Source organism: Cryptosporangium aurantiacum (genome assembly GCF_900143005.1).
Taxonomy (GTDB): Bacteria; Actinomycetota; Actinomycetes; order Mycobacteriales; family Cryptosporangiaceae; genus Cryptosporangium; species Cryptosporangium aurantiacum.
In genome coordinates this window covers 337,570-392,401 of sequence record NZ_FRCS01000007.1, presented here as the reverse complement: position 1 = coordinate 392,401, position 54,832 = coordinate 337,570, and the positions used below count along the sequence as shown (strand labels likewise).

Sequence of the window (54,832 nt, the reverse complement as noted above, 5' to 3'; positions counted from 1 at the left end):
CGCCGACCGTGGTCTGCCCGGCGGCGTGCAGCGGCCCGCCCTCGCCCGGCGCGCAGAAGCCGTAGGCCTCCAGCTGCATGATCGGCGAGATCGTGAACGGATCGTAGAGCGCGGCTACGTCGATGTCGCCGACCTCGATACCGGCCCGCGCGAACGCGGTCGCCTTGGCGGTGGCGACGTCGTCGTGGTGGTCGTAGACCTCGCCGGTCCACCAGTTGCGGAGGTTGTGGCCGGTGCCGAGCCCGAGGATCGGGACGGACCGGCCGGGCAGGTCGCGGGCCCGCTCGGTCGTCGTGACGAGCAGCGCGACGCCCCCGTCGGTGTCCCGGCAGCAGTCGAGCCTGCGGAACGGGTCGACGACGAGGGCGGATTCCCGGTGGTCGTCCAGCGTGATCGGGGCGCCGTACCCGAGCGTGCCCGGCCGGACCGCGGCGTGCGCCCGCTGCGCGACCGCGACCGCGCCGAGGTGCTCGACGGTCGTGCCGTAGCGGTGCATGTGGCGGCGGGCGTGCAGCGCGTGCGCACCGGCCGCGCCGATCAGCCCGTACAGGGCGGGGTAGCCGTACCGGAAGCCGCCGTAACCGGGGCCGCGATGAGCCGTCGGCGCCGTGCCGTACACACACGCGACGGTCGTGGCCTGACCGGTGAGGATCGCGCCGATCGCGTTCAGCACCGACCAGATCGCGGTCGCGCCACCGGCCTGCATCGTCCAGGCGAAGTGCGGCGCGAGGCCGAGGTAGCGGACGTCGTCGAAGGCCTCGCTGGAGGTGCCGATGTACCCGTCCACCGAGCGCCGCTCGACCCCGGCGTCGGCCAGCGCGGCGTCCAGTGCACGACGTCGCAGCTCGCGCGGCGGAACGCCCAGCCTGCGGCCCTGCTCGGTGACGCCGAGCCCGACGACGGAGAACGCTCCGGACTGCCAGTGGTCAGGCAACGACGCCTGCCGACCGGAGGGCGTCCACGTCCGCTCGGGTGTACCCGAGCGAACCCAGGACCGCGTCCGCATCGGCGCCGAGGGCGGGCGCGGCCGACCGTGGGCCGGCCGGGGTGGCGCCGAAGTCGAGCGGGCCGTTCACCCCGGGCGTGCCGGTTCCGGGCACCTCGACCAGCCCGCCTGCCGCGTGGAACTGCTCGTCGGCCAGCACGTCCTCGATCGTGTTCACCGGCTCGGCCCACACGCCGCACTCGTCGAAGACCTTGAGCCACTCGTCGCGCGGCTTCTCCGCGAAGATCGTGTCCAGCGACGCGATGAGGGTGCGCGCGTTCTGCTGCCGCGCGGACGACGTCGCGAACCGTTCGTCGGTGAGCCAGGCCGGCTGCCCGACGGCCCGGACCAGCGGCGGCCAGTGCCGGTCACGTTCCAGTCCGATCAACCAGACCCATCGGTCGTCGGCGCAGCGGTAGCAGTTCACGGTGGGGCTCGCCATCGCCTCGCGCCGCGCGGTGGCCATCGGCGCGCCGTACTGCAGGGCGATGCTCAGGTCCGAGGAGAGCAGGTACGTGCCCCAGCGGTAGAGCGAGCCGGCCACCAGCTGCCCGGTGCCGGTGCGCTCTCGGGCCAGCAGCGCGGCCGACACCCCGCCGGCCAGCACCGCCGCTGCGGACCGGTCGCCCATCGCTCCACGCTGGAACGGCGGCGTGCCACCGGGGACGGTCAGCGAGGCCGCGAGGCCGCTCCTGGCCCAGAACGCGCCGCTGTCGTAGCCGGGCGCGTCGGCGTGCGGACCGCGGAGGCCGTAGCCGGTCATCAGCGCGTAGACCAGGCGCGGGTGTCTGGCCAGCACGGACTCGTGGTCCAGCCCGAGCCGCTCCAGCGCGCGCACGCGCAGGTTCGTGACCAGCACGTCGGCCTGCCCGAGCAGCCTCTCGATCACCTCGCGTCCGCGGTCGGACTTCAGGTCGAGCGCGACTGACCGCTTACCCCGGTTGCTGACGTCGAACGTGGGGTTTCCGCCCGCTTCCGGGGCGCCGGGAGGCCGCAGCCCTTCGAGGTGCCGTTGCGGATCGCCGGCCAGCGGCTCGACCTTCACGACGGAGGCGCCCCAGTCGGCCAGGACCGCGGCGGTGGCCGGACCGGCCACCCATAAGGCGATCTCCACGACCCTGACGCCGTCGAGCGGACCGGGTCCCGGCGGTTCTCCGCGCATCGTCTCTCCCCACCGCAATAACTTTGAAGCGTGGCCTTGACTTGGATCCAATATAAAGTCCAAATATATAGTAGCCATTCTGGGCCGAAGGAGGAACGCGTGTCGGAGGACACCAGCAAGCCGGATCTGAGCTGGCTCATCTCGGTGGACGACCACATCCTGGAGCCGCCGAACGTGTGGCAGGACCGCGTCCCCGCGAAGGACAAGGACCGCGCGCCGCGGATGGTCCCCGGCGAGCACGGGGAGATCTGGGTCTACGAGGACAAGCGCGTGCCGACCTCGGGCCTGTCCGCCGCGGCAGGCCGCAAGAAGGAAGAGTTCAGCCCGAAGCCGCTCAGCTACGGCGACATGCGCGCCGGGTGTTACGACTCGGTCGCGCGCCTGGACGACATGAACCAGGCCGGCATCCTGGCCTCGCTGTGCTTCCCGTCGTTCCCCCGGTTCTGCGGTCAGATCTTCGCCGAGGCGCAGGACAAGGAACTCGCGCTGATCTGCGTCAAGGCCTACAACGACTGGATCATCGACGAGTGGTGCGGCTCAGCGCCGGGCCGCTACATCCCGATGACGCTGATCCCGCTCTGGGACCCGGTCGCGGCCGCCGCCGAGATCGAACGCTGCGCGGAGAAGGGCAGCCGGGCGATCGCGTTCTCGGAGAATCCGGCGCCGCTGGGCTTACCGACGATCCACGACCCGTCCGGCTACTGGGACCCGGTGATGTCGACCGCCCACGACGCCGACCTGGTCGTGTGCATGCACGCCGGCTCCTCGTCGACGATGCCGAAGATCTCCCCGAACGCACCCGTCCTGGCGAACATGGCCTGGGGGCCGGTGCGTGCCAGCGGCGCGATGCTGGAGTGGCTGTTCAGCCCGTACCTGCAGAACCTGCCGAACCTCCGGATCGCACTGTCCGAGGGCGGCGTCGGGTGGATCCCGTACTTTCTCGAGCGGGCCGAGCAGGTGCTCGACAAGCAGCGCCACTGGGCCTCGAAGGCCGCGGGCGTCGACCTGTACGGCGCGATGGACCAGGGCGGCAAGCAGGTCGACCTGCACTCCCTCGACCTGCGGAAGACGTTCCGCGACCACGTCTACGGCTGCTTCATCGACGACATCCACGCGATGAACAGCGTGACGGAGATCGGCGAGGACAACGTGATGATCGAGACCGACTACCCGCACACCGACTCCACCTGGCCGGACAGCATCGAGCTGGCCCACAAGCGGCTCGCGCACCTGCCGGAGTCCACCCAGTACAAGCTGCTGCGCGGGAACGCCGAGCGCGTGTTCCGGTTCACGCCCGCCCAGCCCCCCGTCCTGGCGTAGCCCATGACCCAGCACCTCACGGCCGATCGTCTCTGGATCGGCGGAGAGTCAGTGCCCGGACGCGGCGCGCCGCTGCCCGTCGAGGATCCGACCACCGAGGAAACGTTCACCACGGTCCCGACCGCCGACGCCGGTCAGGTCGAGGCCGCGATCGCCGGAGCGTACGACGCGTTCGAGTCCGGCGTCTGGGCGACGCTTCCGGTCCCGGAGCGCGTCGCCGTGCTCGGCCGGATGGCCGACTGGCTGGACGACCGTCGCGAGGACCTGGTCGAGACCGCGATCCGGGAGGTCGGCGCGCCGCTGCAACTGGCCCGGTGGGCGCAGGTCGGCATGGCGATCGACCAGGCCCGGCAGTTACCCGAGCTGTTCGCGACGCTGCCCGAGTGGGAGCACAACGAGCTGCCGCTGAACGCGCTGGTCGGCGCGAAGGACGTGCTGCTGAGCGTCCGGAGCTACGAGCCGGTCGGGGTGGTCGCCGCGATCACGCCGTACAACTTCCCGCTGCAGACGAACGTCTGGAAGGTCTTCTCCGCGCTGGCCGCGGGCTGCTCGGTGATCCTCCGGCCGAGCCCGCTCACGCCGCTGACCGCGTTGGCACTCGGCGACGCCGCGGCCGCGGCGGGCCTGCCGCCCGGCGTCCTCAGCGTCGTGGTCGAGGAGGGCACCGACGGCGCCCAGCAGCTGACGTCCGACCCTCGCGTCGACTGCGTCTCGTTCACCGGGTCCACGACGGTCGGCCGCCGGATCGCGGCGCAGGCGGCGCCCACCGTGAAGCGCCTCGTCCTGGAACTGGGCGGCAAGTCAGTGCAGCTCTACCTGCCGGACGCGGTCGGGCGGGTCGGCGCCGGGGTGGCGACGGTCTTCGCGTCGCTGTCGGGGCAGGGCTGCACCGCGCAGACCCGCGTGCTGGTCCCGCGGGAGGCACTGGACGCGACGCTCGAACAGCTGGCCGGAACCGCGGCGGCGCTACCACCCGGTGACCCCCGCGACGCCAAAACCCTGGTGGGGCCGCTGATCAGCGCTGCCCAGCGCGAACGCGTCGAGGATCTGATCGCGGCGGGCGTCGGGGCGGGCGCGAAGGTCATCGCCGGCGGCGGTCGTCCGGCAGGCGTCGACCGGGGTTACTACGTCGAACCGACCGTCCTGCTCGTGGAGGACAACGGGAACCCGGTCGCGCAGCGCGAGGTGTTCGGCCCGGTCGTCACCGTCCAGCCCTACCGCGACACCGACGAGGCGATCGCTATCGCCAACGACACCGAGTACGGGCTGGGCGGGGGCGTCTACACCGCGGACCTGCCCGCCGGGCTGGCGCTCGCACGGCGCATTCGGTCGGGAACCGTGCAGGTCAACCGGTCGGCCGCGACCGCATGGACACCGACCGGCGGCGTGAAGCAGAGCGGCGTCGGCCGGGAACGCGGCGTCGCGGGCCTGCGCGAGTACCAGGAAGTCAAACACGTCGTGGTGGGGGCGCCAGATGCGGCTCGCTGACAAATCCGTCGTCATCACCGGTGCCGGCTCCGGGGTCGGCCGCGCGTCGGCCCTGCTGTTCGCCGCCGAGGGTGCCCGCGTGGTCTGCGCTGACGTCCGCGCGGACTGGGCCGCCGAGACCGTCGAACTGGTCACGAAGAACGGCGGCACGGCGCTCGCGCACCACTGCGACGTCACGGTCGAATCCGACGTCGAGGCGGCCGTCGCGGCCGCGACGAGGAACTTCGGGCGTCTCGACGTCATGTTCAACAACGCCGGGGTCACCGGGCTGAAGCCCGGCAGCACGTTCGAGCTGGACACCACCGAGGACTTCGAGCGGCTGACGACGATCAACGTCCGCGGCGTGTTCTACGGCTGCAAACACGCGGTCCGGACGTTCAAGGCCCAGGGCGGCGGCGGGGTCATCGTGAACACCGGGTCGATCGCCGGGATGGTCGGCTTCGGCAGCGTGATCTACGGCGCGACCAAAGCGGCGATCAACCAGCTCACCCGGGGCGTCGCGATCGAGTGCGCCGCAGACGACATCCGCTGCAACGCGATCTGCCCCGGCACGATGCCGCTCACCAACTTCATCCGCGTCGGCGACGGACCACCACCCGAGGAGTACCTGCGGATGGCCGCCGGACTCCAGCCCAACGGGCGGTACGTCACCGCCGAAGACTGTGCCGCCGCCGCACTCTTCCTCGCCTCCGACGACGCCAGGAACGTCACCGGCGTCCTGCTGCCGGTCGACGGCGGCTACGTCGCGCGCTGATCAGGAGCTCCCGCATGGAACTAGACCTCTCCCTCTTCGGCGCCGAGCACGTCCGCCGCTACCGGGAAACCGACGGCGCCGATGGCTACCTCTGGAACGGCGTGCCGACGCTGATCCTCACCACCACCGGACGGCGCAGCGGCCAGGCCCGCGACACGCCGCTGATCTGCGGCTTCGACGGTGACGTCGGCGTCGTCATCGCCTCGCAGGGCGGCGCCCCGAAACACCCGCACTGGTACCTCAACCTGCTCGCCGACCCGCGCGTCCGGGTGCAGGTCAAAGCAGACCGGTACGACGCCGTCGCGCGCACCGTCGACGGCCCCGAGCGGGAGCGGCTCTGGCAGCTGATGTCCGCCACCTGGCCCAGCTACGACGTCTACCAGCAGCGGACCGACCGGGTCATCCCGGTCGTGGCCCTGGAACGGATCCCACGATGACGACGAACGAGCCCGCGCTGCTCGATCCCGCGCGCCTGCGCGAGCTGTTCGACCTACGCAGCGACGTCTACGCCAGCCGCGGCGGTGCGTTCGACGGTGATCCCTATCCCGCCTTCCACGCGCTGCGCGAGAGCGGGCCCGTCCACCCGGGCACCCCGGGTGAGCTGGTGGGTTTCACCGGTCCGGCGTTCTTCTCCGGTCTCCCCTACTCCGACCGGCCGCACTTCACGGTGTTCGACTACGCGACGTGCAACGAGATCGTCCGTGACGGCGAGACGTTCTCGGCCTCAGAGCACGCGCCGGGGAGCGCGGCCTACGAGCGCGAGCAGATGCTGCTGTTCATGGACGGCGCCCGTCACCGGCGGCACCGCACGCTCGTGCAGTCGTCGTTCGTGCCCAAGCGCGCCCGCTGGTGGATCGAGAACTGGATCGACCGGACCGTGCACGCGCTCATCGACACGTTCGCGGCCAACGGCAAGGCCGACCTCAACGTCGAGTACTTCTCCGCGATCCCGCTGCTGACGATCTGCGGCAGCTTCGGCATCGGCGTGGCCGACGCGCTGGACATCCGCGCCGCGGTCACCTCCGACGGGCAGGGCATGGACCTGTTCAACCGGCTGGTCACGCCGATCATCCGGGCCCGCCGGGAGGAACCGCAGGACGATCTGATCAGCGTCCTGGTCGAGGCCGAACTGGACGACGACGGGGTCCGGCACCAGCTGTCGGACGGCGAGGTGCTGATCTTCGCGTATCTCCTGCTGGCCGCCGGTTCCGGGACGACCTGGAAGCAGCTCGGCATCACGCTGCTCAGCCTGCTCGACCGCCCCGAGCTGCTGGAACGCGTCCGCAGGGAGCCGGAGCTGCTGCGCGCGGTCGTCGAGGAGTCGTTGCGGTGGATGCCGACCGATCCCGCGTTCGGCCGGTTCGCGACCCGCGACGTCGAGTTGCACGGCGTGGCGATTCCGCGCGGCGCGGTCGTGCACGTGTGCTTCGGCGCCGCGAACCGCGACCCGGAACGGTGGGAGCGGCCCGACGAGTTCGACCCCGACCGGCCGCTGCAGGCCAACCTCGGGTTCGGCGGTGGTCCGCACATCTGCCTCGGCATGCACGTCGCCCGTGCCGAGATCCGGATGGCGATCGCCGCGCTGCTCAAACGCCTGCCCGACCTGCGGCTGGATCCCGACGCCGAGCCGCCCCGGATCATCGGTATGTACGAGCGCGGCCCGACGAGCGTCCCGGTGGTCTGGAGAGCCTCATGACCGTCCCCGTCCCCCGCGCGCTCGACGAGCTGCTGTCGCCGGAGTGGCTCACCGCCGCGCTCGGCCGCCGCTTCCCGGGCATCGCCGTCAAAGCCGTCCTCCCGGGGCCGGTGATCAGCCGGGTCGCCACCAACGCCCGGTTCCGGATCGAGTGCGAGGGCGGCATCCCGGACGGCCTCTCCCCCGACCTCTGCGGCAAGGGGTACTTCTCCGAGGTCGGCCACGCCTACCGGCACGCCGGTATTCCGGAGGCCGGCTTCTACCGGGACGTCGCGTCCTCCGCGGGCGTTCGAACCTTGAACTGCGTTTATGCGGACGTCGACCTCGCGGCCGGCCACGGTGTGGTGATCACGCACGACGTCGTGGTCGAGGGCGCCACGTTCCTCGACGCGCTGAGCGAGTACACGCCCGACCAGGCCGCCGAGAGCCTCACGCAGCTGGCCGCACTGCACGCGAGTACCTGGAACGACGCGCGGTTCGCCGACCTGCGGTGGCTCGCTCCTCGGCTGCGCAGCTACCTGCAACGCCGCGGCGTCGACGAGATCCGCTTCAACTTCTCCGGCCCGATCGGCGCGGGCGTCCCCGACCAGGTGCGCGACGCCGAGCGGCTGGTCAGCGCCTACCGTGCGCTGGCCGAGGAGTCGTCCGGCTCGGGGCCGTGGTCGGTCGTCCACGGCGACGCCCACGTCGGCAACGTCTACCTGGACAGCGTGGGCCGCCCGGCGTTCCTCGACTGGCAACTCGTCCAGCGCGGACCCTGGTACCTCGACGTCGGGTACCACCTGGCGTCCGCGCTGACCGTCGAGGACCGCAGGCGTACCGAGCGCGACCTGGTCCGGCACTACCTCGACCAGCTGCGCACCAGCGGCGTCGAACCACCGTCCGAGGACGACGCCTGGCGCGGCATCCGGCGCGGCATCGTCCACGGCTTCTACCTATGGGGCATCACGCTCAAGGTCGACCCGGCGGTGACCAGCGTCCTGCTGACCCGCCTCGGCACGGCGGCCGCCGATCACGACGCGTTTCCCGCGCTCGGCTGCTGACCTCCCCGCGACCCACACCAGCCACGACTGCGAGGAGGCAGCGTGCCCGAGGCGGTACTCCAACTCCGTAACGTCACCGTCCGGTTCGGCGGCGTCGTCGCACTCGACGCGGTGAACCTCGACCTGTCCCCTGGCGAGACGCTCGGCATCATCGGCCCGAACGGCGCCGGGAAGACGACGCTCTTCGACGTCGTGTCCGGGCTCCGCGCGCCGACCAGCGGCACGGTCGGGTTCGACGGCACCGACATCACCCGGCAGTCCCCGGCCACCAGGGCTCGGCTCGGGCTACGCCGCACGTACCAGGCGGCGCAGGTCTTCGGCTGGCTGTCGGTCGAGGACAACGTCCTGGCCGCGCTGGAATGGCGCGGCGGCGGTGGCGGGTTCGTCGGCGACCTGCTTCGGTTACCGGCGCGGCAGCACCGGGAGCGCGATCGTCGCGTCCGGGTCCGCGAGGTGCTCGAGCTCTGCGGCATCGCGGACTACGCCACCCGGAACGCCGGTGGTCTCCCGCTCGGCGTCGCCCGGCTGGTGGAGCTCGCGCGGGCGATCGTCGACCCGCCGGCTGTCCTGCTCCTCGACGAGTCGACGTCCGGGATGGACGCCGACCAGGCCGCGATCCTGATCTCCCGGATCGAGGCGGTCCGGACCGAAACCGGGTGCGCGATGCTCCTGATCGAACACGACATGGAGTTCATCGTCGGACGCTGCGACCGGATCGCGGTCCTTGACTCCGGCCGCCTGCTGGCGCAGGGAACGCCCGCGGAGATCCAGGCCCACCCGGACGTCCGCCGCGCCTACCTCGGCGAGGCCGCCGCATGATCGAGCTACTCGCCCTCGTCGTCTCCGGCGCGGTGACCGGTGCGCTGTTCGCGATCATGGCGTCGGGCATCGTCCTGACCTACCAGTCGTCCGGCACGCTGAACTTCGCGCACGGCGCGATCGCGTTCGTCACCGCGTACCTCTTCTACCAGCTGAACACCGGGCTGCACGTCCCCCGGTGGGCGGCGTTCGTGATCTGCGTAGTCCTGTTCGCGCCCGGCCTCGGCATTCTGCTCAACCGCGCGCTGTTCCGGCGCCTGGCCACCGCCCCGGTGTACGCCCGGATCGTCGGCACGATCGGCATCTACGTCGCGCTCCCGGCCCTGGCCCAGTTCGTCGTCAAGCAGATCAACCACCACGGCGGCAGCCTGCCGACGACCGACAACGTGTACGAGACGCCGGGCCTGGGCCCGGTCCCGGCCGAGCGGTGGACGCTGTTCACCGGCGTCGTCCTCGACACCGACCAGATCGCGGTGCTGGTCGTGGCCGCGCTGACCGCCGCCGGTCTCTGGCTGCTGCTGAACCGGTCCCGGGTCGGGCTGGCGATGCGCGCCGACGTCGACCGCCGGGAGCTGGCGACGCTGCGCGGCATCGACTCCGCGCGCGTGTCCGACCTCGCGTGGGCGGTCAGCAGCGGGCTGGCCGGGCTCGGCGGCGTCCTGATCAGCCCGCTGTTCGGCCTCGGCGACACGCTCTACACGCTGGTCGTGCTGGGTTCGCTGGCCGCCGTCGTGCTCGCCAAGTTCCGGTCGATCCCGCTGGCGTTGCTCGGCGGCCTGCTGCTGGGCGTCGTCGCGAACCTGGTCGCGGGGTACGCGGACCGCGTGCTGCCCGACGTCATCGCCGGGCTGTCCGGGCTGCGCTCGGCCATCCCCTACCTGCTGACGCTCATCGGCCTGCTGGTGCTGGCGCGGCAGCAGGGCCGGCTCGGCGGGCTGTCCACCCGGGAGGTGCCACCGCCCGACCACCGGGACGGCCTCCCGGCCTGGCGCCGCCGGTTGCCGTGGCTCGTCGTGGTCGCCGGGCTGGTCGTGTTCGGGCTGTTCGTCGCCTCGCCGCTCTGGCAGAACCTGCTCGCGCTCGGCGCGGTGTTCGCGGTGATCTACCTGTCGTTCGTCGTGGTCACCGGCATGGGCGGAATGGTCAGCCTGGCGCAGGCCATGTTCGTGACCACCGGCGCGTTCGTCACCGGGTGGCTCTTCAACCACCAGTTCCCGGTGGGTATCGCCGGGCTGCTGAGCGACGGGTACCTGCACGAGATCCCGATCATCGTGCTGTCGGCGCTGGTGGCCGGTGCGGCAGGCGCGCTGATCGCGCTGCCGATCCGGCGGCTCGGCGCGCTGGCGCTGGCCCTCGCGACGCTGTCGCTGGCGTTCGTCGCCGACCTGCTGATCTTCAAGGTCGACGCGATCCGGAACACCACCGCGGGGTGGACCGTGCGGGCCGGATCGCTGGGGCCGCTGGACTTCTCCGACCAGCGCGTAATGTTCGTGGCCGCGCTGCTCCTGTTCGGACTCGTCACCTGGACGATCACGAACCTGCAGCGCTCGGCGTCCGGCCGGGTGATCTACGCGGCACGCAGCTCGGACATCGCGGCCCGCACCGTCGGGCTGTCCCCGGACCGCACCCGGGTCCTGACGTTCGCGTTCTCCGCGGCGATCGCCGGGCTCGGCGGGTCGCTCTACATCCTCCAGGCCGGGTCGTTCACCGACAGCACCACGCCGCCGATCGCGGGGCTGATCTGGCTGGTCACGATCGCGACGCTCGGCATCCGCCGCCCGGCCGGTGCGCTGCTGGCCGGCTTCCTCACCGCGGCCGGGACCGAGCTGCTCGTCGCGCTGTTCGGCTGGACCGAGGGCGCGGAGGCGTTCGTGGGTGACCACGAGTTCCTCGCCGCGCTGCTCGGCCTGGGCGCGATCGGGTTGGCGCAGAACCCGGACGGCGCGTTCGCGCTCAGCGCCGCCCACCGGCGCGAACGCCGCGAACGCCGAGCCCGCAAGGAGGAAACCGTCGCGGTCGCGGTCGCAACGGACCTGGCCGTGCCGGTCACCCCGGAGGCGCCTGTCCGTGCGGCTCTGCGGCTCCGTGGCATTCACGCCGGGTACGACGGGCGCGAGGTGCTGCGCGGGGTCGACCTGGTGCTCACCGCGGGCCGGGTCGTGGCGCTCGTCGGGCCGAACGGCGTCGGCAAGACCACGCTGTGCAACGTCGCCGGTGGCCTGGTCGTGCCGACGACCGGCACGATCGAGATCGACGGCGTCGACGTCACCGGCGAACCGGCGTTCCGCCGCAACACCCGCGGCCTGTTCGTCGCGCCGGAAGGACGGGGGATCTTCCCCGGGCTGACCGTCGAGGAGAACCTCGCGGTCCGGATGCGCACCGCCGAACAGCGCGCGGCCGCCTACGAGCGGCTGCCCGCGCTGCGCGACCGGCGCGGCGTGCGCGCGGGTGCGCTGTCCGGCGGCGAGCAACAGATGCTCGCGCTCGCGTCGGCGCTGGTCAGCCCCCCGGCCGTGCTGCTGGCCGACGAACCGACGCTCGGCCTCGCCCCCAAGGTCGCCGAGCAGATCTTCGAGGCGATCGTCGAGCTCCGCGAGCAGGGCACCGCGATCCTCCTCATCCAGGAACGGGCGGCCGAGGCACTCCGGCTCGCGGACGAGGTCGTAATGATGGCGCCCGGCCGCGTCGTCTGGACCGGCCCGCGCTCCGAGATCGACCTCGACCGGATCGCCGAGGACTACCTCGCCGTCCGCGCCCCCGTGAACACCGTCCCCGCCGAATGAACCCCCGCCGAATGAACCCCGCATCGAACAAAGGAGTCCGATGGCACCCCGAACTCGAGCGCGCAGACCACGGTGGCGCGCGCTGAGCGTCCTTCTTGCCGTGGCGGTCACGCTGACCGCCTGCACCTCGACCTCCGACGGAGGCAGGCGCGACGCCGACGCCGCAGTGGTCGGCGACGACTCGGCCGGCCTCACCGACACCGAGATCCACGTAGGCGTGGTCGTCGGCAACAAGCAGTTCGCCGACGCCGCGGTGGGCATCCAGGCCCGGTTCGCGCAGGTCAACGAGGACGGCGGGGTCCACGGCCGCAAGATCGTCGTCGACAAGGTCGCCGACGACGGCGGGGCCGCCGCCTCGGCCGTCACCGCCGTGCGTTCGCTCGTCCAGCAGGACGGTGTGTTCGCGCTGGTGACGACGTCGAGCTTCCTCGCCAACACGAAGCCGTTCATCGAGCAGCAGGGCGTGCCGACGTTCGGGTTCGGGTTCGACGACGCCTGGTGCAACAGCGACTACACGTTCGCGTACAACGGCTGCCCGGCCGGTACCACGCCCCACACCTCGAACGTCGCGCACTTCGTCGGCCAGCTCTTCCCGGACAAGACCGTGAAGGGCCACACGATCGCGGTCGTCGGGGACGACGGCGCGTCCTCGATGCGGACCGCCAAGCTCTACGGCAGCGTCATCAAGGCTCAGGGCGGCAACCTCGTCCTGACCCAGAACACGATGCCGGGCGCCTCCTCGGCGCCGGTCTCGGACTACACGCCGTACGCCACCGAGGTCATGCGGAGCGCCGGGGGCAAGGCGCCGGAGTACGTCATGACGATCACGACCGCGCAGAACACGCTCGGCATGACCAAGGCGCTGATCGGCGCCGGGTACAAGGGGATCCGTCAGGACTTCACGATGTACGACCCGCGCCTGGTCCGGGCGGCGGCCGGTGGCAACGAGCTGATGTCGATGCAGCCGTGGGAGGTCGACACTCCGCGGATGAAGGAGGCGATCGCGGCGATCCGCACCGTCAAGGCGGACCAGCGGCTGACGCTCCCGCTCGGCTACGGGTACTGGTCGGCCGACATGTTCGTGAAGATGCTGGAGAAGGCCGGCAAGGACCTGACCCGCAGCTCGCTGGTGAAGATGCTCAACGACAACTTCAGCATCATCGACGGTGAGGGCGTCGGGAAGCTCGAGTTCCCGCGGATGCACGGCGAATCGGCGGGCTGTCTCGCGTGGGTCAGCAGCGACGGGAAGACGTACACCGTGCGCGCGAAGCTGAGTTGTGTCGAGCTGATCGACAACCCGACGGCCTGATCCGCCGCCCGGCGCTGGGCTGTCCAAAGTGGTACAGCGGGGCTTTACTATCGCCAGGGCGGCAGTAAAGCCCCGCTGATCCACAGCGGAGCGAGCCTCACGACCGGGAGTGCGCGCCCACCTGGGGCAGGTGGAGCTCCGGCGGCTCCGGCGGCTCCGGCGGGAGGTCCTCGACGCCGGTGGCGACGGCCTCCTCGTGACGGCGGTGCGCCGAGGGCAGAGCGAGAGCGGCCACGATCGCCAGCACCGCCACGCCCGCGCAGACCCAGAATCCGTAGGTGAACGCGTCGTCGGTGGGTAGCCCCTGCGGAGTCGTGTTCGACGTGATCACCGCGGCCACGACGGCCGTGCCGATGCTCGACCCGATCGTCCGGGCGATCGCGTTGACGCTCGTCGCCTCGCCGGTCTGGCCCGCGGGCACGGCCTCGATGATCGCGTTGGACATCGCGGAGAACGCCAGGCCGATGCCGGCACCGGTCAGCACGCCGGACAGCAGCACCTGCCACGCCTCACCGTGCGCCACGGCCGGCAGCGCGAACGCTGCGACGACCAAGACCACACCGGCGAACATCGGCAGCTTCGGCCCGACCCGGCGGACCAGGATTCCGGCGATCGGGCCGCACACGACCATCATCGCCACGGTGGGCAGCAGGAAGAAGCCCGCCTCGGTCACCGACTTGCCGAACCCGTAGCCGGTCGCTTCCGGCAGTTGCAGCAGCGTGGGGACGAGCAGGAACGTGCCGAACATCGCGAAGCCGAGGATCAGCGCGACCAGGTCGGTGGCCCAGACACCGCGCCGCTTCATCAGCCGCATGTCGATCAGCGGCTCACGAACCCGCAGCTCGACGAACACGAACCCGGCCAGCGCGACGACGCCGAGCGCGATCAGTCCGAGCGTCTTGCCGTCGCCCCAGCCCCAGGCCTGGCCCTTGCTGACCCCGAGCAACAGAGCGACCAGCGCCACCGACAGGATCGACGTGCCGAGGACGTCGAGGCGGCCGGGAGTGCGGGCCGGCGACTCCTTCATGCCGAAGACGACGCCGAGCAGGGCGATCGCGATCAGCACCAGGGGCAGCCAGAACAGCCAGTGCCAGGAGAGGTTCTCGACGATCGGCCCGGCCGCCACGATCCCGATGCCGGCACCGATGCCGAAGATCGCCGACAGCAGACCGACGACGACGCTGACCCGCTCGCGCGGCAACTCGTCCCGCACCGCGCCGATCGACAACGGCAGGATCGCGCCGGACGCCCCCTGCAGCACCCGGGCGACGATCAGCACGGTCAGGTTGGGCGCCAGCGCCGCCAGCAACGTGCCGGCGCCGAGCAGGGCGAGGACGCCGATCAGGACCTTGCGCTTGCCGACCATGTCGCCCAGCCGGCCCAGCACGGGCGTCAGCACCGAGGCCGACAGGAGATACGCGGTGACGATCCAGCTGGCGTCGCCGGTCGACACGCCCAGGTCGCGGCCGATCGTCGCCAGCGCGGGCGAGACCAGCGACTGCAGGACGGCGTAGGCCAGGCCACCCAGCGAGAGGTAGAGCACCAGGAGGCCGCCGTTCACGCGGCGGCCACCGGTCTGCTCGATGACGTGGGACATGAATTCCCCGAACGTTTGTAAACGGATGATGACTTGCTGCATGCAACTATACCCACAAGTCAACAGGTGATTACATCGGCCCGATGTGAGATACGCTGCGCCGGTGGCTGAGCCCCCTGCGCCTTCCGGGCCCGACGCCGCCCCGCGGCGACGCGACGCGGCCCGCACCCGCCGGTTGCTGCTCGAAGTGGCACGGCGCCGCTTCGCACGGGACGGCTACGCGGCGACCACGGTCCGCGACATCGCCGAGGACGCCGGTGTCAACGTCGCGCTGATCAGCCGGTACTACGCGTCCAAAGAAGGTCTGTTCGAGGCGTGCCTGGCCGACGCGACCACCGAACTCGACCGCGACACCGAGATCCACTCCCCCACGCAGGTCGCCGCCGACATCGCCGAGCGCATCGCCGGCTCGGCCGCAGACGACCAGGTGCAGGACGGGCTGTTGCTGCTCCTCCGCTCGTCCGGCGAGGAGCGGGTGGACGAACTGCGGCGCAGGCTCCTGGGATCGATCAGCAGGCGGCTCGCCCGGACCGCCACCGGCACCGACGAGACCCCGAGCGAACCGACCGTGCTGCGCGCCCAGATCGTGCTCGCCGCGGCGCTGGGCATCGCGCTGCTCCGCACGTCACCCGGTGCTCAGCCGCTCGCGTCCGCGTCGGCGCAGGACCTCGAGGCCCCGCTGTCCGATCTGGTCACCGCGCTTCTGACGAAATGACCGGCACCCCGTCGACCGCGTGGCGCACGAAGCGGGCGATGTGCGGCGAGGTCTCGTGCGCCCGCCAGACCAGCCGCAGCTCGGCTGCCGACAACCCGTTCACCGGCACCATCCGGACGTCGGGCGGTAACGCCACCGCGTGCTGGAGCGACGTCGCGACGAACGCGATCCCGTCGCCGAGCCGCACCCGGGCCAGCAGCTGCAGCACGTCACCGACCTCCGGTCCGGCCACCGCGGGCACGTCACCGCGATCGACGCCGAGCGCGTAGGCGCGCTCGGCGGGCCCGTCGCTCGCCCAGACGACCACCGGATCCGCGGCCAGCTCCGCCCGGTCGACGACGCCCCGATCGGCCAGCGGATGGTTCGACGGCAGCAGGACGACCCGCGGCTCGACCGCGACGACGTCGCTGTCCAGGCCGTCCGCGTCGAACGGCGCGCGGATCAGCGCCAGCTCGGTGCCGCCGGTCCGCAACAGTTCGGACTGGAGGTTCCCGTCGACGACGAGCGCCTCCGCATGAGCGTCCGCATGGTCGTTGTTGTAGGAACGGGTCAGGTCCTGCAGCACGGCGATGTCGCAGCCGCGGGCGCTGACCCGCAGCCGGACCTCGGGCTCGGCCGCACGCCGAGCCCGGTTCACCGCGGCGTCAACCCGGTCGGTGAGCTCGCGGGCCTCCGCGACGAGCACGCTCCCGGCCTCGGTGAGCGCGACGCCGCGCGCCCGCCGGACCAGCAGCGGGACGCCGACGTCGGCCTCCAGCGCGCGGATCGCCCGGGACAGCGCGGGCTGGGTCATGCCCAGCCGGTCGGCCGCCGAGGTGATCGCACCGTCGGCGGCGACGGCGATCAGGTACCGCAGGTGGCGCAGGTCGATGTCCGGCACGTCGTGTCCCTCCCGGCTGCGATGCCCCTCCAGCATGCCAGCCATGCCCGGATCGGCCTTCCTCGCTGGTCACGGCGGTCGCAGGATCGAATCCGTTCCGACATCGAGAGAAGGAAGCACCACCATGACGCAGAACGTCCGCCGCGCCGTCGTCACCGCGGGCACCGCGGGCCTCGGGTTCGAGACCGCCCGCGCCCTGGTCCGCGCGGCGTACGAGGTGACGGTGATCGGCCGGAACGCCGAGCGCGGGCGGCGCGCCGTCGACACGCTGCGGGCCGAGTCCGCCGGCGGTGAGGTCCGGTTCCTCCCGGCCGATCTGTCCTCGCTGGCCGAGGTGCGCGACGTCGGCCGGACGATCGCCGCCGCCGGGCCGCTGCACCTCCTGGTCAACAACGTCGGCGGGATGTACGTCGACCGCTGGGAGTCCGTGGACGGTATCGAAGGCGCGTTCGTCCTGAACCACCTGACGCCGTACCTGCTGACCGACGCGCTGACCGATTCGCTGGCGGCGGGGGCGGCTGAGTCCGGCGAGCCGAGCCGCGTCGTCCAGGTGACGTCGTCGGCCATGGTCGCCGCGGTGCCGGACTTCACCGACGTCGACCTGCCCGGCGAGTACTACGGGCTCGCGGTGACCGGGCGAGCGAAACTCGCCAACCTCACCTGGGCCCTCGACGTCGCCGGTCCGCTGGCCGAGCGCGGGATCACGCTGGTCGTGGCCGACCCCGGTCCGGCGGCGACGCCGAACGCTGCCGCGATGGAGCAGCGCATGTTGCCTCCGGCGATGCGCGGCATGTGGGACGCGATTCTCGAGGGCGTCAAGCGGCCGGCCGACGAGGCGGTTCGGTCGATCGTGCGTGCCGCCACCGCACCGGAGCTCACCGCCGGAACGATCGTCGAGCCCGACGGCGGGTCGGGCGAGGGGCTGCGGGCGGCGGTGACCCCGGAGCTGACGGCGGCCGTCCGGGCGCTCACCGACCGCACACTCGGTTCGTCGTCGCTCCGCGCCGGTGGTGTCGCCTAGGCCTGTGGATGAATCCAGCGCTGCGCGGTTCTGAGCGCCTAGACTCGGCCCGCCCTACAGGACGTTCTCCGGCTCTGGCACCTCCGCGCCATCGCCTACCGGCAGCCTGATTTCCGGCAGCGCGCCGCGGAGGCTCGCGCGGCTGAACCAGGTCGCTTCCTCGCCGCCGAGGACGCCCTCCCCGACTGGCCTCGACCCGCCCCCGCGTGAGCTACCGGGTCGAACTCCACACGGCCGTGGGACGCCATGCTGGTGGCGAACAACCCGCGGGTGCGCGACGTGCTCAAGGACGGCTACCCGCAGCCGGTCGATCCGCCGGCCGGGTCATAGGCCGCTGTCCGGCGTCGTTTCGACATCGATGGTCGCACCGTCGATCGCGAGGTTGACACCGGCGTAGGGCGTATAGGTGAGGATGAGCTCGACGCCGTTCGGCAACTGAACCTTCGCCGTCGGCACGGCGCCGGGAACAAACACGGCCGGGACCGGTCTGCCGTCCATCGTGACGTCGATCCGCACGACCTCGTCCGGATCCCACCCTTTCTTGCGAAGGCTCCGGTGGTTCTCCGAGCGGGGGGCGAATACCCGGACTGCAACAAACACCACGGTCATTCGCGTCTTGAATCCGCCGACCCGCAAGCGGTAGTGGTAGACGGGGAACTCCCGGGGGAGCCGATCCTCGACCGCTACGCCCCGCAAAGTGGAGTACGGGACGGCCGTCGTCTCGGTCCGTACTGCCGATACACGTCCTGAGTCCTCCGGACGCGGACGCGGCGGAGGGCTCGGCAATGGGCTGGGGAGCGGACCGGCGGGTGGAAGCGCTTCTAACGCCGCGAGTAGGTCGAACGTCGCCGTCTTGTCCCCCGTGCGATAGGGGGTTTGGTGCAGGCCGGAGAGGTCGTCGAGTTCCGGCCCGACCACGGGAAGCTCGCCCATCCGAACCGGAAGAACGCGTCGTCGCAGGTCCCGCGCGTAGCCGTACTCGCGCCGGCACGCCTCCGACGCCATCGACCACTCCGAGAGCGCGAACACGAACGTGTCGCATTCGCGGATGTTGCGGAGGATCTCGGTCCACCATGGATCGCCGCCTGCCAGCCGCGCGTCGTACCACACGTCCATCTTGGCGTGACGCAGATCCGAGGCCATCTCGTCGACCCCGCTCCGATCCTCGCGTGCGTAGCTGATGAACACTCGCCTCGACATGGAGTGATCGTCGCAGCCGGGACCTCACACGCGGCGCATCGTGGCCCGCACGCTCTCGGTGAATCGGGCCACCAGCGGACGCTCGTCCCCGGCACGGGTGACCATCGCGACCTCCGCGCGGATCCGCAGATCGGGGAGTTCGCGATACTCGACGCCGTCGACCGGGGTGAACCCGGCGGCGCGCGGCGTGGCGTTCGCCGGTGACCGTGCCTGCGGCGTGGAGTTGAACTGCCCGACGGCGACCGCACCTCGGTGACGCTGCTGGTGGCGCTGCTCTCACCCGAGTCCCGCGGCGTGCTGCGACTCGTGTCGGCCGATCCGCGTGTGCCGCCCCGCATCAACACCGGTCTGCTCTCCGACCCGCGCGACCTGGTGCGGCTGCGGGCGGACGCCGACCTCGCCGGACGACTGGCCCGGAGCGCGCCGCTGGATGCCGTGATCAGCGGAGGTGAGCAGGGTCCCGTGGCGCCGTATCACCACCCGGTCGGTACGTGCCGGATGGGGGCGGCGGACGATTCTTCCGCGGTGGTGGACCCGGACGGGTGGGTGCACGGCGTCGAGAACCTCCGCCGCCGCGGACCGTCCGCGCCGCGGGCAGAACTACTCAGGTGCCGGACGCCCCTGAGGGACCAGGCTAGGGGCATGACGATCACTGAGCCCCGTCGATCCGCTCGCCCCGGCCGTTCGCCGCTGCTCGGGTTGTTCGCCGAGCGACGCTCGCGCTTCGACACCGCGATCCGCCCCGGCGTCACGGTGGCCGGACCGCTGCCGGCACCGTCCGAAGCGTCCGACCGGGTGGTCTGCCGGTCGCTCGACCAGGCGTCCCGCGAGTACTTCGCGTCCCGGGCGCAGAAGCGCCTGGTGGACGCGCCGTTCCCCACGTCGGCCGAGGCGGCCGACGTCGCTGGGGTGGCCGAGGTAGCCCGGCCGGCGTAGCGCGCCGGCCGGGCGCTGACCTGACCGGGCAGGGTCAGGTCAGATCGACCGCGATGGCCAGCGCACAGGCGTCACCACCGCCGTAGGTCCGGCAACCGCTCAGCGCGAAGTTCACCGCGCCCTGGCGAGTCCCGGCGCGTCCCCAGCCCCACGGATTACTCGGAATCGTGGTCGCCAGCGCGATCCAACCGCCGTAGGCGCTCACCCGGACGACGCAGTCGGTCGCACCGGTCTGCTGACAGTAGAGACGCGCCCTCGCGTCGGCTGCCGCCTGCCCGGCCCCCGTCCATGCGTACCCGTACTTGGCGGTGGACTCCGAATAGGCGATGGCTCCGTAGTACGGACCCCCCACCGCCTCCGCAGGCCCCGCCGACACCAGCGGGCTGAGCACTGCACACGCAGCGACCAGCACCAACTTCTTCACGATGTTCATCAACGCCCCCCGTTGCTCCCCGACGACTCCTGCATGAAATCACCACACGGGAGTAAAGACGACAAATCCGGGTATAACGCGCCGGATGCGCATCCAACTGTCTCCGGCGGGACCGGTCGACGGATACGCTCGGTCGGTGTTCTCGTCCCAGGGCCCGTCTGCGCGTGAGCTGTGTGTCCAGGCGCTCTCGTCGGTCGAGCACGGCTACGACCTCCTCGCCCCGAAGTTCGACTACACGCCCTACCGCACGGCGGACGTCGTTCTCGACACGACCGCCGAAGCGCTGGCCGGCCTCGGGCCGTTCACCGATGGTCTGGACGTGTGCTGCGGTACCGGCGCGGGCACGCAGGTTCTCACCACGCTGTGCCGCGGACGGATCACCGGCGTCGACTTCAGCGCCAACATGCTCGCCCAGGCGCGGGCCGCGAATCCGGACGCCTTATGGGTGCGGGCCGACGCCAGGGCCCTGCCGTTCGCCGAGCGCTTCGACCTCGCGGTCAGCTTCGGAGCGCTCGGCCACTTCCTGCCCTCCGAACGGCCGGCGCTCTTCGAGGGTGTGTACCGCGCGCTGCGACCCGGCGGGCTCTTCGCCTTCCCGATCGAGGCGCCGCCGCCCCTCACCGACAGCTGGTACTGGCAGACGCTCGGGTTCGACCTGGTCATGCGCGTCCGCAACACGGTGTGGCGGCCTCCGTTCGTCATGTACTACCGCACCAGCCGCCTACCGGCGATCCGCGCGGATCTGACGTCGGCCGGATTCAGCGTCACGGCCGACGCGCTGACCGGCGCGGGCCGGTACCGGGACGGAAGTCCGCACCGCCTGCTCGTCCTCGCGCGCAAGCCGTGATGGCCGGTGCGGGTCGGGTCGGCGCGTAGCGGACAATGAGGCGTGACCGAGAGCGCGACCGTCAACCGGACCTACAAGCTGCGTAGTGGCCGGGTTACGCCCGGTCAGCGCAGGGCCCTGGGCACGCTGGCCGACCGGTTCGCGATCCCGGCCGGTGACGCGCCCCTCGACCTGACGGAACTCTTCGGCCGTGACGCGCCCGTCGTCCTGGAGATCGGTTTCGGCATGGGCGGCACCACGCTGGAGATGGCGCAGGCCGATCCGCGTACCTGCCTGATCGCCGCCGACGTGCACGTTCCCGGCGTCGGCGCGCTGTTGCGCGGCGTCCACGAGCGTGGGCTGGACAACGTGCGGGTGCTCCACGGCGACGGCGCCCAGCTGCTGGAGCAGCGGATCCCGCCCGCGAGCCTGGCCGGCGTACGCCTCTACTTTCCCGACCCGTGGCCCAAGGCGCGGCATCACAAGCGCCGCCTGGTCGACGCCCGGTTCGCCGCGCTGGTCGCGGACCGGCTGGTCCCCGGCGGGCGGCTGCACTGCGCCACCGACTGGGAGCCCTACGCCGAGCAGATGGTCGCGGTGCTGGCTGCCGAGCCCGGCCTGGAACTCGAGCACGGCGGCCCGGTGGAGCGCCCGGCGTGGCGTCCGGAAACGAAGTACGAGACCCGCGGCCGAGCGAAGGGCCACGTCGTCGCGGACATCTTCGCGCGTCGCCCCGCACCCGCATCAGCCTGAAGCCGCGCCGGAACTAGCCGTTGCCGACGAGCCGGATCCGGCGCAGTTGCCCGATCTCCGCGGCGTTCTTCATCAGCTCCAGGTTCACCCAGGCCAGCACGTCGCCGAACGGCTGCCCGCCCGGAAACGGCCAGCTGCTGGCCGGTGCCACGGCTAGATCCTCATCACGAGCCTGATCCAGCACCGCCGACCAGTCGGCGTGGAGGCGCTCGATCCGGGCGACCGCGGCCGCGGCCGTCCCCGCCCACACGATCTGCTCGGGGGACGTTGTTTCCCGGCCGACCGCGTGCGCGTGAGCCGTTGACCACCACATGTCGACGTGCCACGTCAGCCAGCCGACGCTGACCAGCGGCGGCGGGTCCGGTTCGGTCTCGGCCCAGTCGGCGCGCCACGATCCGTCGGGCTCGCGCCGCACGGTCCAGGCCCCCGGGGACGGCAGCCAGAAGCACTCCTCGTCGCCGAGACCGGCGAGCGAGATCTCGGTCAGGGCCCACGCGATGTCGTATTGACGTCGCAGGAAGCTCAGCGGCGAGGTGTCCATCCACCGGAAGATATGCGGCCGTCCGTCCGACTCCTAGCGGTTTTGAGCGAGACGCCGCCGCGGGCGCCACCGGGATCGTCCTGGTCGCCTGAATCAGCGACAACCCAAAAGCCGTCGCGCGGCTACAGTGCCAATATGCTGCGGTCGAGCCTCACGATCGAGTCGCTGGCCGATCGCCCGGATCTCGTGGACCCGTTGGCGCGCCTGCGGTGGCAGGAGTGGGCCGACCATTCCGGCCGTGAGTCTCTGCTGTGGTGGATCCGCACCACGCAGGGCGAGGCCGGGGCCGACGGTGTGCCGGTCACGCTCGTCGCGGTTGACGCAGCGGGCGACGTCCTGGGCGGCATGGGTCTGATCACGGTGGAGCATGACGAACTCGCCGACCGGGGTCCGTGGGTGGTCGGCGTCATCGTCCGCTCGGACCAGCGCGGCCGCGGTATCGGCGGCGCACTGATGACGAGTCTGACGACCTGGGCCGCGGACGCCGGTTACGCGCGGCTGTGGGTCAACGCCGGCGGGCGGGCCGTGGACTTCTACCGCCGATGCGGCTTCACGATCACCGAGGTACTCCGGCCTCCGGGCCGTGACCCGATGACGATCCTGTCGCGTGCTGTCCCGCATGGACGCGAAGCTCGAGGTCGATGAACGCCGCGATCATCGCCCGGTAGGTGGCCTCAACGACGTCGGGGTCCGCGCCGGACTCGGTGGCGAGCGTCCGTACCTTCCCGATCACCTGCTCGACGCGGTTGGGGGCGCGCACGGCGTCCGAATCGGTCTTGAGCCGACCGGCACGTCGGACGAGTTCCTCCCGGCGGCTCAGCAATCCGACGATCTGCCGGTCGAGTTGGTCGATGCCGGCACGGATCTCCGGCAGTTGTTCGCGGCTGGTCATGGCGCACAGCGTACGGAGCGCCCAGTCGGCCCTCACGGCTCGCCTGGCCGCTACCGCCCCTCGAGGACTTTCTGGGCGTCGTATGCGACGCGGGCGGCTTCGACGTGCTTCAGGTTCGCCTGACTCCATTCCAGCATGGGCGTGACCGACTCAAGGAAAGAGACGCCCAGCGGCGTGAGCCCGTAGCTGATGTTGGGCGGCATCACATTGTGGATTGTCCGGACGAGAATGCCGTCCCGTTCCAGGCTGCGGAGTGTGACCGTGAGCATGCGTTGACTGATTCCGTCGATTCCTCGCCGCAATTCGGTGAAGCGGCGGGGCCCCGAGCCGAGGAACGAGATGACCACGAGTGACCACTTGTCGTCGATGAGTGGCCGGCATCCGGCGCGTGGTCGGTCGGCAGCGCTCATGGTTACCTCCGGGGAACCGCGGCACCCGAATGTGCCTGATTGCGCGACGCAAGGCGGCCGCGAATCATGGGTCTTGGTTCTCGAACAGTACCGAATTACCGAAGAGAACCACCATTCGCCGTGACGCAAAGGAACAATTATGTCCACATATTTACTGGTACACGGCGCCTGGCACAGTGCCGCGAGCTGGGACCGTGTGATCCCGCTGCTGGCAGGAGCCGGCCACCGGGCCCTCGCGCCGTCGCTGACCGGCCACGGCGACCGGTCCCACCTGCTCGGCCCTGACGTGGGGCTCGACACCCACATCGACGACGTCATCCGTGTGCTCCTGGAGCAGGACCTGACCGAGGTCGTGCTGGTGGGACACAGCTATGCCGGAATGGTCATCTCCGCGGTGGCGAATTTGGTTCCCGACCGGATCGCACACCTGGTTTATGTCGACGCCATGGTCCCGAACGACGGCGAAAGCGTCATCGACGTCCTGCCGTTCACCCAGCATTTGATCGACCAGGCCGCGCAGTCCGAGGCCTGGTGGCGCATCCCGCCGCTGCCGGAACTCCCTCCACCCGCAGGATTGTTCGGCGTCACCGATCCGGCGGACGTCGCCTGGCTCCGCACGATCCTGTCCGACGAACCGGTGCGCTGCTTCCAGCAAGCTGTCCGGCTCGACAATCCCTCCGCGAGCGCGATTTCGCGGACGCACATCCATTGCACGGTCGGCGCCCCGGAACGGCGGCCCGTATCTCCGGCAGAAACGGTCTGGGAACTGCCGACCGGCCACGACTGCATGGTCACGATGCCGTTCGAGCTCTCCGAGTTGTTGCTCAAACTGGCCTGACGGGTCGAAGCGCTCCGGGAAAAGCTCGAGTCCCCGTGATCCGGCTTCTCGAGGATCGTGGCCACGCCCACTACCGGAGCGTTACCGGCAGCAGCCGCAACTCGGCCCGGACGATTCCGTGGATGGTCTCCTGCCGACGCCAGTGCAACCAGGCCGTCGTCTCGGTGAGCCACAGCGCTCGGGACACCTGAAGCAACAGGTCCCACCACTCGACGGGCGGGTTGCGCAACTCCGGCGCCCCCACGAGGATCTCGGCATGAGGAGACGGCCGGGGCGGGGCGCCGCGATCGGGCTGGCGGTCGGCGCCGCGCTGGTCAGTCTGCTGATTCTGCTACCGAGCGCGCTGCAGGGTTCCTTCTACGAGATCGCCGACCCGTTGGTGTACATGGGCATTCCGCTGCTGGTCATGGGCGCTGCCATCGGCGCCGCGGTCGGAGCGTCAGCGCCGCGAGCACGCGGCGCCCGGGTCAGGAGGGAACGCCGGCCTGGTCGAGCAGGGCAGCCCCCGTCCGGTACAGCTCGACCAGGAGCGGCTCGAGAGCACGACCCGAAGCGGTGAGCCGGTACAGCGTCCGATGCGGGAAGCCCGCGCTTCGGACCCGAGATCCCGCAGGACCAGTGATCGCCACGAGCGCGACCTCGACCGGGCACTCCGCCTCCGGCCGCCGCGCCGCATCAGCGCGAACCAGCACTTTCTCGATCTCGTTGACACAGCGGAAAGCGATGATGGCGAGCCCGCCGAGGGCGCCTGCGTCGCCGGTCACACGGCGCAGATGTCGGCCAGCGTCTGCATTGCCCGGCGTTCCTTCTCCGCGAGTTCCGTGAGCAAACCCGAGGCCTGGGTCAGGTGCCCGGCCTCGCCGGATTCTCCGGCGGCCGCGATCAGCCGCGCGACCTCGGACCAGAGCGGCACGATCTCGGCGTACCTCTCGGCGCCACGCTGGAGGTCGTGAACAAGGGCGGCGCTCTCGGCGAGGAAATCGCGATACAGGACGCGAAACAGCGAACCGCCGGTGCCGCCACGTTCCATCAGCATGGCGGCGCGCGGAAGGTCGCGGGCGGGGTCGGAGGAGCGAGCGAGCCACCTCGGCACCTCCCGGGCCGCCTTGCTGATGCCGCGGTGGCCGAGGTTGGCGATCGGCGGGTTGAGGAACGCGTGGGCGTTGCTGCGGACGGCGGCCCGGATGGCGTCGCCGAGGTCGGGCCGGGAGGCGGGGCCGGAGATCGTGAACGAGAGATGGCGGGCGGCCATCGGCCCGCGTTGGCTACGGGCCCGCGCCAGGCTGTCGAGCGTGGTCGAGACGGTGCCGCCTTGCTGGGCGGTGTCGATCAGGTAGGCGCGGGTGTCGTCGTACCCGTAGAGCGCGACGACGTGACCGGCGAAGTGAACCTTCGTCGTAAAATAGTCCAAATGGTACGAGTCCAGTTGCAGGCCGACCGGCCGCCCCGCGTCGAGTGCGGTGGCCACCGTGCGCCAGGCCTTACGCGGAGAACCGGTCTCCTCGATGCGTAACGTCAGGCCGAGCCGGTCGGCGAGGGTCCGGACGATGCTGGTCGGCTTGGTACGCCCGCCGAGGAACGGAAAGTCCATGCGCTTGGCGTCCCAATAGACAAAACCCAAACCTTCACCGAGACCGAACAGCATGGGTTCGGACAGGGTGATTTTCTCGTGGCGTAGCAGCGCGCCGAGCGCGGTGGTCTCGCAGTGCTGCCCGCCGGGATACGCCACACCGTTGAGGATCATCAGCCGAACCCTGAACCCTCACACGGGGAGAGGGTCAACCCCGGCCGACCGTCCCCCGCCGACCACCCGATCGGGTGAGGCAGCCGGGTTGAGGGCTCCCCCGCCGCCCGCCGCTGGAGCATCATGAGCACGTGACCGACGCGATCACCGAGGAGCAGCTCGCCGAGCTGATCCGGACGATGGACGAGGCGGCCGACGCCTACATCCGCGGCGACATTCGCCACTACCTGACGCTCTTCGACCACCCGGCCGACTACACGCTCATGCCGCCCTACGGCGGCGAGACGACGCGCGGGTTCGAGTACACCGAGGAGAGCCTGGCCGAGACCTCTCGGTTCTTCGCCTCCGGTGAGGCCCGGCTGGACGTCGTGGAGTCCTATGTCTCCGGTGCGCTGGCCGTCCTGGTCGCGGTGGAGCGTCAGCACGGCGAGGTCGGCGGTACACCCGATCAGGACTGGTCGCTGCGGGTCACGCTGGTCTTCCGCCGGGCCGGCGACCGGTGGCAGCTCGTGCACCGGCACGCCGACCCGCTGGTGCGGCCGATCCCGTGGGAGCTGTTCTCGCGCATCGCGCGCGGAGCCGAGAGCGACGACTGAACCGTTCGCGCCCGCGGCGCTACTCACTCACTTAGAGGGGGTGGGCGGATGGCGGGTAGCGACGACGACTTACTGCGGTCGGTCGCCGCCGGTGACGCGACCGCTCTGGCCCGGCTCTACGAGCGGCACTCCGGTGCGCTGGTCGGCTACCTGCAGCGGCTCGCCGGCGACCGGATGACCGCCGAGGAGATTCTTCAGGACACGATGCTCGCGGTCTGGCGGTCGGCCGGTGCCTTCGAGGGGCGCGCGAAGGTCACGACGTGGTTGTTCGGGATCGCCCGGCGCCAGGCGCACAACCGGCTGCGCGGCCGGTCCGCACCCGAGCCCGCCCGCACGGAACTGCCCGACCGGGCCGATCACAGCGCCGGTCCGGAGGAGCTGGCGATCGCGGCGGCCGGTGGTACTCCGGTGGCCGCGGCCATCGATCGGCTGCCCGCCCACCACCGTGACGTGATCGCGCTGGTCTTCGTCGCCGGTCTGCCGCTCGCCGACGTCGCCGACGTGCTCGCGATCCCCGTCGGCACGGTCAAGAGCCGCTTGTATCACGCGCGGGCCGCCGTCGCCGCGGCGCTCGCCGCCCAGGAGGTGCCCGAATGAAAGAATGGCTGGCCGCCTACGCCGCCGGCACGTTGCGCGGCGCGGACCGCGACCGCGTCCGGGTGCACCTCGCGGACTGCCCGCGCTGTCGCGCAGACCTCGCCGCCTGGAAAAACATTGCGGACGCTCTGCGGCCGGGCACCGCTACCGCGGGCACCACCGCACCCGACCCGGAGCGGCTCGTGCGCGCGGTGCTGACTCGGAGCGCCGTCGAGAGCCCGGATCCACCGCCCGAGGGACAGGCCGCGAGACGTCTGCGGCACCTCGCCGCGCTGATGGTGGCCGAGGCGCGCCTCATCCGGCCGGCCGTGCCGATCGCGTCGGCGCTGGTGATCGCGCTCGGCGTGGTGATCGTCCTGGTCCAGGCCACGACCGGCCGCGACGCCGAGCGCACCACCGCCGGTGGCACCGCAGAGCTGGTCCTCGCCCTGATCGCCCCCATCGTCGCCGCCGCGGGTGTGGCTGGCACGTACCGCTCCGGACGTGACCCGGCCGCCGAGCTGATCGCCGCCACCCCGGGATCCGGGCTGCTGCTCCTCGTCCGGCTCGCGTTGGTGTTCGGTTACGACCTGGCGATCGCGGTCGTCGCCTCCGTCGCACTGGCCGCCGCGGACGTGGCCGACACCGCGAGCCTCAACACGCTCGTCGGCGCGTGGCTCGGGCCGATGGCGCTGCTGTCCTCGCTGAGCCTGCTGATCGCGGTCCGGTTCGGGTCGGACGTCGCGCTCAGCGCCGCCGTCGGGCTGTGGGCCGTGCGCGTGCTGGCGGGCGACGTGCTGCTGTCCCCCGACGCTCTCCCGGCGCGGGTCATCGTGACGGTCTGGTCGACGAACGCGCCTGTGCTGGCGGTCAGCGCCGCCGTCGCGCTCATCGCGCTTCTGCTGGCCGGACGTTTTGATGAACCTCGCAACGGCTGGCGCGCTACCCATCCCCTGTGAGACCACTGACCCTCTGGCGCTACGAGACACGCCGGGCAGGCGTGACGGCGCTGCTCGGCCCGCCGATCGCCGTCGCACTGAGCCTCGCCGCCGCGCTGGCGAACCCGCTGTCCGGTGAGGCGAGCACGGCCCGCGTCCTGCTCGGTGCCCTGGAAATGGCGATCCCGCTCGCGGCCGGCGTCACCTGCGCCTCGCTCGTCGGCCGCGACCCGGCCGTGGAACTGCAGCTCACGACGCCGACGCCGTACCGCTTCACGGTGCTGCGGCGCATGGCCGTCACGCTCGGGTGGGCCGCGGCCGTCGCCACGACGATGGCGTCGGTACTCATCGCGACCGGCTGGTGGGGCCGGTGGCCGGCCAACCACGGGGCGTTCGTCGGGCAGCTCACCTGGCTCGCCCCGACGCTCGGGCTGAGCGGCGCCGCCCTCGCCGCCGGCGCCGTGTTCCGCAGCCCGGCGGCGGCAGGCGCGCTGGTCACGACGGTGTGGGCGCTCCAGCAGTTCTTCGGCGAGGCCGCGCAGGAGCACCTGCCGGGCCGCCTGCTCTACCTGTTCGCGACGACGCGGGGCGCACGGCCGGACGACTGGATCGCGAACCGGCTCGTGCTGATCGGCGTGGGCGCCACGCTCACCGCGCTCGCCCTGCTTGTGTTGACCCGCTCGGAACGCCTGATCGGCGAGGAGGACGAATGATCGCCAGCCTGCGCTACGAGTTCCGTATGCAGGTCCGAAAACGCTCGGTGTGGATCGTGCCCGCGCTGAGCGTCGTGCTGTTCCTGCTGATCGGGGGCAGTCTGCTGCGCGACCTGTTCGACCCGGACGAAGCGCCTGCCGACGCGCGGACCGCGGTGCTGGGCCTCGCGGTCCAGCTCCACGCCCTGCTGACGATCGGGTTCGGCTGTCTGCTCGCCGACCGGCTCATTCGCGACGACCGCCTGCGGGTGGCGCCGATCCTGGACGCCACGCCGGCCCGGCCGGGCGCCCGCCTGCTCGGGAAGTACCTAGGGACGGCCGCCGCCACCGCGATACCGATCCTGGTGGTGTACTTCGGATTCACCGCCGCGTACGCAGTGCACACCAGCGCACCTGAAGCGTTCGGTTGGGCGCTGGTCGCCAGCGGCGTGGTCTTCGTGCCGGGCCTGCTGTTCGTGGCCGCTTTCGCGCTGGCGTTGCCGGTCGTGATGCCGGCTCCGCTGTTCCGTGTGCTGTTCGTCGGCTACTGGCTCTGGGGCAACCTGGTCGGGCCGGAGCTCATGCCCACGCTCGCGCAGACCCTCGTCTACCCGCTCGGCGGCTATCCGCTCGTCGCGCTGCTGGACTTTCACGGCATCGACGGCCAGCAGTCCCTGGCCGGTCCGGTGACCGGCGCGACGTTGAACTTCCTCCGGCCGAATCCGACGCCGTCGGTCGCGTGGCTGTCCATCGGCGTGCTGCTGGCGCTGGCGGCCGCCGTCCTCGCGGGTGGCCACGCGCTCCGCGTCCGCCGCGCCCGATGAGCCACCCAGACGAAGGGAACCCGAATGCGGATCGAAATCTCCGGCCTGATGAAGACCTACCGCGGCGGGGTGACCGCGCTCGACGGCCTCGACCTCACCGTCCCCACCGGCATGTTCGGTCTGCTCGGCGCCAACGGCGCCGGTAAGACCACGCTGATGCGGATCCTCGCGGGCATCGTGCGGCCGTCGGCAGGCCAGGTGCTCGTGGGCGCGCACGACGTCGGTACGCGTGCGGGGCGGACGGCCCTGCAACGCCACCTCGGGTACCTGCCGCAGGACCTCGGCGTCTACCCCGATCTGACGGCCCGCCAGTTCCTCGACTACATCGCCCTGCTCAAGGGCATGGACGACGGGTCGGTGCGGCGCCGGCGCGTCGGCGAGCTGCTCGAGGTCGTCGGCCTGACCACGTACGCCAACCGCCGGTTGCGGGGTTTCTCCGGGGGCATGCGGCAGCGGGTCGGCATCGCTCAGGCGCTGCTCGCCGATCCGCAGCTGTTGATCGTCGACGAGCCGACCGCGGGCCTCGACCCGGAGGAGCGGATCCGCTTCCGCACGCTGCTGTCGCAATTCGCCGGCCGACGCACGGTGCTGCTGAGCACGCACATCGTCGACGACATCGCGCAGACCTGCCGGGAGGTCGCGGTGCTGGCCAAGGGCCGGCTCATCTTCCGCGGCACGGTCGAGGAGCTGACCCGCTGCGCCGAGGGTCAGGTCTGGTCGGTCGTCACCGACGGGCCGCCGCCGACCGAGGGCACGGTCGTGTCCGCGTTGCCGCACGAGGACGGCATGCGGTACCGGATCGTGGCGCCCACTGCGCCGAGCCCCCGCGCCGGTTCGATCGAGCCCGGCCTGGAGGACGGATATCTCGCCGTCACCGCGCGGTGACCCGCGAGGCCCTACCCCTACGATCGGCGCCATGTTGGGAGTGCATTTTGCGATCACCGAGGACCAGGAACGGTCGCTGCTCGCCGCCGACGGTGACGACGACGCGGTGGCGGAGATCCTCGAAGAGCTGGAAGAGTCGTGGGACGACGACCAGCTGAAGGTCGACACGGACAAGGCGTGGATCCCGATCCACCGCTGCCTGACCGACGGAACGCTGGACCCCGACGGCGGCGCCTACCCGCTGTCCCACGCGGTGCTGGGCGGACGCCACCTGCACGAGGAGTTCTACGTCGTGTACGTGGCCGCCGCCGAGGTGCGGGACGTCGCGGAGGCCCTGCGCCCGCTCGACGAGGACTGGTTCCGTGATCGGTTCGCCGATGCGCTGCGGGGTGAGGACGACGACTTCGAGTACACGTGGACGAACTACGTCGACCTTCGGGGCTTCTACGACCGCGCCGCTGCCTCCGGACGCGCGGTGCTCTTCACCGCGACGTAAGCCCGATACCGTGCACGCATGGGACAGACACTGCAGCTGACCACGACCCTGGAGCCCCGTGGGCCGGCCGGGGCGTTCATCCTCACCGACGAGCAGGTCGCCGCGCTCGGTGAGGGGAAGAAGGTCTTCCCCGTGCAGGTCACGATCAACGAGGTGACGCTCTCGCTACGCCTGGCACGGATGGGCGGCGAGAACATGATCGGCCTCTCCAAAGCCTCCCGGGCGCAGGCCGGTGTCGAGATCGGCGCGCAGTACGACGTCCGCATCGTGGCGGAGACCGGCGAACGCACGGTCGAGGTGCCCGAGGACCTGGCCGCGGCGCTCGCGGCCGACCCCGCCGCCGACAAGGCGTTCGCCGCGCTGGCCTACTCGCACCGCAAGGAGTACGTCCGGTGGGTCACCGACGCCAAGCGGGAGGCGACTCGTTCCGATCGGATCACGAAGACCGTCGAGATGGTCCGCGAGGGCCGGACTCGCTGACGTTCAGAACAGCCAGCGGACGACCGTGCGCGCACCGTTGGCGACGCCGAGCAGGAACAGTCCGGCGGCGAGCGCGGCCAGCGCACAACCGACCTTTTCTCCCCGGCTGGCCTCGCTGACCTCGCCGCGCGCCAGCTCCGGGTAGGGAATCGACATCCGGTGCCGCGCTTCGGCGGCCGCGCGCAGGGCGTTGAGACGCTCGACGGCAGCCGGGTTGCGGGCGACGCCCGGGTCGGCGGGCCACGCCAGGCACCGCATCCGATGCAGCGGGTCCGGGGTCGCGCGCTCGAACGCGGCGACCTCGTCGGCGTCCCGGTGTTCCGCGAGGTACGACCAGCGCCCTGCCTGCGCCGCGTTTCCCTGCGCCCGGTAGGCCTCCGCGAGCTGGGCGCGGATTTCCAGGTCGAGCGGGAACGAGCCGACCAGGCCGCGGAGCCGTTGGGTCGCCATCGTGACCGAACCCGAGGCCAGCTCGGCCCGGGCTCGGGCTAGCGTCGTGTCGCGTGGCACAGGCACCCCCGGCGTGTTTCGGGCCCCCTGCCCTCTGCGAGAAGCGTAGGACCCGGCACCACGTCGTTTTGTGCCCCGCTAGCCGACCACGTCTTCCGGGCTCGCCGCGGCCCGGAAGCCCGTGCTGGCGCCCCACATCTCGGCGAACCGGCCGCCGTCGATGCGGAAGATCTCGAACAGCTCGGGCGCTGCGCCGCTCGTGATGCCTTCGACGGTCGAGCGGACGGCGGCCCTGTCACCGTCGACCAGGATGTCCTGGGCCACGACGCGGATCTCGGGGTAGCGGGCCGTGAGCATGCGCCAGGCGTCCCTGCCCGCCGCGAACCCGGTGGCGCCGAGCGGATGGCTGTAGAACCCGGGCGTGTGCAGGTCAGCGGCGCGGTCGAACTGGCGGCTGTTGAAGCACTCCTGCATCTGCCGGATCAAGGCGGCGGTGTCCTCGTGCGTGGTCATCGGCATGGCTCCTAAACGGTGCGTCGCCCCGGTTATCGAGGTCGAGCCTAACCGGGGCGACGCACCGGTTAAGGTGTTTCCACAATGTCCGGCAAACCGAACGAGCTGCGCGCCGACGCACGCCGCAATCGGGAGCGGGTGCTGCGTACGGCGCAGCAGATGTTCGCCCAGGAGGGTCTGAACGTCTCGCTCGACGAGATCGCGCGCCGCGCGGGCGTCGGCCCCGGCACCGTCCATCGGCACTTCCCGGCCAAGGAAGCGCTGTACCTCGCGGTCGCGACCGACATGCTGCAGCAGTTGGTGGACGAGGCAGAACGGCTTGCCGCGGGCGACGACCCCGCGGCTCTATTCACGCTGCTGTCCCGGATGATGGCCGCGGGTGCGGAGAACGCGGCCGTGAAGAGCGCGCTGGCGGCCGCCGAGTTCGACCTGCGCACCGCGGCGCCCGACCTCGCGGCGGACCTCGCGCGTCACGTCGAAGGCCTGCTCGGCCGCGCGCACGCGGCCGGCACGGTCCGCACCGACGCCACCACGGACGAGGTGATGGCGCTGGTCGCGGGCGCGTTCGCCGCGATCCGCCACGCCGGGGCGGAGACCAGCCGCCGGCGCTCCGCGCACCTCGCCGGGATCATCCTCGACGGGCTGCGCCCGGTTGCGCGGTGAGCCCCGGTGTCACACGGGCGGCGCCCGCGGTGTCTTGAGGCCGAATCGGCATCAACGAGGGAGACACCGTGACTGCGCACACCGAGGTCCTCGTCGTCGGCGGCGGGTACGCCGGCGTCATGGCGGCCAACCGCCTGACGCAACGCGACGACGTATCCGTGACGCTGATCAACCCGCGTCCGACCTTCGTCCCGCGGCTTCGCCTGCACCAGCTGGTGGCCGGGACCCATGACGCGGTCGTCGACTATCGCGACGTCCTGGCCGACCGCGTCCGGCTGGTCGTCGACACCGCGACCCGCATCGACGCGGCCGGGCGCAGTGTGACGCTCACGAACGGCCGCGCGGCCGGCTACGACCACCTGATCTACGCGGTGGGCAGCCACAGTATCGAGGCGCGTGTGCCCGGGGCGGACGAGTTCGCCCATCCGATCGCGACACTGGAGGCGGCACAGCGGCTGCGGTCGATTGTCGAAGCCGTCCCCGCGACGGCCGCGCTGACCGTCATCGGAGCCGGTCCGACCGGCCTCGAGACGGCCGCCGAGCTGGCAGAACAGGGCCGACGGGTGACGCTGGTCAGCGGCGGAGTGCTCGGCCCGTACCTGCACCCGCGGGCCCGGCGCACGGCGTCCCGGCGGTTCGCCGCGCTCGGGGTCACGGTGGTCGACGGTCCTGACGCGAAGGTCACCGCGGTCACCCGGGACAGTGTGCACCTCCGGGACGGCCGGGAATTGCCGAGCGCGGTCACCATCTGGACCGCCGGCTTCGGCGTGCCCGACCTGGCCACGCGCAGCGGATTGCGCACCGATAACGCCGGGCGCCTAGTCACCGACGAGACGCTGACCAGCGTCGACGACGAGCACATCGTCGCGGCCGGGGATTCGGCAGCACCGTCCGGCCTGCCGTTCCGGATGAGCGCCTACGCCGCCGGTTGCCTGGGCGCACACGCCGCGGACACCGTGCTCCGCCGGCTCGCCGGTACACCGCCCACGGCCGCCCGCGTGTTCTTTCCCGCCATGTGCATCAGCTTCGGCCGCGGCGCCGGTATCTACCAGATCGCGCACCGGGACGACACCGCGATGCGGCTCTTCGTCAGCGGCCGTCCCGGCGCGAAGCTCAAGGAATTCGCCTGCGAGTCCAGCGTCAAACACCTGATCAACGAAGCCCGCAAGCCCGGCTCGCACCGCTGGCTCAAGAACGACAACCGGCCGCAGCTGTTGGCGGGCGCTCCGGCCTGAGCCGACCCCGCGATCGCGGTCAGGCCGTCGCCGCGACGGCCGTCCGCGATCAGTGCGTCGAGCCTGGTCGAAGCCGCCCCCGTAGAGCCTCGGCGAGGAGGTCGACCTGGTCCGGGTCGGGGTCGTTGCCGGTGAGGATGAGCTCGTCGCAGCCGTGCTTCGCGAACTCCGCGACGGTCGCGGCGATCTGGTCGGCCGACGTGAGCGCGGTCTCGACGCCCTCCCGGGCCCAGTCCTCGCCCGCGAACGCGTAGTACGGGGCGATCGCGCGGTCGACCGCGGCCTTCGCGTCGGGGCCGAGCGCGAACATCGCGGACGCCACGACCCGGGGCGCGCCGGTGCGGCCCGCCGCCGCCCAGGCGGCCCGTAGCGCCGGGACGAACTCGTCCAGGTCCTGGACCGACGCGGTGCCGGCGAGCCAGCCCGCTCCCCTAGCCGCGGTGCGGCGGAGCGCCGCCGCCGACGTACCGCCGAACAACAGCGGCGGGCCACCGGTGGTAGCGGGCGGTAAGCCGAGCCCCGCGCGGTCGTTGAAGGCGTCGTCCAACTGGAGGAGCAGGTCGTCGAAGCGCGCGCCACGGGTCCGGTAGGGCACGCCGGACGCGGTGAAGTCGTCCTCCCGGAAGCCGGTCGCCAGCCCGAGCCGGAGCCGGTCCGGGCCGGCGAGGTGGTCCAGGGTCAGGACCGACTTGGCGAACAGCAGCGGGTTGGCCCGTAGGGGTGCGAGCAGCACGCTGGTCTGCAGGCGGATGCGATCTGTGGCGCCCGCGACGGCGGCGAGCACGGTGAGCGGCTCGGGCGTCGACCACAGCAGACGGTCGCTCACCGCCACCGAGCCGAAGCCGTGCGCCTCGGCGCGCCGTGCCCACTCCACGAACCGCCGTCCGTCGCCCCAGGGGGCGTGGGTGGGCAGTCCGATTCCGATGTCCATCGTGCTCCTCACGCGATCAGGTCGGCCAGCGCGTCGACGGGCAGCACCCCGCTGACCGGCGGTGCTCCGTCGATCACCAGCGACGGCACGCCGGTGACGCCGCTGCTGCGGGCGGCGCGTTCGTCGGCGCGCACGTCGGCACCGAACGCGCTGCCGGCCAGCGTCGAGCGGACGTCTCGCCGCTCCAGACCCGCTGCGACGCCGATGTCTTCGAGGACCGCGTGGTCAGCGATGTTCCGGCCTTCGGTGTGGTAGCCGAACAGCACGGCCTCCAGCACCTCGTCGTCGCGGTCGTGCGCCGCGGCGAGCTTGACCAGGCGGTGGGCGTCGAAGGAGTTGACCGGCCGGGCCAGGTGCAGGTTGAGCTCCACGCCTTCGGAAGCGCCTGTGGCGCGGATCTCGGCGATCCGCGCCTCGGCGTTGCGGCCCCACCAGGACGCGTCGGCCATCTGCTCCGCGGCGGTCGTGCCGGGCTCCCGGCTCAGCGCCGGCGCGAGTTCGAACGCACGGCGGTGGACGCTACCCGGCCGGCCGGCCGTCGCGGCCCGTAACCGGCGGTGGCCGATGTAGCACCAGGGGCAGAGCACGTCGGCGTAATAGTTCACGTGTGAATTATTCACGGGTGAAGAGTAGGGAGCCGATCGTTCACGCGTCAACAGTTCGTTCGTAGACTCAGCGGCGTGGCGGCGACCGAGGACCAACTGGCGGCATGGCGTGCGCTGTACCGCGCGGACTCACTGCTCTTCGCGCACCTCAACAACCAGCTGCGGGCCAACGTCGGCCTGACCTACTTCGAACGTGAGGTGCTGGCCGCCCTCGACCGGTTCGACGGCCGCCTCCGGATGGCCCCCCTCGCCGACGAGGTGATGCTCTCCCGCAGCGGCGCGACCCGGCTGGTCGGCAAGATGGAGAAGGACGGCTGGGTGGTCCGCACCACCAGCGCCGCGGACCGGCGCGCGACGTGGGCCGAGCTGACCCCCGCCGGGCGCGACCGGCTCGCCGCCGCGCGGCCAGTCGTCGACGCGGTCGTGTCGACGTACTTCGCCGACCACATCGGAGCGACCGACCTCCGCCGGACCGCGGACGCCCTGCGCAGGCTCGCCGACGCGAACCCTGGCATCGGGGAGTTCGAGTGCGGGCTCTAAATGGGATACCGTGACGGCATTCGCGTGACCCAGATCACAGCCTCACCGAGGAGGCGTCGTGTCCCGGACGACCGCGTTATGCACCCTCCTGACCGCCGTCCTGGTGGGCGCGCTGGCCGCCCCGGCCGCGGCCCCGGGTAAGGGGGCCACGGACCAGCCGCAGCTGAGCTCCCGCAGCGCGCCGATCCTCACGATCGACGGCCTGCGCTTCCGTGACCTCGACCGGAACGGCGCGCTGACGCCCTACGAGGACTGGCGGCTGCTCCCCGAGTACCGTGCCGACGACCTGATCCGCCGGATGACGCTGGTGCAGAAGGCCGGGCTGCTCGTGCACGGCACGCTCCCGGCCACCGAGACCGGATACGACCGGCAGCAACTCGGCACGCTGATCGGCGCCCGGCACGTCAACACGTTCATCACCCGGCTCGCGCTCGCCCCGGAGGCCCTGGCCACCGCGAACAACACCGTGCAGGAAGTCGCGGAGGAAGCGAACCTCGGCATCCCGGCCGTCATCTCGTCCGACCCGCGCAACGGCTTCTCGGTGACCGAGGGCCAAACCGTCGGCGGAGTCGGCACCACCGCAATGCCCGACGCGATCGGCTGGGCCGCCACCGGCAACCCCGCGCTGACCCGGCAACTCGCCGACATCGTCCGGCAGGAGTACCGCGCGGTCGGCATCACCGAGGGCCTCTCACCGCAGGCCGACCTGGCCACCGAACCGCGGTGGACGCGCGTCAACGGCACGTTCGGCTCCGACCCGCGCACCGCCCGGCGGCACGTGCAGGCCTACGTCTCCGGCCTGCAGCACGGCGACGACGGCCTCGGGCCGCACAGCGTCGCGACGGTCACCAAGCACTGGGTCGGCTACGGCGCCCAGGACAACGGCTACGACAGCCACTACTACTACGGACGCTACGCGACGTTCCCCGGCAACAACTTCGCCGCGCACATCGTGCCGTTCACCGGCGCGTTCGAGGCCGAGACCGCCGGGATCATGCCGACGTACTCGATCCTGCGGAACCTCGTGGTCCGGGGGCATCGGGTCGAGCAGGTCGGGGCGGGCTTCAACAGCTTCCTGCTGAAGAACCTGCTGCGCGGCCGCTACGGCTTCGACGGCGTCATCGTCTCGGACTGGGCGATCACCGGCGACTGCCCCCAGGCCTGCCGCGACAACCGGCCGCCGGCGTTCTTCGTCGGGCCCTGGGGCGCGGGCATGCCGTGGGGCGTCGAGAACCTGACCGTCGTCCAGCGGTTCGCGCGGGCGATCAACGCGGGCGTCGACCAGATCGGCGGATCGAACGAGCCGCGGAACGTGACCCAGGCGGTCAACGCGGGCCTGATCAGCAACGCCCGGGTGAACGAAGCCGCGCGGCGCGTCCTGATTCAGAAGTTCCAGCTCGGGCTGTTCGAGAACCCGTACGTCGACCCCGCCGCCGCGGCCCGGCTCTCCGGCAACCCGCGGTTCCAGGCCGTCGGCGACCGGGCGCAGGCCGCGTCGCTCACGCTCCTGACGAACCGGAAGCGGACGCTACCGGCCCGCGCCGGCCGCACGGTGTACCTGTCCGGGGTCAGCCCGCAGGCGGCGCAGACCGCGGGGCTGAAGGTCACCAGCGATCCGGCGAAGGCCGACCTGGCGATCGTCCGGCTCGCCGATCCGCGCAGCGGCACCGGCACGCTCGGCCTGACGTTCACCGGCACCGAACCCGACTACCAGGCGTTCCGCCGCGCGGTCGCGGCGGGTGTCCCGACTGTCGCGGTTCCGAAACTCGACCGTCCGTTGGTGCTCACGAACGTTGTCGACCGCGCCTCGGCGGTACTGGCCGATTACGGCGTGTCGGACGACGTCCTGCTGGCCACCGTGCTCGGGCAGCGGACGCCGGGCGGGAGGCTGCCGTTCGAGTTGCCGTCGTCGCAGGTCGCGGCGGATCGGCAGCTCGAGGACGTGCCGGACGACTCGTCGGCGCCGCTGTTCCGGCGGGGGCACGGGCTCTCGTACCGGTAAGAGCCTCTCACTGCCGTGATGGGCCGATTAGCCCGTGCGGGGGTCGACCGAAGGGTGCTAAAACAGGGCGAATAGTGCGTAGTGCGGCAAGTCGGCGTCTCGGTTGCTACGAAAGCTGCTCGTATCCGCTTTGTCCGTTAAGACAGATCGGAGACGAGAGATGACTCGCAAGCCCGGACGCGTCGGCCTCGCGATAGTCGGCGTGGCACTGGCCGCCGGCACCACGATGACACTCGGCGCTCCCGCGCTGGCCGACCCTGCGGACCCGGAGGCACCGGAGACCGTTGCCGCCCCGGCAGTGCCCGCGGCCCCCGCCGCGCCTGCCGCGCCTGCCGCTCCCGCGGCGGTGGCCGACTGGAACGCCGGAGCCGCCACCAACCAGACCGCGGCCACCCAGACCGCGGCCACCCAGACCGCGGCCGCCCAGGCCGGGGCCACCCAGACCGGGGCCGCGCAGACTGGGGCCGCGCAGACTGGGGCCGATCAGAGCACGACCGCCCAGAGCGGAGCCACGCAAAGCGGGGCCGATCAGAGCACGAGCGCGGCCACCCAGGCCGGGGCTGACCAGGGCACGACCGCGCAGAGCGGGACCGCGCCGACCGGGGCCGATCAGGGTGCCACTGCGCAGAGCGGAGCCGTGCAGAGCGCCGGCTGGACCCAGCAGAACGTCGCCGGCAACCGCGCCGGGGAGGGCGACGGGGACGGGGACGACGACGAGGGCCGCCGCGACGGAAGCCGCCGCGATGCTCGGCAGGACCAGAGCGGCCAGGAGGGCCGGAACACCACCGACCGCGGCACCACCGACGGGCAGGGCCGCCAGGGCCAGAACGAGGGCCAACGGCGCGAGGGCCGCAACGGCACCGACAGCCAGGACGGGCGCAACGACGGCGACAGCACCGACGGCCACGAGGGTCGCGAAGGCCGCGAGGGTCGCGAAGGCCGTGAGGGTCGGGAAGGCCGCAACAGCCAGGACGGCCAGGAAGGCCGCAACGGCACGGACGGCCAGGACGCGCGGGACGGCCGCGGAGACCGGGACGGACGCGAAGGCCGCGGGCAGGACGGCCAGGACGGGCGCGAGGGTCGCGACGGCCGGGACGGCCGCGAGGGCCGGGACGGACGCGAAGGCCGCGAGGGCCGGGACGGACGCGACGGACGGGATGGGCGCGACGGCCGGGATGGCCGTGACGGGCGGGAGGCTCGGGACTCGCGCTATGAGCACAGCCGCGAGTGGCGCTACCGCGGACACCGGCGCGGCGAGCGCGTGACCGGCGAGTGGTACCGCGGCCGCAGCTGGTCGCACGGCGAGTACTGGGAGAGCGGCTCGAACTGGTACCGCGGCAGCAGCTACCACCGCGGCCACGGCTGGGACTCCACCGGCGGCTGGGGCTGGTCCGAGCGCGGCCGCTACGGTGACCGCGTCGCCTCGTTCCACCGCGGCTACCGCGGCTGCCAGCGCGCCGGTTACCTCGGGGTCCTCCGCGGCTGGTGGGACGACTTCAGCTGCGACTACACCCGCTTCGGCTGGGCCGGCTGGAACTACTTCGGGTTCGGTCCGGTCGACTGGCGCTACCGCGGCACCTGGGTCCTCCGCGTCGACGACTTCGACGTCTACTGATCCGAGCGGGAGCCGATCGAGTTGCAACTAAGTGTGGTGTGGGCGGGCGCCCACACCACACTTTGTTGCAGGCCCTCAGGCGACCGGGGTGGCCGGGCGGGTCCAGGACTCCACGCACCCCGCGTGCGGTGTCAGCGCGAACGCTTCGAGCGCCGCGCCCCACTGTCCCGCCGCGGTGCCGAGCGTCGACAGGCGGATCGGGGGCGCGTCCCGCCAGACCAACAGGTCCGCCATCGCACGCTCGACCGGCTCGAGCAGCGCGTCACCCGCCAGCGCCAACCCTCCGCCGAGCACCACCAGCGCCGGGTCGAGCAACATCGTCAGCGTGCTGACGCCGAACGCCAGCGCGGTCACCGCCTCACCCCAGACCCGGTCGGCAACAGGGTCGGCGCCGAGGCGGGCGACCACCCCCCGTGCGGTGTTCACTTCGGCGCCTCCGGCGGCCAGGTACCTCCGGAGGACCGCCGCCCCGGCCGCGTACGCCTCCAGGCACCCCCGCTTGCCGCACGGGCACGGCTCGCCGTCCGGGTAGACCGGCATGTGCCCAGCCTCCCCGGCGGCGCTGCCCGCTCCGCTGACCAGCGCACCCCCGGTGACGACCGCCGCCGCGATCCCGGTCCCGAGCTGGAGCAGCACGAAGTCGTCCGCGCCGCGCGCCGCGCCCAGGTGCCGCTCGGCCCGTCCGGCCGCCCGCACGTCGTGGCCGACCGACACCGGCAGGCCGAGCGGACCCTCCAGCGCCGCCCGCAGGTCCAGATCGCGCCACCCGAGATTCGACGCGTACGCGACCCGGCCGGTCTCGGCGTCGACCAGGCCGGGCGTCACCACGCCGGCGGCCAGCACGTCGAGCCCGTCGGCGACCGCCGCGCCGCGCAGCGACTCGACCAGCGACCGGACGACCGCGACCGTGTCCGTTCCCCCGGCACTCGGCGCCGTGCGGTGGTGACGCGGCAACCCCCGGTCGTCGACCACGGAGGCCTTGACCGTGGTCCCGCCGACGTCGACCGCGACGACCGCGGCGGTCACCGGCGTCCCACCCCGGCCAGCACCGCGCGCACCTCGTCCGCAGACGTGCGATCGCGCCCACCGGCCGGCACCATCGCACGCAGGTGCACCTCGGGAGCCCGGGTGTGCGCGACCAGCGCCGCGACGTTGTACGACCGCACCGAACCGCCGGCGAGGATCGTGATCCGGTCGGCGGCATGCTCGACCAGCGCGCGCAGCCGATCGCGGCCGTCCGCAGCGGCGCCCGGTCCCCCGCCGGTGAGCACCCGGGCCACGCCCAGCGACGCCAGCGTGTCGAGCGCCGCGAACTGCTCGTCCACCTCGTCGAACGCGCGGCTGTACGTCACCGGCGCACCACCGCACTCCGAAAGCAGGGCCGACAGCAACGGCACGTCGATCCGCCCGGACGCCGTCAACCCGCTCAGCACGAACCCCACCCGTGGGTACTGCGCGTACGTCCTGATGTCGAACAGCATCACGCGCAGCTCGTCGGCTGAGTACACGAAGTCCCCGCCGCGGGGCCGGATCAGCACCTGGACGCCGACCCGCGACGTCGCCCCCAGCACCGCGTCGACCATGCCGTGCGAGGGCGTGATGCCGCCTTCCAGCAGATCCGCGCAGAGCTCGATCCGGTCGGCGCCCTCCCGCTCGGCCACCCGAGCCCCGTCGACGTCGTCCAGACAGATCTCGACCAGCGTCACGCGAACGTACCCAGGTCAGCGCCGAGCCGGATCCGGCCGACCGGCCGGCCGCCGCCGAGCACCGGCACCTCGGCCAGGTCACCGACGCCGGAGGTGTCGACGCCGAGCGCGCGCAGCGCCGCGACGGCGAGCATCGTGGTCGCCCGCGGCGAGCCGTCGAGGACCTTCATCGCGACGGCGCGGCCGTCGGCGGCGGCCGCGACCAGCACACCTTCCGCTCCGCCCTTCGCGACGACGCCCGGCACGCGCCGCATCAGCTCGGTGTTCACGTGCCCGGTACCGCCGACGAAGAACGGTTCGGCGCGCATCGCGTCGGCGACGGTTCGCTCGGCCGAGCCGGGAGCCGCGGTCACCAGCCGAGCGGCGGCCCGCGCCAGGCCGAGCGTGGTGGTGCCGAACAGCGGCGCTCCGCAGCCGTCGGTCGTCACGTGGGTCACCGGGCCGCCGGTGGCCTCCTCGAGGATCGCCCGCACGCGCTGCTGCAGCGGGTGATCCGGGAGCAGGTAGCCGCCGACGTCCCAGCCGTTGACCACGGACGCCGCGAGCATCGCCGCGTGCTTGCCCGAGCAGTTCATCCGGATCGGCGACCGCGACGAGCCGCCGGCGATCAGCGAGTTCCGCGTCGGTTCGTCCTCCGGCCAGTCCGGCGGGCACCCGAGAGCCTCCTCGGACAGCCCCGCGGACACCAGGATCTCCCGGCTCAGGACGGCGTGCGCGTCCTCGCCGGTGTGGCTCCCCGCCGACAGCGCGGTCCCGGCGTCGTCCAGCACGAGGCCAACGGCCCGGCAGACGACCGCCTGCCAGGGCTTCACCGACGAGCGCGGCAGGATCGGCGCGTTCGGGTCACCGGCCGCGAACGCGATCCGGCCGTCCGCGGTCAGCGCGACCAGCGTGCCGTGGTGGCGGCTCTCCGCGAACCCGTCCCGCTCGACGACGGCCAGCTCTGCGAGGTCACTCATAGGGTCTTCTCCGGTACGGGTGCGGCGGTGCGCCGCCGGGTGAACGTCTGCAGTTTGTGCGCGACGCCGGACAGCGACAGGTTGCAGACCAGGTAAACGAGCGTGACGACGAGGTACGTCTGGACGAGCAGGTGGTTGTACGCGGCGAGCACCTGCGCGCGGTACAGCAGCTCGGTGAACGCGACGATGTACCCGAGCGAGGTGTCCTTCAGCAGCGACACCAGTTGCGAGACGACCGATGGCGCCACCGCACGGAGCGCCTGCGGCAGGACCACCAACCGCATCGACTGGACCCGGGTCATGCCGAGGCTCACCGCGGCCTCGTTCTGCCCGCGCGGCATGCTCAGGATGCCCGCCCGGAAGATCTCCGCGAACGCGGCGGCGTTAGCCACGGTCAGCGGCAGCACGAGCTTCCAGAGCAGCGGCAGGTTGATCCCGTACCGCGGCAACGCGAACAGCGTCACGTAGATCAACAGGAGCACCGGGAGCGTGCGGGCGATCTCGATGTAGGCCGTGGCGAGCCACCGCACGGGCCGCACCGGCGACAGCCGGCCGAGCGCCAGGATCAGGCCGAACGCCGCACCGAGCACCGCGACCAGGGCCGCGGCCTGCACCGTCCCGCGCAGGCCGACCAGCAGGTACTCCCAGATCGGCCACTCGCCGAACGGCCGCCACTTGTCGGCGTCCAACTGTCCGTGCGACGCGAACTGCCGCAGCGCGAGAACGACAACTGCCACGAGCACAACAACGGTGACGATCGACGCGATCCGAATCCGACGCCGTCCGCGCGGCCCGGGCTCGTCGAACAGAACCGACCCACTCATCGGACGATCGCCACCCGTCGCTCCAGCACACCCGTGGACAACCCGATCACCAGCGCCAGCGCCATGTACGCGAGGCCCGCGCCGACGAAGATCGGGATCGGCTGGGCGTGCACGAGGTTCACCTTGTTGGCGCTGGCGGTCAGCTCGACGACCCCGACGGCCGCGGCCAGCGACGTGTTCATGACCAGCGCGATCATCACGTTCCCGACCGGCTGGACGACCGCCCGCAGCGCCTGGGGCAGGATCACCAGCCGCAGCGACTGGAAGAACGTCAGCCCGAGCGCGCGAGCCGCCTCGGCCTGGCCCATCGAGACCGTGTTGATTCCGCTGCGCACGGCCTCGGCGACGTACGCGGCCTCGTAGATCACGAGCACGAGCACGGCGGTCGTGGTCAGCGGCATCAGCAGGCCGACGTCCGGCAACGCGAACACGAACAGGACGAGCAGCGCCAGCGCCGGCACATTGAGGAAGAACTGCACGTAGCCGAACGCGAGGCTCCGCAGGATCGGCACCGGGCTGACCCGGGCCGCGGTGACCACGACGCCGAGCAGCAGCGAGCCGATGCCGGCGACGACGGTCATCCAGACCGTCGTCCAGAGCCCGTCCAGCAACGCGGGCAGGTTGTCGAGCAGGACGTTCACGCGAAGCCTCCGAAAGGGCGCCGGGGCGGCGGTCACCGCCCCGGCGCCGAACGACTCAGGACCCGGGAACCGAACCGATCGCGGGCGGCTCGGGGGCTTCCGACTTCACGACGGTTCCGAGCGAGGCCTTCCAGATGTCGGCCCAGAGGCCTTCCTTCTGGATCGTCGTCAGCCACGTGTTGACGAACTGCTTCATCTGCGAGTCGCCGTGCTTCAAACCGATGCCGTACGGCTCGGACGTGAACGGGTTGCCGACGACCGTGATGTCCTTGTTGGACGCCGCGTTGCTGGCCAGTAGCGTGATGTCCTGCACGTACGCGTCACCGCGGCCCTGGGTCAGCGCCTGCACGGCCTGCGGGTCGGTGCCGAACTGGATCACCTTGGCGGTCGGGACCCGCTTCGGGATCTCGGTGACGGCCGGGGTGTTCGCGCCGACGATGACGGTCTTGCCCGCCAGATCGTCGATGCTCTTGATCTCGGTGTTGCCGGTCTTCACCGCGACCGCGAGGCCGGAGGAGAAGTACGGTCCGGCGAACGCGACCTGCTTCGCCCGCTCCTCGGTGATCGTGTACGTGTTGAAGACGACGTCGACCGTGCCGTTGCCGAGCAGCGCCTCGCGCGTCTCGGTGGCGGGCGGCACGATCTCGACGCTCGGCTTGCCGAGGATGTAGATCGCGAGCGCCTTGGCCAGGTCGGCGTCGAATCCGGTGACGTTGTCCGGGTTCGACGGGTCCTGCTGGGACAGCAGCGGGGCGTCCAGCGCCTCGGCGACGACCAGCTTGCCGCGCTTCTTGATCTTCTCCATCGTCGAGCCGGGCAGGATCGCCGCGGCGTCGGCCACCGGAGCGTCCGCAAAAAGATCGGTGGACGCGGAGCTGGCAGCGGGGGGAACCGCGGACGAGCCCGAGTCCGAGCCGCCGCCGCAGGCGGCGAGCGCGAGCGTCACCGCGGCGAGCGCCGCCGTGAGCAACGTGCGGTTGGCGACTTTCGCCATGTGTTACCCCTTCAGTGAGACAGGACCTTCGAGAGGAACGAGCGGGCCCGCTCGCTGCGGGCGCCCGTGAAGAACGCGTCGGGGGTGTCGGACTCGACGATCTGCCCGGCGTCCATGAAGACGACGCGGTCGGCCGCGCGGCGGGCGAACCCCATCTCGTGGGTGACGACGACCATCGTCATGCCCTCGGCGGCGAGCCCGACCATCACGTCGAGCACCTCGCTGACCATCTCCGGGTCGAGCGCGGAGGTGGGCTCGTCGAACAGCATGACCTTCGGGCGCATCGCGAGCGCGCGGGCGATCGCGGCACGCTGCTGCTGACCGCCGGAGAGCTGCGCCGGGTACTTGCCTGCCTGATCGGCGATGCCGACGCGGTCGAGGAGTTCGAGGCCTTCGGCGCGGGCCGTCGCCCTGTCGCGCTTCGCCACGTGGATGGGACTTAGCGCGACGTTGTCCAGGATCGTGCGGTGGCCGAACAGGTTGAACGACTGGAAGACCATCCCGACCTGCGCGCGCAGCTGGGCCAGCGCGCGTCCCTCGGCGGGTAGCGGACGCCCGTCGATGCGGATCTCACCGGAGGTCAGCGTCTCCAGCCGGTTCAGGCAGCGGCAGAGCGTCGATTTACCCGAACCGGACGGCCCGACGACGACCACGACCTCGCCGGCGGCGACCTCCAGATCGATGTCGCGCAGCACGTGCGCGTCGCCGAAGTGCTTGTTCGCACCGGTCACCTCGATCATCGGGGCCACACCGTCACCTCCCGTCCCCCAGCAGTTCATCCAGCACGGCGAACCGTAATTCCAATTATCGAAGCAAGTCAATCGGTGATCGAAGATTTATCGCGAACCTGGTACAACCATGGGGTGCAGCCTGAACCCGTCGCCCCCGATTCGCCGGGTGCCGTTCTCCGCCTCGTGCGTACGGGTCACGCCGCGTCCCGGTCCGATATCGCACGTCTGACCCACGTATCGGCCTCGACCGCGGCCACCCGCGTCGAAGCCCTGATCGAGCTCGGCTTCCTGCACGAGACCGGCGCCGGTCGGTCGCGCGGCGGCCGTCGGCCGCGCCGCCTGGAACTGCGTACGGACGCCGGGACCGTGGCCGCCGCCGACCTGGGGGCCAACCACGCGTCGCTCGCGCTGTTCGACCTCGGCGGGACGCTGCTGACCGAACGGCTGCTCCCGATGGACATCGCCGACGGCCCGGAACGCGTCCTGGCCTGGGTCGTGGATCAGGTGCGCGATCTGGGAGCCGCGTTCCCCGCGCCGCTGGCCGGGCTCACGGTCGGGGTGCCGGGGCCGGTGGACTTCCGCGCCGGGCGGGTCGTGTCACCGTCCCGGATGCCCGGGTGGAACGGCGCGGACGTGCCGGGGTGCGCCGCCGGGCTGATCGACGTCCCGGTGCTGGTGGAGAACGACGCGAACCTGATGGCGCTCGGCGAGTTCTCGGCCGCCCAGGACGGCACCGAGCACCTGGTGTTCCTCAAGGCCGGGTCCGGTATCGGCTGCGGCGTCATCGCGTCGGGGCAGCTCCACCGGGGTGCGCGCGGCGCGGCCGGCGACATCAGCCACGCGCCGGTCTCCGACCAGCAGGACGTCCCCTGCTCCTGCGGGCGCACCGGTTGCCTGGACGCGGTCGCCAGCGGCGCCGCGCTCGCGCGGCGTCTGCAAGCGGCCGGGTTCGACGTGCAGGGCACGTCCGGCGTCATACAAATCGCTCGGGACGCCGAGCCGGTGTCCGCCCGCATGCTCCGGGATGCCGGGCGTGCCACCGCCGACGTGCTGGCGACGATCGTCAACTTCTTCAACCCGGACACGCTCGTGCTCGGTGGGCAGCTCAGCCAGGCGGAGCCGTACGTGGCGAACATCCGCTCGACGCTCTACGAGCGGTGCCTGCCGATGGCGGTGGAGAGGCTGGTCATCGAGCCGAGCCGGGCCGGGCGGCTGGCGGGCGTGATCGGCGGTGGCCGGCTGATGCTCGAGCACCTCTTCGACCCGGTTCGGGTCAACGCGCTGGTGCCCTGACACGCCGGAGCCCGGACCGTCGTCACGGCCCGGGCTCCGGAATTCACTAACTCAGGCGAGGTAGCCGAACGTCGCCCAGGTCTTCGGGCCGACCTCACCGTCGGCGGGCCCGGTCCGCGACTTGTACTTGTTCTGGAACGCCCGGACCGCGCGGTCGGTCGCCGCGCCGAAGTCGCCGTCGATGCCGCCGTGCCCGTTCAGGTACGAGCCGAAGCCGTACTGGTAGAGGTAGACCTGGATCAGCTCCACGCACTTCCCCTCGGAGTTGCGGGCCATCGAGAACTTGTAGTCGTCGCACCAGGCGTGGTCGCCCGGCGCCGCGGCCGCCGGCGACCCGACGGCAGCGGCGCCACCGACGCCGAGGGCGAGGCCGAGGGCGACGGCGGCGGTGATCCGCCGGCCACGGGAGAGAGCCGGACGAAGCGCAGACAGAGACATGTGCGGCCTTTCGTGAGGGAAACGCACGGACACCGGCGGGTGGGTCACCGACCCGTCCGGCACTGGCAGCGTCCACAGCCGACCTTGCACGAACCTTGCGTCGCAGGCCACTCGCTGATCGCGTTATTGCTGGTCACAGCCGTGTCACCGGCCGTTCGGGCAACCGTTGCCGACTGTTCTCGCGCGCCTGACGCACACTGGGACCCGTGGAACCTGTGTTGACGATCGCTTCGCTGCCCGCTTCGGACTCCCGGGACGACGTCCTGGTCGCGCGCCTGGCCGACCTGGTCAACGAGGTCTACGAGACCGCAGAACAAGGTCTGTGGATCCCCGGCACGACCAGAACGACGGTGGACGAGATCGCCGAACTGATCCGGGCGGGCGAGCTGTGGGTCGCGCGGCTGGACGACGAGGTCGTCGGCTGCGTGCGGATCCGGCAACTCGACGAGCGCACCGCGGAGTTCGGCATGCTGGTGGCCGCGCCGAAGTACCGCGGGATCGGCATCGGCCGCGAGCTCGTCCGGTTCGCGGAAAAGGCCGGGCGCAGCGCCGGAGCAGCGGTGATGCAGCTCGAGGTGCTCGTTCCGCAGGACTGGGCGCACCCGTCGAAGGAGTTCCTGCGGGACTGGTACGGCAGGATCGGCTACCGGGTCGTGCGCACCGGCGACTTCCAGGTGGCCGAGCCCCGCCTCGCGCCGCTGCTCGCCACCCCCTGCGACTACGTGGTGTTCCACAAGCCGCTCACCGGCGGGAAGGCGTCCGCCGGGTGAGCACCAGCGCGAGCCCGACCGTGCTGAGCACCGCCGCGGCGGCGAACCCGTACCGGTAGCCGATGTGCTGGGCGACGCCCAGCAGCGGCGCCGACAGCGTCGCGCCGATTGGGAACGCGTTGCTGAACAGCGTCGACGCCCGGCCCGGCCGGTTCGGCAGCAGGTCGAGGAAGTACGTGATGCCGATGCCCTGGATCAGCGCGATCCCGGACGCGTTGAGGATCTGCGCGGCCGCGACCTGGCCGGTGCCGGTGGAGACCGCGACCACCGCGAAGTACGCCGCCGCGAGCGCGGGGCCGACGAGGTACAGCACGCGGATCGGGATCCGCCCGGCCAGCGCGCCGAACGCGAGCATCAGCGGGATCTCCAGCGCGGCGCAGAGGCCGAGGATGAGCCCGGTGTCGCGGACGCTGCCATGCAGGTCCTCGTCCACGAACAACGGCAATGCTTGGACGCCGAGCACGGCGGCGGTCTGCATCAGGACCAGGCCGACGACGTTGAGCCACAGCAGGCCCTCGGAGACGTCCCGCGAGCTCGAGCCGTCCTCCGGAAGTGCGGCGTCCGGAACTGCCGCGTCGGTGGGCGCGGGCTCCGGCATGCCGAGTTGCGCCACCACCGCCGCCACCGCGTAGACGCCCGCGGCCACCGCGAAGATCAGCGTGAACCCGCCGACCTCGATCAGCACCGCGGCCAGGAACGGTCCGGCGACCCAGCTCGCCGAGAACAGCGTCCGCAGGGCGTTGATCGTCAGCGCGGCCCGCTCCCCGGTACCCACCGCGACCCGGGCGTAGGCGAACAACTGAGCCTGCAGCGCGGTCGACACCGCCACGGCCGTTGCGGTGACGATCAGCAGCACCCAGTAGTTCCGCACGACGGCGCTCAGGCCGCACCCCACGACCCCGGCCAGCGACGCCGCGACGATCAGCCGGCTCCGCCACGGCCGGGAGTCCGACAGCCGCCCCAGCGCGCTCGCCGCGAGCACCCCGGTGACGGCGGCGACCAGCAGGAACACGGTGACCAGCACCGGACCGGCGTGCACGGCGTCGGTGAGGAACAGCGCCCGGAACGGGAACGTCATCGCCATCGACAGACCGACCGCGAGGAACACCAGCGAGACCGCGTACCACCGCCCTACGGATTTGGGACGGTGAGGCTGTGAGGTGATGAAGGGGGCAGACACGTCCCCATCGTCCCCGGGGGCTCGCGCGAAGTCGCGCGTACCCCTCCCGTCGCCACCGCCGGTCAGCGCCGGTCGCCGAGACGCTCGGCGAGGCGGTCGAGGCCGGGGCCGGTGAGCCCGGCCAGGCCCGCCAGCCGCCCGGCCGCCGCCAGCAGCAGCTCCTCGGCCCTGCCCCGGACCGCCGGCCCCTGGCCCGTCGACCAGTCCGCGTCGGTGGTGACCAGCTCGAGCCCCGCCACCCGCTTCGGTCCGCCGAGCAGACGGTTCTTCGCCACGTAGGCCAGTGCGGGCAGCGCCAACCGGGTCGGCATCGGGTACGGCCGGCCCAGCGGCCTGGCGATGTCCTGACCGTGTACCAGCACGTCCATCAGCGGATCCATCGGGCCGCTGCCCGGCATCCGGCGCGTGGACTCCGCGCTCTCCCGGAGCCGCGCGACGAGTTCGGCCGGCGGGTACCGCGCGGCCAGGCCGCGCGCCACGTCGTCCTGCATCCGGTCAAAGCTGCCGCGCGCCTTGATCGCGCTCCGCATCACCGAGAAGACCGTCTCCCGGGTGGTCGTCGTGAGGTGCGCGACGACCTCGCGGACGGTCCAGGCGGCGCAGAGCGACGGTACGTCCCAGTCGGCCGTGTCCAGCCCGTCCAGGTAGTCGCAGAGCCGCCGCCGTTCGGCGCGCACCGCGGCGTCGATCTCGGCCGGCGGAAGAGTTGGGCCGTGCTGGATGGTGTTCATCGTTCGTCCTCGCTTCGCGCGTGTTCGGCTTCGTCATGGAGACCGCGGCCGACCGCCGAACTCATCGCGGAAATCCGGGCTGTTCCGCCGTTCCATCGTGGACCCTGTTCAGCGCGCTAGACGACCGGCTAGCACAGTGCTAGCCGATTGGCAAGTTGAATCGTTGACGTTTCTCAAGAAACAGCCCTAGACTCCTGGCGAACTAGGGAGGACGAGTGACGAGCGTCACCAGCGAGCAGGGCACGTCCACGGCGCGCCGGACCACCGGCGGACGCCCCGCGGACGGACGGCAGCGCGTGATCGACGCCGCGGTCGCGCAGTTCGCCGAGTACGGCGTCGAGGGCACCTCGCTGCAGATGATCGCCGACGCGATGGGCGTCACCAAGGCCGCGGTCTACTACCACTTCAAGACCAAGGACGAGATCGTCGTCGCGGTCGTCACGCCGGTCCTCGACCAGCTGCTCGCGATCCTCCGGGAGGCCGAGGCCCAGCGCGGCCAGGCCGCGCGCACCCGCGCGTTCCTCACCGCGTTCACCCGGCTCGTGATCGGACACCGCCAGCTGCTGACCCTGCTCTACGACGACGTCGCGGTGCTGCGAATCCTGCACGAGCACTGGCCGCACTTCGACGAGTTCGAGCGCCGGGTGCCGCTCGTGCTGGTCGGCCCGGACGCCGACGCGGGGCGCCTGGTGGCCGCCGCCGTGGCGCTCACCGGCATCGTCGCCGCCGCCGCGAGCCCGCAGTTCACCCACCTCGGCGACGCCGAGCTGGAAGAACACCTGCTCGACGCCGGGCTCCGACTCGTCGGAGCCAGACGCCGCCGCTGAGACACTAGCCACACGGCTAGCTCGACGGTTGACAGGTTTTGAAATCCCGTTCCACTATGCTCCCCATGAGCGCGCCGTTTGTTGTGATCGGTGCTTCCTTGGCCGGGCTGCGCGCGGTCGAGGCGGCGCGGAATTACGGCTACGACGGTCCGATCACGCTGATCGGCGCCGAACCGCACCTCCCCTACGACCGCCCACCGCTGTCGAAGGCGTTCCTCGAGCCGGGCGCCGAGGCCGTGGTCTTCCGCGAGGAACAGCACCTACGCGACGACCTCGGCGTCGACCTGCGCCTGGGCGCTCCGGCGACGAGTTTGGACCCGGACGCCCGCACGGTGACCGTCGGCGGCGAGGCGCTCGGCTACCGCGCCGCCGTGATCGCGACCGGCTCCACCCCGGTGCCGCTCCCCGGCGCGCCCGCCCTGCGCGGCGTCCATACGCTGCGCACGCTGGACGACGCGCGGGCGATCCGGGACGCGCTGCACGCCGGTGCGCGGATCGTCGTCGTCGGCGCGGGTTTCATCGGGTCGGAGATCGCGTCGGCGGCGCGCCGCTACGGCAACCCGGTGACGGTCGTCGAGGCCGCGCCGGTGCCGCTGGTCCGGGCCGCCGGGCCGCTGGTCGGCGCCGCGCTCGCGCGCCTGCACGAGCGGGCGGGCACCGACCTCCGGCTCGGGACGTCGGTGGCCGCGCTCCGCGGGTCGGACACGGTCGAGGCGGTCGAACTCTCCGACGGTTCGGTGATCGACGCCGACCTGGTCGTCGTCGGGATCGGATCGCGCCCGGCCACCGGGTGGCTCGCGGGCTCCGGGGTGGCGCTGGACCCGGGTGACGGCGGTGTGCGCTGCGACGAGTACCTCGCCACGTCGGTCCCGGACGTGTACGCGGCGGGCGACGTCGCGCACTGGCCCAACCAGCTGCTCGACGTCCCGGTGATGCGGCTGGAGAACTGGACCGGCGCCGCCGAGCAGGGCGCCGCGGCCGCCCGCAACGCGCTCGGGCTCGGCGAACGGACGCCATACGCGACCGCGCCGTACGTCTGGAGCGACTGGTACGACCACCGCCTGCAGTTCGTCGGCCATCCCGCGCCCGACGAGGTGCGGGTCGTGCTCGGCGACCTCGACGGGCCGCGGTTCGTCGCGATCTACCGGTCCGGGGAGCGGATCGCCGGCGCGGTGACGCTCAACGAGCCGGGCAAGGTGATGAAGTACCGGCGCCTGATCGCCCGGCGCGCGGGCTGGCAGGACGCGATCGACCTGTTCCCGGCGCTCACCGCCTGATCCCGGCGGGCGCGGTAGCGGCGAGCGCGACCGTGATGCTCGAGACCGGCGCGGCGCCGCCGAGCGTGTCGATCGCGGTGCCGGCCTCGGCGATCACCTCCGCGACCGCGTCCGCGGGGAGACGGGTCAGCATGCCCTGGGTCGGGATCTGGTCGAGCCACTCGTCCTTCGTGTAGGTGCGCTGCTCGTCAGCGTCCCACCGCTCCGGTTCGCCGAATCCGGCGCGGCGCAGAGCGTCGACCACCGGGCCCAGCATCGGTTCGTAGGCCGCAGCCGGGCGCGCGAGCGCCCGGGGATCGAACGGCAGCTCCGGTGCGACGCGCCGGAGGACGGCGGCGGACGCCTCAGCGAGCGCCGGCGCGACCTGGAACACGTGCCAGAACAGCACGATCCGACCGCCGGGGCGCAGAACCTCCGCCGCCTTCGCGGCGCCCGCGACCGGATCGACCCAGTGCCAGGTCTGCCCGGCGACGACCGCGTCGAACGTGCGGCCGCCCGGGTCCCAGGCCTCGAACGTCGTGACCTCGACCGGCACTCCGGTGTCGCGGGCGAACGCGGCCATCCGCTCGTCGGGCTCGACGCCGAGCACGGTGGCACCGGCGGTGCGGAGCTGCCGCGCCACGATGCCGGTGCCGGTGCCGACGTCGAGGATGTCCGGCCCGGCGGCGGCGATCCGCCGCACGAGCGCGTCGGGGTAGCGCGGTCGGGTGCGGTCGTAGCGGGCGGCGTCCACGCCGAACGACTCCGCGAACTGACGGTGCTGGTGGGGCTGAGCAGAAGTGGGCATGCGCCCACTCTAGTGGGCGCATGCCCACTTCGGTCAAGCGAAGTACGATTCGCTGGTGCCGACCGGGGTAGCCATTCGCGACGTCCGCGAGCAGTTGTTCGACGCCGCCGAACGTGTCCTGCTGCGGGACGGGCCCAGCGCGCTGACCAGCCGGGCGGTGACGACCGAGGCGGGCTGCGCCAAGGGCGTGCTGCACCGGCACTTCGAGGACTTCGACGCGTTCCTCGCGGAGTTCGTGCTCGACCGCGTCACCCGGATGGACGCCCAGGCAGCCGCACTGCGGGACGCCGCGGGAACCGGCACGGTCGTCGACAACCTCGCCGCGGCGCTCACCGCGCTGTTCAACTCGGTCGCGGTGGCGATCGTCCCGCTGGTCATCTTCCGCGACGCGCTGCGCGCCCGGCTGCGCCGCGACTGGCCTGCCGGGATCCCGGTGCTGACCGAGGCCGCGATCCTGATCGGCGCCTACCTGACCGCGGAGCGCGACCTCGGCCGGATCACGGCGGACGCGGAGGTCGACGGGGTGGCGGCCACGCTGATCGGCGCCTGCCACCTGCTGTTCGCCGATCGCACCGGTACCCCGCCGGACCCCGCGGACGTCCGCCGGACGGTGGTGACGGTCGTCAGCGGCGTGCTCACCCGCTCCTAGTGCACGCCGTCCGGGAAACGGGCGGCGAGTTTCGGGAAGCGGGTGGCGAGCGTGGACTCGTCGATGTGCCACTCCCCCCGGAGCGGTGGTACGCCACGGACGGGCCGAGCCCCGAGCTGCCCGGCGACCGCGTTCGCGAACGCCCCGGGATCGCCGCCGGCCGCCGCGTACGCGTCTCGCGGCACCGCGTCGAGGTTCGCGAAGAAGTCCCAGTCCCCCCGCTCCACGGCGTCCGCGTCGGGCAGCGAAGCCAGGACGTCGGGCTCGGCGATCACCGCCTCGAACGACGTCCGGCCGAGCGCGACCAGCGCCGACCGGAACGCGGCGAACCGGTCCTCGTACGCGAACCGTCCGTACCAGTCGTCGGCGGCGCCGCCGGAGAGCAGCGCGGCCGCCGCCAGCGTCACCGGACGCCGGGCACGCTCCATCGCGCGCTCGTAGTGCACCGCGAAGTCCAGGACGTCGTCCGCCGACCGCTCGGCGAGCAGGCTCGACCAGGCCACCGCGACCGCGTCCCGCGGTGTGTCCTCGTCGTACCACCCGCACTCGAGCGCCGCGTACGCCTCGGCAACGACGTCCCAGAACCCGCCTTCGTCCACGCGCGCACCGTACCGGTGCGGCGCGTCAGTCCTTCCCGGCGGCCAGCCGTGAGGGCCACCAGATCCGGCGGCCGATGTCGTAGCTCAACGCGGGCACCAGCAGGCTGCGGACGATGATCGTGTCGAGCAGCACGCCGAACGCCACCGCGAAACCGATCTCGGCGAGGAACACCAGCGGAAGGATGCCGAGCACGACGAACGTGGCCGCGAGCACGATGCCCGCCGACGTGATCACGCCGC

Annotated in this window: 63 protein-coding genes (2 of these 63 running past the window's edge); 34 read left to right on the top strand and 29 right to left on the bottom strand. The window is 71.8% G+C overall.

Annotation, left to right across the window (positions count from 1 at the left end; translation table 11 throughout):
• Nucleotides 1-934 carry the 5' portion of a thiolase family protein gene (locus BUB75_RS24630; RefSeq protein WP_073260155.1) on the bottom strand. Its footprint begins 227 nt before the window's first position, so only the first 934 of its 1,161 coding nucleotides appear in the window; the start codon lies at nt 932-934; its stop codon lies off the left edge, out of view.
• Complete coding sequence (locus BUB75_RS24625) at nt 927-2,147, bottom strand: CaiB/BaiF CoA transferase family protein (protein ID WP_073260154.1); 1,221 nt, start codon at nt 2,145-2,147, stop codon at nt 927-929. The genes BUB75_RS24630 and BUB75_RS24625 overlap by 8 nt, the downstream gene beginning before the upstream one ends.
• 99 nt (nt 2,148-2,246) lie before the next feature.
• Between BUB75_RS24625 and BUB75_RS24620 the strand changes: the two genes are divergently transcribed.
• Genes BUB75_RS24620 through BUB75_RS24580 form a run of 9 tightly spaced genes read left to right on the top strand, consistent with a single transcriptional unit; the run spans nt 2,247 to nt 13,359 of the window.
• Nucleotides 2,247-3,467, top strand: a complete 1,221-nt coding sequence (locus BUB75_RS24620; RefSeq protein ID WP_073260153.1) for an amidohydrolase family protein — start codon at nt 2,247-2,249, stop codon at nt 3,465-3,467.
• Nucleotides 3,468-3,470: 3 nt separating this feature from the next.
• Nucleotides 3,471-4,955 (top strand): aldehyde dehydrogenase family protein, encoded by a 1,485-nt coding sequence (locus tag BUB75_RS24615; RefSeq protein ID WP_073260152.1) that lies wholly within the window; start codon nt 3,471-3,473, stop codon nt 4,953-4,955.
• Entirely contained in the window at nt 4,942-5,709 is a 768-nt protein-coding gene (locus BUB75_RS24610) for an SDR family NAD(P)-dependent oxidoreductase (protein WP_073260151.1), read from the top strand. Before BUB75_RS24615 ends, BUB75_RS24610 begins: the two co-directional genes overlap by 14 nt.
• Nucleotides 5,710-5,723: 14 nt before the next feature.
• On the top strand, nt 5,724-6,146 hold the full coding sequence (locus BUB75_RS24605) for a nitroreductase family deazaflavin-dependent oxidoreductase (protein WP_073260150.1): 423 nt from the start codon (nt 5,724-5,726) through the stop codon (nt 6,144-6,146).
• Nucleotides 6,143-7,405 (top strand): cytochrome P450, encoded by a 1,263-nt coding sequence (locus tag BUB75_RS24600; RefSeq protein ID WP_073260149.1) that lies wholly within the window; start codon nt 6,143-6,145, stop codon nt 7,403-7,405. The genes BUB75_RS24605 and BUB75_RS24600 overlap by 4 nt, the downstream gene beginning before the upstream one ends.
• Complete coding sequence (locus BUB75_RS24595) at nt 7,402-8,448, top strand: aminoglycoside phosphotransferase family protein (protein ID WP_073260148.1); 1,047 nt, start codon at nt 7,402-7,404, stop codon at nt 8,446-8,448. The genes BUB75_RS24600 and BUB75_RS24595 overlap by 4 nt, the downstream gene beginning before the upstream one ends.
• A gap of 42 nt (nt 8,449-8,490) precedes the next feature.
• Nucleotides 8,491-9,267 (top strand): ABC transporter ATP-binding protein, encoded by a 777-nt coding sequence (locus tag BUB75_RS24590; protein ID WP_218617740.1) that lies wholly within the window; start codon nt 8,491-8,493, stop codon nt 9,265-9,267.
• Nucleotides 9,264-12,050 (top strand): ABC transporter permease subunit, encoded by a 2,787-nt coding sequence (locus BUB75_RS24585; protein WP_073260146.1) that lies wholly within the window; start codon nt 9,264-9,266, stop codon nt 12,048-12,050. Before BUB75_RS24590 ends, BUB75_RS24585 begins: the two co-directional genes overlap by 4 nt.
• 40 nt (nt 12,051-12,090) lie before the next feature.
• Nucleotides 12,091-13,359 (top strand): ABC transporter substrate-binding protein, encoded by a 1,269-nt coding sequence (locus BUB75_RS24580; RefSeq protein WP_084741654.1) that lies wholly within the window; start codon nt 12,091-12,093, stop codon nt 13,357-13,359.
• A gap of 97 nt (nt 13,360-13,456) precedes the next feature.
• Here the strand turns inward: BUB75_RS24580 and BUB75_RS24575 are convergent, their stop codons facing one another.
• Complete coding sequence (locus tag BUB75_RS24575; RefSeq protein WP_073260144.1) at nt 13,457-14,956, bottom strand: MFS transporter; 1,500 nt, start codon at nt 14,954-14,956, stop codon at nt 13,457-13,459.
• A gap of 103 nt (nt 14,957-15,059) precedes the next feature.
• Here BUB75_RS24575 and BUB75_RS24570 point away from each other — a divergent pair, with 103 nt between their 5' ends.
• Nucleotides 15,060-15,671: a TetR/AcrR family transcriptional regulator gene (locus BUB75_RS24570; protein ID WP_073260143.1), complete on the top strand. Its 612-nt coding sequence runs from the start codon at nt 15,060-15,062 to the stop codon at nt 15,669-15,671.
• Here the strand turns inward: BUB75_RS24570 and BUB75_RS24565 are convergent.
• Complete coding sequence (locus BUB75_RS24565; RefSeq protein ID WP_084741653.1) at nt 15,649-16,596, bottom strand: LysR family transcriptional regulator; 948 nt, start codon at nt 16,594-16,596, stop codon at nt 15,649-15,651. The two genes, BUB75_RS24570 and BUB75_RS24565, sit on opposite strands and share 23 nt — an antisense overlap.
• A gap of 79 nt (nt 16,597-16,675) precedes the next feature.
• On the opposite strand from BUB75_RS24565, the gene BUB75_RS24560 reads away from it, so the two are divergent.
• Nucleotides 16,676-17,572: an SDR family NAD(P)-dependent oxidoreductase gene (locus BUB75_RS24560; RefSeq protein WP_073260142.1), complete on the top strand. Its 897-nt coding sequence runs from the start codon at nt 16,676-16,678 to the stop codon at nt 17,570-17,572.
• A gap of 324 nt (nt 17,573-17,896) precedes the next feature.
• On the opposite strand, the gene BUB75_RS24555 is transcribed toward BUB75_RS24560, so the two are convergent.
• Nucleotides 17,897-18,772 (bottom strand): toll/interleukin-1 receptor domain-containing protein, encoded by an 876-nt coding sequence (locus BUB75_RS24555; RefSeq protein ID WP_084741652.1) that lies wholly within the window; start codon nt 18,770-18,772, stop codon nt 17,897-17,899.
• Between the two features lie 252 nt (nt 18,773-19,024).
• Between BUB75_RS24555 and BUB75_RS24545 the strand changes: the two genes are divergently transcribed.
• Nucleotides 19,025-19,708, top strand: a complete 684-nt coding sequence (locus tag BUB75_RS24545) for a GMC oxidoreductase (protein WP_073260139.1) — start codon at nt 19,025-19,027, stop codon at nt 19,706-19,708.
• Between the two features lie 34 nt (nt 19,709-19,742).
• Here the strand turns inward: BUB75_RS24545 and BUB75_RS24540 are convergent, their stop codons facing one another.
• A complete protein-coding gene (locus tag BUB75_RS24540; protein ID WP_073260138.1) occupies nt 19,743-20,141 on the bottom strand; it encodes a DUF4189 domain-containing protein in 399 nt (132 codons plus the stop codon).
• 136 nt (nt 20,142-20,277) lie between these two features.
• On the opposite strand from BUB75_RS24540, the gene BUB75_RS24535 reads away from it, so the two are divergent.
• Together BUB75_RS24535 and trmB are read left to right on the top strand one after the other, a co-directional pair.
• Complete coding sequence (locus BUB75_RS24535) at nt 20,278-20,988, top strand: class I SAM-dependent methyltransferase (protein ID WP_073260265.1); 711 nt, start codon at nt 20,278-20,280, stop codon at nt 20,986-20,988.
• A 42-nt stretch (nt 20,989-21,030) separates the two neighbouring features.
• Entirely contained in the window at nt 21,031-21,720 is a 690-nt protein-coding gene (gene trmB, locus BUB75_RS24530; protein WP_073260137.1) for a tRNA (guanosine(46)-N7)-methyltransferase TrmB, read from the top strand.
• A 13-nt stretch (nt 21,721-21,733) separates the two neighbouring features.
• Here trmB and BUB75_RS24525 read toward each other — a convergent pair whose 3' ends face one another.
• Nucleotides 21,734-22,261: a DinB family protein gene (locus BUB75_RS24525; protein ID WP_073260136.1), complete on the bottom strand. Its 528-nt coding sequence runs from the start codon at nt 22,259-22,261 to the stop codon at nt 21,734-21,736.
• A gap of 135 nt (nt 22,262-22,396) precedes the next feature.
• Here BUB75_RS24525 and BUB75_RS24520 point away from each other — a divergent pair, with 135 nt between their 5' ends.
• The gene (locus BUB75_RS24520; protein WP_073260135.1) at nt 22,397-22,906 is read left to right on the top strand and encodes a GNAT family N-acetyltransferase; all 510 of its coding nucleotides are present in this window, start codon (nt 22,397-22,399) and stop codon (nt 22,904-22,906) included.
• Here BUB75_RS24520 and BUB75_RS24515 read toward each other — a convergent pair.
• Complete coding sequence (locus BUB75_RS24515) at nt 22,818-23,153, bottom strand: chorismate mutase (protein ID WP_073260134.1); 336 nt, start codon at nt 23,151-23,153, stop codon at nt 22,818-22,820. The two genes, BUB75_RS24520 and BUB75_RS24515, sit on opposite strands and share 89 nt — an antisense overlap.
• 50 nt (nt 23,154-23,203) lie before the next feature.
• Nucleotides 23,204-23,563, bottom strand: coding sequence for a winged helix-turn-helix transcriptional regulator (locus BUB75_RS24510; RefSeq protein ID WP_073260133.1), 360 nt, complete (start codon nt 23,561-23,563; stop codon nt 23,204-23,206).
• A gap of 139 nt (nt 23,564-23,702) precedes the next feature.
• Between BUB75_RS24510 and BUB75_RS24505 the strand changes: the two genes are divergently transcribed.
• The gene (locus BUB75_RS24505; RefSeq protein WP_073260132.1) at nt 23,703-24,401 is read left to right on the top strand and encodes an alpha/beta fold hydrolase; all 699 of its coding nucleotides are present in this window, start codon (nt 23,703-23,705) and stop codon (nt 24,399-24,401) included.
• A gap of 70 nt (nt 24,402-24,471) precedes the next feature.
• Here the strand turns inward: BUB75_RS24505 and BUB75_RS46435 are convergent, their stop codons facing one another.
• The 3 genes from BUB75_RS46435 to BUB75_RS24495 all read right to left on the bottom strand — a co-directional run bounded on the left by BUB75_RS46435 (nt 24,472) and on the right by BUB75_RS24495 (nt 26,145).
• Nucleotides 24,472-24,645 carry a hypothetical protein gene (locus BUB75_RS46435; protein WP_178379968.1) on the bottom strand — a complete coding sequence of 58 codons (174 nt, stop codon included), beginning with the start codon at nt 24,643-24,645 and terminating at the stop codon, nt 24,472-24,474.
• A gap of 223 nt (nt 24,646-24,868) precedes the next feature.
• A complete protein-coding gene (locus BUB75_RS24500) occupies nt 24,869-25,126 on the bottom strand; it encodes a hypothetical protein (RefSeq protein WP_342761156.1) in 258 nt (85 codons plus the stop codon).
• 35 nt (nt 25,127-25,161) lie between these two features.
• Entirely contained in the window at nt 25,162-26,145 is a 984-nt protein-coding gene (locus BUB75_RS24495; protein WP_073260130.1) for a BtrH N-terminal domain-containing protein, read from the bottom strand.
• 131 nt (nt 26,146-26,276) lie between these two features.
• Here BUB75_RS24495 and BUB75_RS24490 point away from each other — a divergent pair, with 131 nt between their 5' ends.
• From BUB75_RS24490 to BUB75_RS24455, 8 genes are read left to right on the top strand one after another with little or no spacing between them, the layout of a single operon-like run.
• Nucleotides 26,277-26,741: a YybH family protein gene (locus BUB75_RS24490; protein ID WP_218617739.1), complete on the top strand. Its 465-nt coding sequence runs from the start codon at nt 26,277-26,279 to the stop codon at nt 26,739-26,741.
• A gap of 48 nt (nt 26,742-26,789) precedes the next feature.
• A complete protein-coding gene (locus tag BUB75_RS24485; protein WP_073260128.1) occupies nt 26,790-27,338 on the top strand; it encodes an RNA polymerase sigma factor in 549 nt (182 codons plus the stop codon).
• Entirely contained in the window at nt 27,335-28,276 is a 942-nt protein-coding gene (locus BUB75_RS24480) for an anti-sigma factor family protein (RefSeq protein WP_073260127.1), read from the top strand. The genes BUB75_RS24485 and BUB75_RS24480 overlap by 4 nt, the downstream gene beginning before the upstream one ends.
• On the top strand, nt 28,273-28,968 hold the full coding sequence (locus BUB75_RS24475) for a hypothetical protein (RefSeq protein ID WP_143175379.1): 696 nt from the start codon (nt 28,273-28,275) through the stop codon (nt 28,966-28,968). Before BUB75_RS24480 ends, BUB75_RS24475 begins: the two co-directional genes overlap by 4 nt.
• Complete coding sequence (locus BUB75_RS24470) at nt 28,965-29,771, top strand: hypothetical protein (protein WP_073260125.1); 807 nt, start codon at nt 28,965-28,967, stop codon at nt 29,769-29,771. Before BUB75_RS24475 ends, BUB75_RS24470 begins: the two co-directional genes overlap by 4 nt.
• 24 nt (nt 29,772-29,795) lie before the next feature.
• Complete coding sequence (locus BUB75_RS24465; protein WP_073260124.1) at nt 29,796-30,656, top strand: ABC transporter ATP-binding protein; 861 nt, start codon at nt 29,796-29,798, stop codon at nt 30,654-30,656.
• A gap of 31 nt (nt 30,657-30,687) precedes the next feature.
• The gene (locus BUB75_RS24460) at nt 30,688-31,152 is read left to right on the top strand and encodes a YfbM family protein (protein WP_073260123.1); all 465 of its coding nucleotides are present in this window, start codon (nt 30,688-30,690) and stop codon (nt 31,150-31,152) included.
• A gap of 18 nt (nt 31,153-31,170) precedes the next feature.
• Nucleotides 31,171-31,632, top strand: a complete 462-nt coding sequence (locus BUB75_RS24455; RefSeq protein WP_073260122.1) for a YdeI/OmpD-associated family protein — start codon at nt 31,171-31,173, stop codon at nt 31,630-31,632.
• A gap of 3 nt (nt 31,633-31,635) precedes the next feature.
• On the opposite strand, the gene BUB75_RS24450 is transcribed toward BUB75_RS24455, so the two are convergent.
• Nucleotides 31,636-32,142, bottom strand: coding sequence for a DUF6584 family protein (locus BUB75_RS24450; RefSeq protein WP_084741649.1), 507 nt, complete (start codon nt 32,140-32,142; stop codon nt 31,636-31,638).
• A 78-nt stretch (nt 32,143-32,220) separates the two neighbouring features.
• The gene (locus BUB75_RS24445) at nt 32,221-32,595 is read right to left on the bottom strand and encodes a nuclear transport factor 2 family protein (protein ID WP_073260264.1); all 375 of its coding nucleotides are present in this window, start codon (nt 32,593-32,595) and stop codon (nt 32,221-32,223) included.
• Nucleotides 32,596-32,679: 84 nt separating this feature from the next.
• Between BUB75_RS24445 and BUB75_RS24440 the strand changes: the two genes are divergently transcribed.
• Both BUB75_RS24440 and BUB75_RS24435 read left to right on the top strand, forming a co-directional pair.
• Nucleotides 32,680-33,258, top strand: a complete 579-nt coding sequence (locus tag BUB75_RS24440; protein WP_073260120.1) for a TetR/AcrR family transcriptional regulator — start codon at nt 32,680-32,682, stop codon at nt 33,256-33,258.
• Nucleotides 33,259-33,326: 68 nt separating this feature from the next.
• On the top strand, nt 33,327-34,493 hold the full coding sequence (locus tag BUB75_RS24435) for an NAD(P)/FAD-dependent oxidoreductase (protein WP_073260119.1): 1,167 nt from the start codon (nt 33,327-33,329) through the stop codon (nt 34,491-34,493).
• A 49-nt stretch (nt 34,494-34,542) separates the two neighbouring features.
• On the opposite strand, the gene BUB75_RS24430 is transcribed toward BUB75_RS24435, so the two are convergent.
• The gene (locus tag BUB75_RS24430; RefSeq protein ID WP_073260118.1) at nt 34,543-35,424 is read right to left on the bottom strand and encodes an LLM class flavin-dependent oxidoreductase; all 882 of its coding nucleotides are present in this window, start codon (nt 35,422-35,424) and stop codon (nt 34,543-34,545) included.
• 8 nt (nt 35,425-35,432) lie between these two features.
• Nucleotides 35,433-36,029: a DsbA family oxidoreductase gene (locus tag BUB75_RS24425; protein WP_073260117.1), complete on the bottom strand. Its 597-nt coding sequence runs from the start codon at nt 36,027-36,029 to the stop codon at nt 35,433-35,435.
• A gap of 75 nt (nt 36,030-36,104) precedes the next feature.
• On the opposite strand from BUB75_RS24425, the gene BUB75_RS24420 reads away from it, so the two are divergent.
• The 3 genes from BUB75_RS24420 (at nt 36,105) to BUB75_RS24410 (ending at nt 40,186) form a co-directional block, all read left to right on the top strand.
• Nucleotides 36,105-36,569 (top strand): MarR family winged helix-turn-helix transcriptional regulator, encoded by a 465-nt coding sequence (locus tag BUB75_RS24420; RefSeq protein WP_073260116.1) that lies wholly within the window; start codon nt 36,105-36,107, stop codon nt 36,567-36,569.
• A gap of 58 nt (nt 36,570-36,627) precedes the next feature.
• Nucleotides 36,628-38,571 (top strand): glycoside hydrolase family 3 protein, encoded by a 1,944-nt coding sequence (locus tag BUB75_RS24415; RefSeq protein ID WP_073260115.1) that lies wholly within the window; start codon nt 36,628-36,630, stop codon nt 38,569-38,571.
• A 160-nt stretch (nt 38,572-38,731) separates the two neighbouring features.
• Complete coding sequence (locus BUB75_RS24410) at nt 38,732-40,186, top strand: hypothetical protein (protein WP_073260114.1); 1,455 nt, start codon at nt 38,732-38,734, stop codon at nt 40,184-40,186.
• A gap of 75 nt (nt 40,187-40,261) precedes the next feature.
• Here the strand turns inward: BUB75_RS24410 and BUB75_RS24405 are convergent, their stop codons facing one another.
• The 7 genes from BUB75_RS24405 to BUB75_RS24375 are packed head-to-tail and all read right to left on the bottom strand — an operon-like array spanning nt 40,262 to nt 46,050.
• Nucleotides 40,262-41,212: an ROK family protein gene (locus BUB75_RS24405; RefSeq protein ID WP_073260113.1), complete on the bottom strand. Its 951-nt coding sequence runs from the start codon at nt 41,210-41,212 to the stop codon at nt 40,262-40,264.
• A complete protein-coding gene (locus BUB75_RS24400) occupies nt 41,209-41,892 on the bottom strand; it encodes a copper homeostasis protein CutC (RefSeq protein WP_073260112.1) in 684 nt (227 codons plus the stop codon). Before BUB75_RS24400 ends, BUB75_RS24405 begins: the two co-directional genes overlap by 4 nt.
• Nucleotides 41,889-42,851 (bottom strand): asparaginase, encoded by a 963-nt coding sequence (locus BUB75_RS24395; RefSeq protein ID WP_073260111.1) that lies wholly within the window; start codon nt 42,849-42,851, stop codon nt 41,889-41,891. The genes BUB75_RS24400 and BUB75_RS24395 overlap by 4 nt, the downstream gene beginning before the upstream one ends.
• On the bottom strand, nt 42,848-43,675 hold the full coding sequence (locus BUB75_RS24390; RefSeq protein WP_073260110.1) for an amino acid ABC transporter permease: 828 nt from the start codon (nt 43,673-43,675) through the stop codon (nt 42,848-42,850). The genes BUB75_RS24395 and BUB75_RS24390 overlap by 4 nt, the downstream gene beginning before the upstream one ends.
• Entirely contained in the window at nt 43,672-44,316 is a 645-nt protein-coding gene (locus BUB75_RS24385) for an amino acid ABC transporter permease (protein WP_073260109.1), read from the bottom strand. The genes BUB75_RS24390 and BUB75_RS24385 overlap by 4 nt, the downstream gene beginning before the upstream one ends.
• Before the next feature lie 55 nt (nt 44,317-44,371).
• A complete protein-coding gene (locus BUB75_RS24380; protein WP_073260108.1) occupies nt 44,372-45,310 on the bottom strand; it encodes a glutamate ABC transporter substrate-binding protein in 939 nt (312 codons plus the stop codon).
• Nucleotides 45,311-45,321: 11 nt separating this feature from the next.
• Nucleotides 45,322-46,050 (bottom strand): amino acid ABC transporter ATP-binding protein, encoded by a 729-nt coding sequence (locus BUB75_RS24375; protein WP_084741674.1) that lies wholly within the window; start codon nt 46,048-46,050, stop codon nt 45,322-45,324.
• A gap of 123 nt (nt 46,051-46,173) precedes the next feature.
• Between BUB75_RS24375 and BUB75_RS24370 the strand changes: the two genes are divergently transcribed.
• Nucleotides 46,174-47,334 carry an ROK family protein gene (locus BUB75_RS24370; protein ID WP_073260106.1) on the top strand — a complete coding sequence of 387 codons (1,161 nt, stop codon included), beginning with the start codon at nt 46,174-46,176 and terminating at the stop codon, nt 47,332-47,334.
• A 51-nt stretch (nt 47,335-47,385) separates the two neighbouring features.
• Here the strand turns inward: BUB75_RS24370 and BUB75_RS45420 are convergent, their stop codons facing one another.
• Nucleotides 47,386-47,772: a peptidoglycan-binding domain-containing protein gene (locus BUB75_RS45420; protein WP_073260105.1), complete on the bottom strand. Its 387-nt coding sequence runs from the start codon at nt 47,770-47,772 to the stop codon at nt 47,386-47,388.
• Between the two features lie 206 nt (nt 47,773-47,978).
• On the opposite strand from BUB75_RS45420, the gene BUB75_RS24360 reads away from it, so the two are divergent.
• A complete protein-coding gene (locus tag BUB75_RS24360; RefSeq protein WP_218617738.1) occupies nt 47,979-48,542 on the top strand; it encodes a GNAT family N-acetyltransferase in 564 nt (187 codons plus the stop codon).
• Here the strand turns inward: BUB75_RS24360 and BUB75_RS24355 are convergent.
• Together BUB75_RS24355 and BUB75_RS24350 are read right to left on the bottom strand one after the other, a co-directional pair.
• Nucleotides 48,514-49,722 carry an MFS transporter gene (locus BUB75_RS24355; RefSeq protein ID WP_218617737.1) on the bottom strand — a complete coding sequence of 403 codons (1,209 nt, stop codon included), beginning with the start codon at nt 49,720-49,722 and terminating at the stop codon, nt 48,514-48,516. The genes BUB75_RS24360 and BUB75_RS24355 overlap by 29 nt on opposite strands.
• A 62-nt stretch (nt 49,723-49,784) precedes the next feature.
• Nucleotides 49,785-50,453: a maleylpyruvate isomerase family mycothiol-dependent enzyme gene (locus BUB75_RS24350; RefSeq protein WP_073260104.1), complete on the bottom strand. Its 669-nt coding sequence runs from the start codon at nt 50,451-50,453 to the stop codon at nt 49,785-49,787.
• Between the two features lie 215 nt (nt 50,454-50,668).
• Between BUB75_RS24350 and BUB75_RS24345 the strand changes: the two genes are divergently transcribed.
• Nucleotides 50,669-51,280 (top strand): TetR/AcrR family transcriptional regulator, encoded by a 612-nt coding sequence (locus BUB75_RS24345; RefSeq protein ID WP_084741647.1) that lies wholly within the window; start codon nt 50,669-50,671, stop codon nt 51,278-51,280.
• Nucleotides 51,281-51,345: 65 nt separating this feature from the next.
• The gene (locus tag BUB75_RS24340; protein ID WP_073260103.1) at nt 51,346-52,557 is read left to right on the top strand and encodes an NAD(P)/FAD-dependent oxidoreductase; all 1,212 of its coding nucleotides are present in this window, start codon (nt 51,346-51,348) and stop codon (nt 52,555-52,557) included.
• Here BUB75_RS24340 and BUB75_RS24335 read toward each other — a convergent pair.
• On the bottom strand, nt 52,547-53,344 hold the full coding sequence (locus BUB75_RS24335; protein ID WP_073260102.1) for a class I SAM-dependent methyltransferase: 798 nt from the start codon (nt 53,342-53,344) through the stop codon (nt 52,547-52,549). The two genes, BUB75_RS24340 and BUB75_RS24335, sit on opposite strands and share 11 nt — an antisense overlap.
• Before the next feature lie 55 nt (nt 53,345-53,399).
• On the opposite strand from BUB75_RS24335, the gene BUB75_RS24330 reads away from it, so the two are divergent.
• A complete protein-coding gene (locus BUB75_RS24330) occupies nt 53,400-53,993 on the top strand; it encodes a TetR/AcrR family transcriptional regulator (RefSeq protein ID WP_073260101.1) in 594 nt (197 codons plus the stop codon).
• Here BUB75_RS24330 and BUB75_RS24325 read toward each other — a convergent pair.
• Together BUB75_RS24325 and BUB75_RS24320 are read right to left on the bottom strand one after the other, a co-directional pair.
• The gene (locus tag BUB75_RS24325) at nt 53,990-54,592 is read right to left on the bottom strand and encodes a DUF4240 domain-containing protein (protein WP_073260100.1); all 603 of its coding nucleotides are present in this window, start codon (nt 54,590-54,592) and stop codon (nt 53,990-53,992) included. The two genes, BUB75_RS24330 and BUB75_RS24325, sit on opposite strands and share 4 nt — an antisense overlap.
• Nucleotides 54,593-54,617: 25 nt before the next feature.
• A protein-coding gene (locus tag BUB75_RS24320) for an MMPL family transporter (protein ID WP_073260099.1) crosses the window boundary here: on the bottom strand, nt 54,618-54,832 show its 3' portion. The gene runs 2,134 nt beyond the window's last position; 215 of the gene's 2,349 nt are visible here — the last part of the coding sequence; its start codon lies beyond the right edge, outside the window; the stop codon is at nt 54,618-54,620.

Coding starts and splice junctions, on each gene's coding strand:
- BUB75_RS24445 (WP_073260264.1), bottom strand. CDS start 32,595: ATGACCACGCACGAGGACACCGCCGCCTTGATCCGGCAGATGCAGGAG.
- BUB75_RS24455 (WP_073260122.1), top strand. CDS start 31,171: ATGGGACAGACACTGCAGCTGACCACGACCCTGGAGCCCCGTGGGCCG.
- BUB75_RS24340 (WP_073260103.1), top strand. CDS start 51,346: ATGAGCGCGCCGTTTGTTGTGATCGGTGCTTCCTTGGCCGGGCTGCGC.
- BUB75_RS24625 (WP_073260154.1), bottom strand. CDS start 2,147: ATGCGCGGAGAACCGCCGGGACCCGGTCCGCTCGACGGCGTCAGGGTC.
- BUB75_RS24520 (WP_073260135.1), top strand. CDS start 22,397: ATGCTGCGGTCGAGCCTCACGATCGAGTCGCTGGCCGATCGCCCGGAT.
- BUB75_RS24395 (WP_073260111.1), bottom strand. CDS start 42,851: ATGAGTGACCTCGCAGAGCTGGCCGTCGTCGAGCGGGACGGGTTCGCG.
- BUB75_RS24465 (WP_073260124.1), top strand. CDS start 29,796: ATGCGGATCGAAATCTCCGGCCTGATGAAGACCTACCGCGGCGGGGTG.
- BUB75_RS24610 (WP_073260151.1), top strand. CDS start 4,942: ATGCGGCTCGCTGACAAATCCGTCGTCATCACCGGTGCCGGCTCCGGG.
- BUB75_RS24585 (WP_073260146.1), top strand. CDS start 9,264: ATGATCGAGCTACTCGCCCTCGTCGTCTCCGGCGCGGTGACCGGTGCG.
- BUB75_RS24495 (WP_073260130.1), bottom strand. CDS start 26,145: ATGATCCTCAACGGTGTGGCGTATCCCGGCGGGCAGCACTGCGAGACC.
- BUB75_RS24470 (WP_073260125.1), top strand. CDS start 28,965: ATGATCGCCAGCCTGCGCTACGAGTTCCGTATGCAGGTCCGAAAACGC.
- BUB75_RS24410 (WP_073260114.1), top strand. CDS start 38,732: ATGACTCGCAAGCCCGGACGCGTCGGCCTCGCGATAGTCGGCGTGGCA.
- BUB75_RS24615 (WP_073260152.1), top strand. CDS start 3,471: ATGACCCAGCACCTCACGGCCGATCGTCTCTGGATCGGCGGAGAGTCA.
- BUB75_RS24485 (WP_073260128.1), top strand. CDS start 26,790: ATGGCGGGTAGCGACGACGACTTACTGCGGTCGGTCGCCGCCGGTGAC.
- BUB75_RS24555 (WP_084741652.1), bottom strand. CDS start 18,772: ATGTCGAGGCGAGTGTTCATCAGCTACGCACGCGAGGATCGGAGCGGG.
- BUB75_RS24380 (WP_073260108.1), bottom strand. CDS start 45,310: ATGGCGAAAGTCGCCAACCGCACGTTGCTCACGGCGGCGCTCGCCGCG.
- BUB75_RS24525 (WP_073260136.1), bottom strand. CDS start 22,261: ATGGACACCTCGCCGCTGAGCTTCCTGCGACGTCAATACGACATCGCG.
- BUB75_RS24460 (WP_073260123.1), top strand. CDS start 30,688: ATGTTGGGAGTGCATTTTGCGATCACCGAGGACCAGGAACGGTCGCTG.
- BUB75_RS24595 (WP_073260148.1), top strand. CDS start 7,402: ATGACCGTCCCCGTCCCCCGCGCGCTCGACGAGCTGCTGTCGCCGGAG.
- BUB75_RS45420 (WP_073260105.1), bottom strand. CDS start 47,772: ATGTCTCTGTCTGCGCTTCGTCCGGCTCTCTCCCGTGGCCGGCGGATC.
- BUB75_RS24560 (WP_073260142.1), top strand. CDS start 16,676: ATGACGCAGAACGTCCGCCGCGCCGTCGTCACCGCGGGCACCGCGGGC.
- BUB75_RS24605 (WP_073260150.1), top strand. CDS start 5,724: ATGGAACTAGACCTCTCCCTCTTCGGCGCCGAGCACGTCCGCCGCTAC.
- BUB75_RS24440 (WP_073260120.1), top strand. CDS start 32,680: ATGTCCGGCAAACCGAACGAGCTGCGCGCCGACGCACGCCGCAATCGG.
- BUB75_RS24575 (WP_073260144.1), bottom strand. CDS start 14,956: ATGTCCCACGTCATCGAGCAGACCGGTGGCCGCCGCGTGAACGGCGGC.
- BUB75_RS24335 (WP_073260102.1), bottom strand. CDS start 53,344: ATGCCCACTTCTGCTCAGCCCCACCAGCACCGTCAGTTCGCGGAGTCG.
- BUB75_RS24565 (WP_084741653.1), bottom strand. CDS start 16,596: ATGGCTGGCATGCTGGAGGGGCATCGCAGCCGGGAGGGACACGACGTG.
- BUB75_RS24515 (WP_073260134.1), bottom strand. CDS start 23,153: ATGACCAGCCGCGAACAACTGCCGGAGATCCGTGCCGGCATCGACCAA.
- BUB75_RS24505 (WP_073260132.1), top strand. CDS start 23,703: ATGTCCACATATTTACTGGTACACGGCGCCTGGCACAGTGCCGCGAGC.
- BUB75_RS24600 (WP_073260149.1), top strand. CDS start 6,143: ATGACGACGAACGAGCCCGCGCTGCTCGATCCCGCGCGCCTGCGCGAG.
- BUB75_RS24390 (WP_073260110.1), bottom strand. CDS start 43,675: ATGAGTGGGTCGGTTCTGTTCGACGAGCCCGGGCCGCGCGGACGGCGT.
- BUB75_RS24540 (WP_073260138.1), bottom strand. CDS start 20,141: ATGAACATCGTGAAGAAGTTGGTGCTGGTCGCTGCGTGTGCAGTGCTC.
- BUB75_RS24510 (WP_073260133.1), bottom strand. CDS start 23,563: ATGAGCGCTGCCGACCGACCACGCGCCGGATGCCGGCCACTCATCGAC.
- BUB75_RS24350 (WP_073260104.1), bottom strand. CDS start 50,453: ATGAACACCATCCAGCACGGCCCAACTCTTCCGCCGGCCGAGATCGAC.
- BUB75_RS24430 (WP_073260118.1), bottom strand. CDS start 35,424: ATGGACATCGGAATCGGACTGCCCACCCACGCCCCCTGGGGCGACGGA.
- BUB75_RS24375 (WP_084741674.1), bottom strand. CDS start 46,050: ATGATCGAGGTGACCGGTGCGAACAAGCACTTCGGCGACGCGCACGTG.
- BUB75_RS24580 (WP_084741654.1), top strand. CDS start 12,091: ATGGCACCCCGAACTCGAGCGCGCAGACCACGGTGGCGCGCGCTGAGC.
- BUB75_RS24480 (WP_073260127.1), top strand. CDS start 27,335: ATGAAAGAATGGCTGGCCGCCTACGCCGCCGGCACGTTGCGCGGCGCG.